The organism is Falsiroseomonas sp. (assembly GCF_051859025.1).
In the GTDB taxonomy this organism is placed as follows: domain Bacteria; phylum Pseudomonadota; class Alphaproteobacteria; order Acetobacterales; family Acetobacteraceae; genus Falsiroseomonas.
In genome coordinates this window covers 997,938-1,052,200 of sequence record NZ_JBHYGL010000001.1, presented here as the reverse complement: position 1 = coordinate 1,052,200, position 54,263 = coordinate 997,938, and the positions used below count along the sequence as shown (strand labels likewise).

Here is a 54,263-nt window from a genome sequence, read left to right as displayed (position 1 = left end):
GAGACGGCGCGCAGCTACCTGGAGGGCTGGGATTCCACCTTCGCCGGGCTGTTCGACGCGGTGAAGCCCTTCGCGGGGACCATCGCCTCCAACGCGCTGTCCCTGCTGCTGGCGGTGCTGTCGGGGCTGGCGGAGCTGCTGCTGGCGATCTTCCTGGCCTTCTTCTTCTACCGGGACGGGCCCGCCATCGCGGCCCAGGCGGAACGGGTGATGGAAAAGCTGGCCGGCCCGCGGACGCGGCGGCTGATCCAGCTGACGGGGGATGTGACGCGGGGCGTGGTCTATGGGCTGCTGGGCACCGCCATCGTCCAGGGGGCCATGACGACCTTCGGCCTGTGGATCGCGGGCGTGCCGCAGCCGGTGCTGCTGGGGGTGGTGGCGGGGGTGATCTCCATCCTGCCGATCGGGGCGCCGGTCATCTGGATCCCCGCCACCATCTGGCTGTTCACCCAGGGGCAGACGGGGTGGGGGTTCTTCATGCTGGTCTACGGGGCGGGGGGCATTTCCTCCGTGGATAACTTCATCCGGCCCTGGATGATCAGCCGGGGCGCGGACCTGCCGCTGCTGCTGACGCTGCTGGGGGCGATCGGGGGAGTCCTGGCCTTCGGGATCCTCGGGCTGTTCCTGGGGCCTGTCCTGCTGGCAGTGGGCTATACGCTGCTGAAGGATTGGGCAAAGGATGGGGCGCCGGCCACCCAGCCCGGCCGGCAGATCTGAACATCGGGCTTCCCCCTGCCATCGCGGCGGGATAATGACCGGGGCTTCACAGACGCGGACAGACGATCCGCGATGCGAACGGGGAGTTCCGGGTGATGCGAAGGATGTTGTTGGCCGCCGCCGCCGTGCTGGGCGCCGGCCTGGGCCTCGGTGTGATGGCCGGGGATGCGCAGGCGCAGAACCGCACCGTGCGATGGTCGGCGGCGGGGGATGCGAACACGCTCGACCCGCACAGCCAGAACATCGGCACGGTCGCGATGATCCTGCAGCAGATGTACGATACGCTGATCACGCGCAACGCGGATTTGACGCTGCGCCCCGGCCTGGCCACGGCCTGGACGGCGGTGGAGCCGACACGCTGGCGCCTGACGCTGCGCCAGGGCGTGCGCTTCCATGAAGGCGAGGCCTTCACGGCCGACGACGTGGTGTTCAGCATCCAGCGGGCGCTGATGCCGACCTCCAATTTCGGCATCTTCGTCGATACGGTGGAGCGCGCGGAGAAGGTGGACGACTTCACCGTCGACATCGTCCTGAAGCTCCCGGACCCGATCCTGCCGAACAAGCTGGCTTCCGTATACATCGCGTCCCGGTCGTGGCTGGAAAAGCACAACGCCACCCGCCCGCAGAACACGCGGGCGCGGGAGGAGATGCACACCGTCCGCAACGCCAACGGCACCGGCGCCTTCCGCCTGGTGTCGCGCGAAGGCGATGTGCGCACCGTGATGCGCCGGAACGACGACTGGTTCGGCTGGCGGGAGCCGGACAACACCAACGCCAACATCCAGGAACTGGTGTTCCGCCCCATTGCCTCGGACGCCACGCGCATCGCGGGGCTGCTGTCCGGTGAGGTCGATTTCGTGCTCGACCCGCCGCTGCAGGACCTGGCGCGGCTGCGCAACGCGCCGAACATCCGCGTGGTGGAGGGGCCGGAGATCCGGACCATCTTCCTGGCGATGGACACCTATCGGGATGAACTGCTGTACAGCGATGTGCGCGGCCGCAACCCGATGAAGGACCTCCGGGTGCGCCAGGCGCTGTATCACGCCATCGACATCCAGGCGATCCATCGCACCACGATGCGCGGCTTCAGCGTGCCGACCGGCACCTTCTTCCCGCCGCAGGTCAATGGCTACACGGCGGCCGAGGATGTCCGCCTGCCCTTTGACGCCGCCCGCGCCCGCGCGCTGCTGGCGGAGGCCGGCTACCCCAACGGCTTCGGCATCACGCTGGACTGCCCGAACAACCGCTACATCAATGACGAGCAGATCTGCCAGGCCATCGCGGCGATGTGGGCGCGGATCGGCGTGCGGACCAGCGTCCGCGCCCAGCCGCTTGCGCCCTTCTTCGCGCAGATCCAGCGCGACGATGTCAGCGTGTATCTGCTCGGCTGGGGCGTGCCGGCGCTGGATGCGCTGTATTCCTTCCAGTCCCTGGTCGCGACGCGGAATGGCGCGCAGGGCGATGGCATCTGGAACTACGGGCGCTATTCCAACCCGCGCATGGATGCCCTCATCCAGCGCATGAAGACCGAGACCGGGGAAAGCCGCACCGCCGCGATCCATGAGGCGCTGCGCATCTACCGGGAGGACGTGCCCCATATCCCGCTGCATCACCAGATGATCCCCTGGGCGATGCGCGGCAACGTCCATGTGCCGCACGCCGCGAACAACCAGCCCTTCTTCCGCTTCGCGCGCGTCGATTGACCAAGCCCGGGGCGTGCGCTTTGACGCGCGCGCCCCGTGACCCCTGAAGGAATACACCGCCCTTGTTCGCCTTCATCGTCAGCCGCGTGCTGCAGGCGCTACCCGTCATGCTGACGGTGGCGCTGCTGTCCTTCGCGATGTTCGCCTATGTCGGCGACCCCGTCGCCATCATGCTCGGCCAGGACTACACGGAAGCGCAGCGCACGCAGCTGATCTCCGACCTGGGGCTGGACCAGCCCTTCTTCGTGCAGTTCTTCAAATTCGTCGTGAATGCGGCGCAGGGCGAATTCGGCCTGTCCTACCGGCTGTCACGGCCGGTCGCGGATCTGATCGCGGAACGCGCGCCGGCGACGCTGGAACTGGCGCTCTGCGCCGCCGCGCTGGCACTCGCCATCGGCGTGCCGATGGGGGTCTATACGGGCCTCTATCGCAATTCCTGGCTGTCCCGCTTCTTCCTGACGTTCAGCCTGATCGGCGTTTCCCTGCCGACCTTCCTGATCGGCATCCTGCTGATCCTGACCTTCAGCGTCTGGCTGGGATGGCTGCCGAGCTTCGGCCGCGGCGACACGATCCGCTGGGGCTGGTGGAGCACGGGTCTTGGCACCTGGTCGGGGCTTAAGGCACTGATCCTGCCTTCCATCACGCTCGGCCTGTTCCAGCTGACGCTGATCATGCGCCTGGTGCGGGCGGAGATGCTGGAAGTGCTGCGGACCGACTACATCAAATTCGCCCGCGCGCGGGGGCTGTCCAACCGCGCAGTGCATTTCGGGCACGCCTTGAAGAACACGCTGGTGCCGGTCATCACCATCACGGGCCTCCAGCTCGGCGCCATCATCGCCTTCGCCATCGTGACGGAGACGGTGTTCCAGTGGCCCGGCATGGGGCTGCTGTTCATCCAATCCGTGGGTGCGGCCGACATCCCCGTGATGTCCGCCTACCTGCTGCTGATCGCGCTGATGTTCGTCAGCATCAACCTGATCGTGGACCTGCTGTACTACGCCGTGGACCCCCGTCTGCGCATCGGCGGCGGCAAGGGGGGGCACTGAACCATGGCCCAGTCCGGAACGACGCCAGGCGCCCTCGCGCGCTTCTTCGACAGCGACATCTGGTATTCCTTCACCCGGTCGCCGATCACGGTGGCTTCCGCCATCGTGGCCTTCATCTGCATCGGCGGCGCGGTGCTGGCGCCCTGGATCGCGCCGCACAACCCCTTCGACCTGGCGTCCCTGCAGCTGATGGACGCCTTCAAGCCGCCAGCCTGGACGGATGAGGGCGACCCCACCTACCTGCTGGGCACGGACGACCAGGGGCGGGACGTGCTCTCCGCCATCATGTATGGCGCGCGGGTGTCGCTGCTGGTCGGCTTCTGCGCGGTGCTGCTCTCCGTCTCCCTTGGCATCACGGTCGGCCTCGCGGCCGGCTATATGGGCGGTACGGTGGATGCGGTGCTGATGCGCATCGCCGACATCAAGCTGACCTTCCCGACCATCCTGGTCGCGCTGCTGATCGATGGCGTGGTGCGCGCGGCATTGCCGCGTGAGGTGCATGACCAGATCGCGCTCTATGTCGTGATCTTCGCCATCGGCATCTCCAACTGGCCGTCCTTCGCCCGCACCGTGCGCGGATCGACGCTGGTGGAGCGCAACAAGGAATACGTGCAGGCCGCGCGCGTCATCGGGCTTTCCAAGTCCCGCATCATGATCACGCATGTACTGCCGAACGTGCTCGGCCCCGTGCTGGTCATCGCGACGCTCAACCTCGGCTTCGCGGTGCTGGCGGAGGCGACGCTGTCCTTCCTCGGCGTCGGCGTGCCGCCGACCCAACCCTCCCTCGGCACGCTCATCAGGATCGGCAACGACTTCCTGTTCAGCGGCGAGTGGTGGATCACCATCTTTCCCGGGATCGCGCTGATCGTGCTCGTGCTGTCCGTCAACCTGCTGGGCGACTGGTTGCGCGACGCCCTGAACCCGAAGCTCCGGTGATGTCAGACGTGAAGCCCATTCTCGAAGTCCGCAACCTGCGGGTCGAGTTCCCCACCCGTCGCGGCACGCTGGTCGCGCTGAACGACGTGTCCTTCTCCATCGCGCCTGGCGAAGTGCTGGGCGTGGTCGGTGAATCCGGCGCCGGCAAATCCATGACGGGCGCGGCGATCATCGGCCTGCTGGAACCGCCCGGCCGCATCGCCGGCGGGCAGATCCTGCTGGAGGGTCGTCGCATCGACAACCTTGCCTACCAGGAACTGCGGCAGATCAGGGGGCGGCAGATCGGTGCGATCTTCCAGGACCCGCTGACCACGCTCAACCCGCTCTACACCGTCGGCGCGCAGCTGATCGAGACGATGGTCACGCATCTGCCGCTGAACCCGGCGCAGGCGCGGGCCAAGGCGATCGAGTGGCTGGAACTCGTCGGCATTCCCGCCGCGGCGCAGCGCATCGACAGCTACCCGCATGAATTCTCCGGCGGCATGCGGCAGCGCGTGGTGATCGCACTCGCCTTGTGCGCGGAGCCGAAGCTGATCGTGGCGGATGAACCGACCACGGCGCTCGACGTCTCCATCCAGGCGCAGGTGATCGCCCTGCTGAAGCGCCTGGCGCGGGAGAAGGGGACGGCGATGATGCTGGTCACGCACGACATGGGCGTGATCGCGGAAACGGCGGACCGGGTGGCGGTGATGTATGCCGGGCGCATCGTGGAAATCGGCGCGGTGCGCAATGTGGTGAAGCACGCGGCGCATCCCTATTCCGCCGGCCTCATGGGATCGATCCCGCCGGTCAGCCGCAGGCTCGACCGGATGCAGCAGATCGATGGCGCCATGCCGCGGCTGTCCTCCATCCCGAAGGGCTGCCCCTACAACCCGCGCTGCCCGAAGGTGTTCGATCGCTGCATGGTGGAACGGCCCGAATTGATGCCGGCCGAGGATAATCTGGCTGCGTGCTGGCTATACGCTGATCACGCGCGCCCTGGGCGAGAAACGGATGGCGCGCGCGGAGCGCGCGACGCGGAGGGCGCCGCCCATGGCTGACGCGACCCCGATGCTTGAGGTGATCGACGTCGCCCGCTTCTTCGACGTCTCCCGCCCACCCCTCCAGCGCCTGCTGGCCGGGGAGGGCAAGCGGATGCTGCGCGCGGTGGATGGTGTCTCCTTCGCCATCCAGAAGGGCACGACGCTCTCGCTGGTCGGCGAAAGCGGCTGCGGCAAGTCCACCATGGCCCGCCTGGTCGTCGGCCTCTACAACCCGACGCGCGGCAGCGTGATCTTCGACGGCAAGGATTTGGCGGAGGCGCGCGCGGATAGCGACCAGCGCCGCCGCATGCAGATGATCTTCCAGGACCCCTATGCGAGCCTGAACCCTCGCTGGCGGGTGAAGGACATCATCGCGGAGCCGATCCGCGCCTTCGGGCTTTCGAAGGACAAGGCGGAGATCGAGGCGCGGGTCGGGCAATTGCTGACGCAGGTCGGCCTTTCCCCTCTCGATGGCGCGAAGTTCCCGCATGAATTCTCGGGCGGCCAGCGGCAGCGCATCTCCATCGCCCGCGCGCTGTCGTCCAACCCGGAATTCCTGGTCTGCGACGAACCGACCTCGGCGCTCGATGTCTCGGTCCAGGCGCAGATCCTGAACCTGATGAAGGACCTCCAGCAGCGGCTGGGGCTCACCTACCTCTTCATCAGCCACAACCTCGCCGTTGTGCGGCAGGTCAGCGACCGCGTCGGCGTCATGTATCTCGGCCGACTGGTGGAACTGGCGCCGGCGGAGACGCTGTTCGAGACGCCGCGCCACCCCTACACGCGCGCGCTGATGGAGGCGATTCCGGACCTGGAGATGACAGGCCGGCAGCGCATCCCGGTCGGCGGCGAGGTGCCGAGCCCGATCAACCCACCCTCCGGCTGCCCCTTCCACCCGCGCTGCCCGCTGGCGAATGACCGCTGCAAGGCGGAAATCCCGGCGATGATCCCGGCGCGCGGCACGGAACAGACGATGGTCGCCTGCCATGCCGTGGAGGAAGGGCGCGACCGCATGGGCGCGCCGCTGGTGGAGGCGGTGGGGTAGGGCGAAACCCCTACCGCGCCGGCACCACCGCCACCGCGTTGTAGGGACTGCCGTCGATCAGCCTGGTGCTCCAGGCCAGGTAGACCACCGTGTTCCGCTCCTCATCGATGAAGCGGTGCACGCGGGTTTCCTTGAAAAACAGGCTGGTGTTGCTTTCGAACACCACCTCGCCGCGGTCGCCGCGGCGGGCGCCGGGCTGGATCTCTACCGCGCCGGTCGCGGCGCAGTTCAGCGCGAAGCGGGCGGGGTCCTCCGCCACGCCGAGCATCCCGGACAGGCCCCCGGTGCGGGCCTGGCTGATCCAGCAGGAGACGTTGCGCACCTCCGGATCATCGAAGCGTTCCACCACCACGCGGTGGCTGCGCGTCAGGCCGAGATTGGTGATGGCCGTGTTCACATGGCCGATCTCCCGCGTCTCCTGCGCCAGCACGGGCAGTGGCAGCATCAGAAGCGTGGCCAGGATGGCAGCGCGCATGGTGGTTCTCTCCTTCATTCGCCGAGCGCGACGCCTTCCCGCCTGGGATCGGCGGCGCCGAGCAGGCCGTTGGGCGTGATGCGGATGGCGGTCAGCCCGGATTCGATGACGCGCACATCGGGGCGGTGGCCGCGGGCTTCCAGGGCCGGCGCCAGCGCCGCCGCAGGGGTGCCGGCCTCCAGCTCCGTCAGCGCCGTGCCGACCACGCCGATGCGCGGAAGCGCCAGCGCCTCCGCCGGCGGAAGGTTCCACTCCAGCATGGCGATGAGGGACTGCGCGACATGGCCGATGATGCGCGCGCCGCCCGCCGACCCCACGGCCAATACGGCACGGCCACCTGAATCCAGCACGATGGTGGGGGACATGGAGGATCGGGGGCGCTTGCCGGGCTCCACCCGGTTCGCCACGGGGCGGCCATCCGCTTCGGGGATGAAGCTGAAATCGGTGAGTTCGTTGTTGAGCAGGAAGCCGCGGAGGAAGATGCGGGCGCCCATCACGGCCTCGATCGTCGTGGTCATCGAAACCGCATCGCCCCAGCCATCGACGACGGTGATGTGGCTTGTGCCTGCCTCATAATCCTGGTCCTGGGGCGCGAGCATCGCGTCGCGCCAGGGCGGGTTGCCGGCGCGCGGCGGGGCCATGGCGCGGTCACGGTCGATCATCTGGGCGCGGCCCGTGATGTAGGCAGGGTCCAGCAACCCGCGGACCGGCACGCGCACGAAATCCTCATCGGCGAGGTAGAGGTTGCGGTCGGCGAAAGCGAGGCGCGACGCCTCCCCGATCAGATGCGCGGCATCGAGGCTGCCGGGCGCCAGGGCGCGCAGGTCGAAATGTTCCAGCAGGCCGAGGATCTGGCCCACGGCAACGGCACCGGAACTCGGCGGGCCCATGCCGCAGAGGCGGAACACGCGATAGGGCGCGCAGACGGGGTCGCGGCGGCGGGCCTGGTAGGTGGCCAGATCCGCTTCCGTCATGCCGCCGGGGTTGGCGTGGCCCTGGACGGCCACGGCGATGTCCTGCGCGATGGGGCCGCGATGCAGCGCATCCGCGCCCTCCGCCGCCACGGCACGGAGCGTCGCGGCCAAGGCGGGGTTGCGGAGGATGGTGCCGGGGGCGTGGGCGTTGCCCTCGGCATCGAAGAAATAGGCGCGCGCGCCGGGGTCCCTACGCAGGCTCTCCGCATTGGCGGCGGCGGCGGCGGCCATGCGGCGCGGCACCGCGAAGCCCTGTTCGGCCAGGCGGATCGTGGGGGCCATCAGCTGCGCCCAGGGAAGCTTACCGTGTTCGCGATGGGCGGCTTCCAGCATCCGCAGCAGGCCGGGCACGCCCACGCTGCGGCCGCCCTCCATGGCCTGGGCGAAGGGCATCGGCGTGCCGTCGGGGCGCAGGAAGAGCCCGGGCGTGGCGGCGGCGGGCGCGGTCTCTCGCCCATCCCAGGCGGAGACGGCCTGGCTTTCGCTGTCGTAGTGCAGCATCAGCCCGCCGCCCCCGATGCCCGCGGCCTGGGGTTCCGTCAGCGTCAGCATGACAGCGGCGGCGATGGCGGCATCGGTCGCGCTGCCGCCGGCGCGGAGGATCTCCAGCGCGGCTTCCGTCGCCGGCGGGCTGGCGGTGGCGGCCATGTGGCGGCGGGCCGGTGTCTGCGCCTCGGCGGGCATCGCCAGGGCCAGGACAAAGAGCATGACGAATCGCATGTGGTTCACCGCGTGTGGTGGCGATAGCCTAGGCCATGCCGCGCGATCCCGTCATGCGTCCCCCTATCCTACGCCGCGCCTCCGAGGCGCGGGGCCGCCACGCCGAAAGCCAGGCCAGCGGCGCTCTGGCCGCGGATGGCTTCGTGGAGATCGCCCGCCGCGTGCGGACCGCGGCAGGGGAGATCGACCTGATCGTGGAACGCGATGGGCTGCTGATCTTCGTGGAGGTGAAGGCACGCGCGACGCTCGGTGATGCCGCGCTGGCGCTCGGCCCGCGGCAACAGGCGCGGCTGCTGGCGGCGGGCGGGGCCTGGATGGCGGCCAACCCCGGCCATGGCACGGCCGGCGTGCGCTTCGACCTGCTGCTGGTGGATGCCGCGGGGCGGGTGCGGCGCATCGCCGACGTCATCCGCCAGTGGTGAGGTGACAGGAAGCTGCGCGTTGTGGGAACGATTCGCCTGCGATATACGCAGAAATCATGTGCCGCTTCCTCGCCTATATGGGCGAACCCATTTTCCTGGCCGACCTCGTCTGCGCCCCGGCGCATTCGCTGGTCGAACAGGCCAGGCATGCCGATGAGGGCAAGACGCCCACGAATGGCGATGGCTTCGGCCTCGGCTGGTATGGGGAAAGGCCGGAACCGGGCCTCTACCGGGAAATCCGGCCCGCCTGGTCGGATGAGAATCTGCGCTCGCTCTGCGAGCAGGTGCGATCCGGCCTCTTCTTCGCGCATGTGCGCGCTTCCACCGGCACGGCGACGACGCGCGCCAATTGCCATCCCTTCGGGCATGGCCAGCACATGTTCATGCATAACGGCCAGGTCGGCGACTATCACCGGATCAAGCGGCGGATCGAGGAACTGATCCCCGACGAGCTGTATGGCAGCCGCCTCGGCACCGGGGATACGGAGGCGATCTTCCTGGCTGCCCTCGCCGATGGGCTGGAAAGCGATCCCGTGGGTGCCATCGGGCGGACGCTGGCGCGGGTGCTGGGGCTGATGGCCCGGGCGGGCACCAGGCAGCCGCTGCGCTTCGCCGCCGCCTACAGCGATGGGGAGCAGCTGATCTGCTTCCGCTGGTCCTCCGACGCCAAGCCGCCTTCGCTGTACTGGCGGCAGCAGCAGGGGAACGTCATCGTCGTGTCGGAACCCGTGGATGCGCGGCCGGAGGAATGGCGGCCGATCGCGCCGAACCACGTGCTCATCGCCTCCCGCCACGCGGCGGCGGAGATGCGCGCCTTCGTGGTGCAGGAACCCGGGCTGCAGCCGGCCTGATCGGGCGGCGCCCTCAGCCGGGCCCGGCCAGTGCCATGTTGTCCAGCAGCCGCACATCGCCGAGCCGCGCCGCCGCCAGCAGCCGGCCGGGGCCGGATTGCCAGGGGCGCAGCGTCTCCGGCTCCACCAGCGCCAGATAGTCCGGCGCGAAGCCGGCGGCGCGCAGCTGGTCCTGCGCGTCGGTCAGCACGGGGGCGTGTGGCGCGCCATTGGCGATGCGGTCCAGCGCATCGCGCATCAACTGAGGCAGCAGCGCCGCCAGCGCGCGCTCCGACGGGCTGAGGCGGATGTTGCGCGACGACATGGCCAGGCCATCGCCTTCCCGCACTGTCGCGTGCGGGATGATGCGGATGGGCAGGTCGAGGTCCGCGACGACGCGCTTCACCACCTGCAATTGCTGCCAATCCTTCTCCCCGAACACCGCGCAATCCGCGCCGGTCTGGGTGAAGAGCTTGGTGCAGACGGTGGCGACGCCGCGGAAATGGCCGGGGCGGGCGGTGCCCTCGAACCCCTCGGCGGGGCCCGACACCTCGATCACCGTGGCGGCGCCGGGCGGGTACATGGTGGGGACATCGGGCATCCAGACCAGATCCGTGCCGATGGCTTCCAGCTTGCGCAGGTCGCCGGCCTCGTCGCGGGGGTAGCGCGCCAGGTCCTCGGTGGGCAGGAATTGCAGCGGGTTGACGAAGATGGAGACGACCACCGCTTCGGCGTGCCGCCGCGCCTCCGTCACCAGCGCCAGGTGGCCGTCATGCAGCGCGCCCATGGTGGGGACCAAGGCGAGGCGCTGGCCCGCCATGCGGCAGGCGGCGGTGGCGGCGCGCAGCGCGGCGAGGTTGCGGATGACCCGCATGGCGATGTTTCTCCCGGGCTTGTTGCGGGAGAGGTGGCGGAACGGGGGGGTGGCGGCAAGGGTGGCGGGCGCGTGTCACCCATTCCGCCCGGGCATCCGGTGCCGGAAGGCCAGGGCCTCCGCCACATGCGCCCGCGCGGTTCGCGCCAGGCCGGCGAGGTCCGCGATGGTGCGCGCGACGCGGAGTGCGCGGACGGTGCCGCGGGTAGAAAGCCGCAGCCTTGTGCTGGCGGTTTCCAGCAGCGCGAGGGCTTCCGAATCGGCCGTGGATTGCAGCGCGTCCCATTCGGCCTCCGCGTTGCAGCGGGCACCACCGCGGGCACGCTGCCGGTCCCGCGCGGCGGCGACGCGGGCGGCGACGATGTCCGATGTCTCGCCGATGGGCGCGCGGGCGAGTTCGGCGGGGGGCAAGGGCTGGATCTCGATCGTCAAATCCATGCGGTCCAGCAGCGGGCCGGACAGCCGCATCTGGTAGTCCTGCCCGCAGCCCGGGACCTTCGCGCATTCGCGGGCCGGATCGCCGAGGTAGCCGCAGCGGCAGGGGTTCATCGCCGCGATGCATTGGAAGCGCGCGGGGTAGGTGACATGGGCGTTGGCGCGACTGATCGTCGTGCGGCCGGTCTCCATGGGCTGCCGCAGCGCCTCCAGCGCGGGCCTCGGGAATTCAGGCCATTCATCCAGGAACAGCACGCCGAGATGCGCCAGGCTGATCTCCCCGGGCCGCGCGCGATGCCCGCCGCCGACGAGGGCCGCGACGGAGGCGCTGTGATGCGGTTCCCGGAAGGGCGGGCGGCGCAGCAGCAACCCATCCTCCAGCATCCCCGCCACGGAATGCACGAGGGAGACGTCCAGCGCCTCCGCCGGCGTCAAATCCGGCAGCAGGCCGGGCAGCCGCGCGGCGAGCATGGATTTGCCCGCGCCAGGCGGGCCGACCATCAGCAGGTTGTGGCCTCCGGCGGCCGCGACTTCCAAGGCGCGCTTGGCGCTTTCCTGGCCCCGCACCGCCGACAGGCAGGCGGTGTGGTGGATGCGGTCATCGAGCCGGGGCGGGGAGGGGGCGGAGAGGGTCTGCGTGCCGCGGAAATGGTTGATCAGCGCGGGCAGGTCGGGCGGCGCCAGCACCTGGATGCGCCCGGCCCAGGCGGCTTCAGGCCCCTGGCGTTCGGGACAGACCAGGCCGAGTTCGCGGGCACTCGCCGCCATCGCCGCGGGCAGCACGCCGGCCACCGGTGCAATGGTGCCGTCCAGCGCCAATTCGCCGAGTGCCGCGAAATCGGCCAGTTCGTCGCGCGGCAATATGTCCATCGCCGCCAGCACGCCGAGTGCGATGGGCAGGTCGAAATGGCTGCCCTCCTTCGCCAGATCGGCGGGGGCCATGTTCACCAGCACGCGCTTCGGCGGCAGGGACAGGCCGATGGCAGTCAGGGCGGCGCGGACCCTTTCGCGGGATTCGCCCACGGCCTTGTCGGGAAGGCCCACCACCAGGAAGGCGGGCAGGCCCGGCGCGATCTGGACCTGGACCTCCACGGGCAGGGCTTCGACGCCGCTGAAGGCGAAGGTCTGGATCCGGGCGATGGTGCTCATTCGCCCAAGGGTTGATTAATTTCGCGCAGGGATCAACCGTTCCATCCGTTGATGAAACGGACCAGCAGCGTGCCGAGCAGATCGACGTTGTAGCCGCCCTCCTGGATGATCGCCGTCGGCAGGCCGGCCTTCGCGATCATCGCGCCGGCGCGGGCGAAGCCATCCTCCGTCACGCTCAGCGCGTTCAGCGGTTCATGCTCGCTGGCGTCGAAGCCGAGCGAGACAACCAGCGCCTCCGCCCCGAATTGCCGGATGGCGGCCAGGCCGTGTTCGATGGCGGGCAGCCAGGCGGTGTCGCCGGAGCCGATGGCGAGTGGCAGGTTGAGGTTGCAGCCGAGGCCCGCCCCGCCGCCACGTTCCCCGCCATAGCCGACATACCAGGGGTAGTAGCCCGTCGGGTCGCCATGGACCGAGACGGTCAGCACATCCGGCCTCTCCCAGAAGATGCCCTGCGTGCCGTTGCCGTGGTGGCTGTCGATGTCGAGCACGGCGACGCGGTCGGCACCGGCGCGACGCAGTGCCTCCACCGCGATGGCGGCGTTGTTGAGGTAGCAATGCCCGCCGGCGCGGGCGGCATAGGTGTGGTGCCCGGGCGGGCGGCACAGCGCATAGGCGGTGCGGCCGGCGGCGGCTTCCTCTGCCGCGGCCAGCGCGCAGGCGGCGGCGCCGAGGCTCGCTGCCCAGGTGCCGGGGCCGATCGGGCAGGCGGTGTCGGCGGTGTACCACCCGATGCGGCCGATCAACCCCGTGGGGCAGGGCGCGCCCTGGGCCAGCATCTCCGGGCTGGGATGCACATTCGCCACGATCTCCGGCCCCGCGCCCGGCAGCGCGGCCCATTCGGCGGGGGCGTCGCGCAGGAAATCGAGGAAGGCGGCGGGGTGCACGGCCTCCAGCGCCGCCCGCCCCGCATCGGGGGGCGTGACGGGCGGCAGGCCGAGGCGGTGGAGGCCGTCGAGGAGGGAGGCGGCGCGGGCCGGGACCTCGAAGTTCTGGCGCACCTGGCCGCGCATCAGGAAGAAGCGCGGGCTGTGCAATTCCTGGGCAGGATGGGCGAAGGTTTTCATGACGGTGACGGTAAGGGCGCCTGCGCGGCCTTGTCCATGCGATGCCGGGCGGCGTAGCGTTCATGGATCGGGTTGGGAGACTTCACCAGATGAGCATTTCGCGCCGCGGCCTCATCGCCGCATCCGCCGCCGCTGCGGGCATGGGTCCGACGCTCATGCGGGTGGAGGATGCGCTGGCCCAGGGCATCACGCCGCGCCGTGGCGGGACGCTGACCACCATCCTGCAGCCGGAACCGCCGGTGCTGCAGATCGGCGTGAACAACCAGGGGCCGACGCTGATCGCGGCGGGGAAGATCTTCCAGGGGCTGGTGAAGTTCAGCCCGACGCTGGAGCCGCTGCCCGAACTGGCGGAAAGCTGGACCATCAGCCCCGACGCGCTGACCTACACCTTCAAGCTGCGCCAGAACGTCAAGTTCCATGACGGCAGGCCGATGACGGCGGATGACGTCATCTTCTCCATCATGAAGTTCCACATGGAGGTGGCGCCCCGCGCCCGCGCCATCTTCCAGCGCATCGACAAGGCGGAAGCGCCGGATGCGCATACGGTGGTGCTGACCTTGAAGGCGCCCTTCGAGCCCTTCCTGCTGATGTTCGACGTGACGGCCTGCGCCATCGTGCCGAAGCATCTGTTCGACGGGCAGGATTACCGCACGGCGCCGGCGGTGCAGCGGCCGGTGGGCACAGGGCCGTTCCGCTTCGCGGAGTGGCAGCGCGGCAACTTCATCCGGCTGGAGCGCTTCGCGGATTACTGGAAGCCCGGGCAGCCCTACCTGGACGCGATCATCTACCGCATCGTGCCGGACAGCCAGTCCCGCCGCCTGGCGCTGGAAACCGGCCAGGTGCTGATGACGGCCGCCGGCGACATCGAGCCTTTCGACACCCCCGCGCTGCGGGCGCGGCCCAACCTCGAAGTTCTCACCACGGGGTGGGAGTATTTCTCCCCGCTCAGCTGGATCGAGACCAACCACCGCGTCCCGGCGCTGGGCGACATGCGCGTGCGCCAGGCGATCAGCCGGGCCATCGACCGCAACTTCATCGCGCAGCGCCTGTGGTTCAACATCGGCAAGCCCGCCACGAATCCCGTGGCCAGCACGACGAAGTTCCACGACCCCAGCGCGCGCATCGCGGGCTATGACCCCCGCGCCGCGATGCAGCTTCTGGATGCGGCCGGGCTGCGGCCCAACGCGCAGGGCGTGCGCGCTACGATCAAGCATCTCGTGCTGCCCTATGGCGAGGTCTGGACGCGGCTCGCGGAATATCTCCGCCAGTCGCTCCGCCAGGTCGGCATCCAGCTGGAGCTGGAAAGCACCGATGCCGGCAGCTGGGCGCGGCGGATCGGAGCCTGGGAATACGAGACCTCGATCAACTTCGTCTATCAGTTCGGCGACCCGACGCTGGGGGTGGAGCGGACCTACGTCTCCTCCAACATCCAGCGCGTCACCTTCACCAATACCGGTGGCTATTCCAACCCGCGGGTGGACCAGCTTTTCGCCGCCGCGCGGGATGGGCAGACGGCGGAACAGCGCCGGAGCGCCTTCAGCGAGGTGCAGAAGATCCTGGTGGAGGAAGTGCCGCAGATCTGGCTGATGGAAATGGCCTTCCCCACCATCCATGACAAGCGCGTGCAGAACGCCGTGCGCCTCGGCACCGGCGTGCATGCGAGCTATGACGACGTGTTCCTGACCTCGTAAGAGGAATGGACCCGTCGAAGCTGCCGGGGTTTCTCGCGAAACGGCTGGTGAAGGCGGCGATCGTCGTTTTGGCGATCGTCGTCTGCAACTTCTTCCTGATCCATGCGGCGCCAGGCGATCCGGCCTCCGTCATCGCGGGGCAATCCGGCGCGGCGGATGAGCGATTCCTGCAGCAGCTGCGCACGCAGTTCGGGCTGGACCAGCCGCTTTATGTCCAGCTCTGGATCTATGTGAAGGGCGTGCTGACGCTGGACCTCGGCTTCTCCCACCGCCAGCAGATGCCGGTGGCGACGCTGATCCTGGACCGGCTGCCGGCGACCTTGCTGCTGACGGGGGCTGCCTTCGCTTTCGCCATCACGCTGGGCATCACGCTCGGCACGCTGGCGGCGCAGCGCGTGGGGTCCTGGGCGGATAGCGTCATCACCGTGCTGGCGCTGACCTTCTACGCCACGCCGCTGTTCTGGGTCGGCCTCATGCTGGTGCTGTTCTTCAGCGTCTGGCTGGAATGGCTGCCGAGCTTCGGGATGATGAGCGTCGGCGCGAACCTGACCGGCATCGCGGCCGTGCTGGATGTGGGCAAGCATCTGCTGCTGCCGGCACTCACCCTCGGCCTGTTCTACATGGCGGTCTATGCGCGACTGACCCGCGCCACGATGCTGGAAGTGGCGGACCAGGATTTCGTGAAGACGGCGCGCGCCAAGGGCGTGCCGGAAGGGCAGGTGGTGCGGCGGCATGTGCTGCGGAACGCGCTGCTGCCGGTTATCACCTTCGCGGGCATCCAGGCGGGGCAGCTCGTCGGCGGATCGATCCTGGTGGAGACGGTCTTCGCCTGGCCGGGCATCGGGCGCCTGGCGTTCGAGGCGCTGCTGGCCCGCGACTATCCCGTGCTGATGGGCGTCTTCTTCGCGACCTCCGTCATGGTCGTGCTGTTCAACCTGCTGACGGATTTGCTCTACGCCGTGGTCGATCCCCGCGTGGAGGTGGCGTGATGAGCTTCTTCCGCAGCTTCGCGCGCAACAAGGGCGCGGTGGTCGGGCTGGTGGTGCTGGCGCTGGTCTTCGCGGTGGCGGGGCTGGCCGATGTGATCTTTCCGGGCACGCCCTGGGACATGGTGGCCGCGCCCTTCATGCCGCCGGGCGAAATGGACATGCTGCTTGGTTCCGACAGCCTCGGCCGTGACGTGGCGGCGGGCATTGCGCATGGGGCGCGCATCTCTCTGCTGGTGGGCGCTGTCAGTACGGTGGTGGCGCTGGCGCTCGGCGTCTCGCTTGGCGCGGTCGCGGGCTATCTCGGCGGCTTCGTCGATGACCTGGTGATGCGCTTCACGGAGTTCTTCCAGACCATCCCGAGCTTCGTCCTCGCCATCCTGCTCGTCGCGATCTTCACACCCACCATCTCCTCCGTCGTCTTCGCCATCGCCGTGGTGTCCTGGCCGCCCGTCGCGCGCGTGGTGCGGGCGGAGTTCCTGTCGCTGCGATCGCGCGAATTCGTGCAGGCGGCGGAGGTACTGGGTAAATCGCGGCTGTCGATCGTGGTCGGCGACATCCTGCCGAATGCGCTGTCGCCCATCATCGTGCTGTCGTCGCTGATGGTGGCGAATGCGATCCTGCTGGAAAGCGCGCTGTCCTTCCTGGGCCTGGGCGATCCGAACCTGATGACCTGGGGCTTCCTCATCGGCTCCGGCCGCAGCGTCATCCGCCTGGCCTGGTGGATGAGCGTCTTCCCCGGCATCGCCATATTCCTGACGGTGCTGGCGCTGAACCTGGTGGGGGAGGGGCTGTCGGACGCGCTCAACCCACGCCTGGCGGGGCGCCGGACATGAGCCTGCTGCGGGTCGAGGGGCTGACCGTCGCGCTGCCCCCGGGCGGCGACCGTCCCCATGCCGTGGAACAGATCGACCTGACGGTGGATCGGGGTGAGATCGTCTGCGTCGTCGGTGAATCAGGCTCGGGCAAATCGATTACCGCCAATGCCGTGATGGGCCTGCTGCCCAAGGCCCTGCCGCGCAAGGCCGGGCGCATCTGGCTGGGCGATACGGAGCTGACGGCGCAATCGCCGGACCAGTTGCGCGCCCTGCGTGGCAGCCGCATGGCGATGATCTTCCAGGAACCGATGACGGCGCTCAACCCGCTGATGCGCGTCGGTGACCAGATCGCGGAAGCCCTGGCCGTGCATGGGGAGAAGCGGCGCGCCCGGGACCGCGTGCCGGAATTGCTGGCGGCGGTGAACCTGCCGGACCCCGCCGCCATCGCCCGCGCGCATCCCTTCCGCCTGTCCGGCGGCCAGCGGCAGCGCGTGATGATCGCGATGGCGCTGGCGCTGGAACCGGCGCTGCTGATCGCGGATGAACCGACGACGGCACTCGACGTCACCACGCAGATGCAGATCCTGCGCCTGGTGCGAGAGATCCAGTCGCGCAAGGGCATGGGCGTGATGTTCATCACCCATGATTTCGGCGTGGTGGCGGAAATCGCGGATCGCGTCGCCGTCATGCAGCGCGGCCGCATCGTCGAACAGGGCGCCGCGAGCGAAGTGCTGAACAATCCGCAGCACGACTACACCAAGGCCCTGATTGCCGCCGTGCCGCATGGCGCGCCTTCGGAGACCCGGGCCCCCATCACCACGGAGACGGTGCTGGAGGCGAAGGGCCTCGCGAAAACCTACAGCCGCGGCGGCTGGTTCGGCGCGCGCGCCGTGGTGAAGGCCGTTCACGATGCGGACTTCACGCTCCGCAAGGGGGAGACGCTGGGCCTGGTCGGTGAGTCAGGTTCCGGCAAATCCACCCTCGCGCGCTGCGTGGTGGATTTGGTGCGACCGGAAGCCGGGCACATGCTGTTTCATGGCCAGGATCTGCGCCCCCTGTCGCGCGCGGCCCGAAAACCCTTCCGCAAGCGCATCCAGATGGTCTTCCAGGACCCCTATGCATCGCTCAACCCGCGCCGTCGGGTTGGCGACATCATCGCGGAAGGCCCCATCACCCATGGGGAGCCCCGCGCCCAGGCGCTGGACCGCGCGCGGGCCCTGTTGCGCCTGGTGCAGCTTGATGCCGGGGCGATGGACCGCTTCCCGCATGAATTCAGCGGCGGCCAGCGCCAGCGCATCGGCATCGCCCGGGCGCTGGCCATGGAGCCGGAACTGCTGATCGCGGATGAACCCGTCTCGGCGCTCGATGTCTCGGTCCAGGCGCAGGTGCTGGCGCTGCTGGCGGAAATCCGCGCGCGGCTTGGCCTGACCATGCTGTTCATCACCCATGACCTGCGCGTGGCGGCGCAGGTCTGCGACCGCATCGCGGTGATGCAGCGCGGTGCGATCGTGGAGATCGGGCCGACGGCGGAGGTCTTCGGCAATCCGCAGCACAGCTATACGCGCGCGCTGCTGGACAGCATCCCCGGACGGGGCTGGACTCCCCCTACCTTCTGACACGGGACTGCCCATGACCGACCTTGCGCTCGACCCCGGTGCCCGCCGGGCCATCCTGGAGGCCTGCGATTCCCTCCGCGCGGAGGCCGAGCAGGTGCTGATGCGCCTCGTGCGCTGCCCCTCCACCCTGGGCAATGAGCAATCGGCGCTGGCGGAGATGGGGCGGCAGTATGAAAGCCTCGGCCTGGCGCCCTTCGCCGTGCCGACGGACCCGGCGGCGCTGGCGGACCATCCCGGGCTGTCGCCGCCGCTGATTTCCTATGCCGGGCGCGACAACATCGTGGCGGTGCATCGCCCCCGCCAGGCCACGGGCCGCAGCCTGGTGCTGCAGGGCCATGTGGATGTGGTGCCGGAAGGGGCGGAGGATGAATGGACCACGCCGCCCTATGAGCCCGTGATCCGCGGCGGCCGCATGTATGGCCGAGGCGCGGGGGACATGAAGGCCGGCATCGTCAGCTACCTGACGGCCTTCCGCGCCATGAAGCTCGCCGGCCTGCAACCCGCCGCCGATGTCCAGATGCAGTCCGTGATCGAGGAGGAATGCACCGGCAATGGCGCCCTGGCCTGCATGGTCGCGATGCCCAAGGCCGATGCGGTCATCATCCCCGAACCCGGCCCGGGCCTGCCCGCGCTCTACTCCGCGGAAGTCGGCGTGGTCTGGGCCTGGGTGACCGTCACGGGTCGCCCGGCGCATGTGCGCGACAAGCAGGCAGGGGTTAACGCGGTCGAGGCCGCGATGGCCGTGTGGCGCCGCTTCGAGGAATACGAGCGGGAGATGAATGACGGGTCGCTCATCCATCCCAGCTTCCGCGGCGTGAACCATCCCGTGAACGTCAACCTCGGCACCTTCGAGGGCGGCGAATGGAATTCCTCCGTGCCGACGCGCGCGAAGCTCGGGCTGCGGGTCGGCGTGATGATGGGCAACACGGCCGCCAAGGTCCGCGCCGACATCGAGCGCATCGTGGATCAGGCGCGCGGCGATGGCGCGATGAAGGGCGCCAAGGTGAAGCTGGAATTCAAGGGCTTCATGGCGGATCCCTGCGTCTTCGACATGCAGGCGCCGATCGTTCGCATGGCCGCAACAAGTTACGCCGATCTGACGGGGCATGAGCTTCGGCACTACCCCGCCACGGGCCTCACGGATGGACGATTCTTCCAGCTCTACCAGGGCACGCCCGTCGCGTGCTTCGGGCCGGATGCGCAGGACATCCACGGCATCGATGAAAGCGTCGGCATGGACAGCATGCACGACATCACGCGAACCATCGCGGTGACCATGGCGGGCTGGTGCGGAGTGGAGAAGCTGTGAGCAATTTTCGTCCGTCCGGAGCGCGGCTCTGGGACAGCCTCATGGAATTCGCCGCCATCGGCGGCACGGCCAAGGGCGGCTGCAACCGGCAGACGCTGACGGACCTCGATGCCGAAGGCCGCGCGCTGTTGCAGCGCCAGGCGGAAGCGGCGGGTGCGACGCTGACGGTCGATCGCGTCGGCAACATGGTGCTGACCCGCCCCGGGCGTGATCCTGCCCGCAAGGCGGTCGCCATCGGCAGCCACCTCGATACCCAGCCCACGGGCGGCAAATTCGATGGCGTGCTGGGCGTGCTCGCCGGCCTCGAAGTGCTGCGCGCGCTGCATGAGGCGGGGATCGAGACCGAGGCCCCCATCACCCTCGTCAACTGGACCAATGAGGAAGGTGCCCGCTTCTCCCCCCCCATGATGGGCAGCGGCGCGGCCATGGGCATTTTCCCCGAGGCCGAGGTGCTGGCGAAGCAGGACAGCACCGGCGCGGTCTTCGGTGCCGAACTCGCCCGCATCGGCTGGGCCGGCAGCGCCGATCCCGCGGCGCTCCAGGGCCTCGGCGCCTATTTCGAACTGCATATCGAACAGGGGCCGGTGCTGGAGAAGCTCGGCCTCGACCTCGGCATCGTCACCCACGCCCTGGCGCAGCATTGGTTCGAGGTGACGGTCACGGGCGAGGAAGCCCATGGCGGCAGCACCATGACGGGGCGGCGCGACGCCATGATGGCGGCAGCCGAGATGATGGTGGCGATCGAACGCCTGGCGTTGGCCTGCGGGGCCCGCGCCACGGTGGGCCGGGTGACGGTGCATCCGGACAGCCGCAACGTCGTCCCGGGCCGCGTCTGGTTCAGCCTGGACACCCGCCATGACCACGAAGACGATCTGGCGAAACTCGCCGCCGGGTTGCGCGCGGAAGCCGCCGCCATCGGCGCCCGGCGCCCGGGCATCGCGATCGAGGTCGCGGATTTCTGGATCTCGCCCGCCACGCCCTTCGATGCGGGCCTGGTGGGCAAGCTGCGCGATTCCGCGGTTGCCCGGGGGATTCCGCACCAGGAGATGCCGACCGCCATCGGCCATGACGCAGTCTATTGCGCGCGCCGCGTGCCGAGTGTGATGATCTTCGTGCCCTGCCACGGTGGCGTCAGCCACAACGAGGCGGAGAGCATCACCCCAGAATGGGCCGAAGCCGGGCTGCTTGTCCTCGCCGATGCGGTGCTCGCCACCGCCGGTGTCGCGAAGGAATAGGGGCATGACGCGCATCGCCATCGGCGGCTTCCTCCACGAAAGCCATTCCTTCGCGCCCGTGCCCACGACCTGGGCGGATTTCCTCTCGCCCGGCGGCTGGCCCGCCGTGCAGCGGCCCGCGACGCTGCTCGACACGCTCCGCCCATCCGCCGTGCCCGCCGCCGGCGCCATCAAGGCGGCGGAGGCCGCCGGTGTGACGCTCGCGCCACTGTCCTGGGGTTTTGCGAATCCCGCGGGGCCTGTCACGGCGGAGGCCTTCGAACGCCTGGCCGCGCTGATCTTCCACGATCTCCAGGCGGCGCTGGATGAAGGCCCGCTCGATGGCCTCTACCTCGACCTGCACGGCGCCATGGTGGCGGAGCATTTCCCGGATGCGGAGGGCGAGTTGCTGCGCCGGGCGCGGGCGATCCTCGGCCCGGATGTGCCGATCACCGCCAGCCTTGACCCCCATTGCAACCTGACGGCGGCGATGGTGCAGCATGCCGACGCGCTGGCGCCCTTCCGCACCTATCCGCATGTGGACATGAAGGAAGCCGGCGCGCGCGCCATGGCGCTGCTGCTGGACCGCATCAAGCTGGGGCGGCCCTTCGCCAAGGCGTTTCGCCAGCTGGACTACCTGATCCCGATCACCGGGCAATGCACGCTGGTGCCGCCCATGGCGGATGCCATGGCGGCCCGCGCGGCGCTGGCGTCCCGCATGGGCGTCGCGGAACTCGGCCTCTGCTTCGGCTTCCCCTATGCGGATTTCCCGGATTGCGGCGTCGGCATCGCCGCCTTCGCGGTGGATCAGGCGCGCGCCGATGCGGCGGCCGATGGGCTACTGGCAGACCTCAAGGCGCGGGAGCCCGCCTTCGCGCCGGATATCCACGCCGCGAAGGAAGGCGTCGCCAGGGCCATCCGCCTGTCGGACAAGGCGCGCCGCCCGGTCGTGCTGGCCGACACCCAGGACAATCCCGGCGGCGGCGGGCATGGGGATACCACGGGGCTGCTCGCCGAACTCATCGCCCAGCGGGCGGAAGGCGCGGTGCTGGCCCTTATCAACGATGCCGAAAGCGCGGCGGCCTGCCATGCGGCGGGGGAGGGTGCGTCGCTGCCGCTCAGCCTTGGCGGCAAATCCGATGGCGCGCCGCTGGCGGTGCAGGCGCGGGTGCTGCGGCTGACCGATGGCGGCTTCATGTGCACGGGGCCGATGGCTGGCGGCAATTGGGCGGATCTCGGCCCCACCGCGCTCATCAGCCCCGCGCCAGGCATTCGCGTGATCGTGACCAGCCGGAAGATGCAGGCCTATGACCAGGCGCTGTTCCGTCATGTAGGGATCGAACCCTCGGCCCAGCGCATCCTCGCCCTGAAGTCGAGCGTGCATTTCCGCGCGGATTTCCAGCCGATTGCGGAAGCCGTGCTGGTGGTCGCGGCGCCCGGCCCCGTGGTGGCGGACCCCGCGACCCTGCCCTTCACCAACCTCCGGCCCGGGCTGCGACTGCGCCCCGGCGACAACCGACGGACCGCATGATCGCTTCCCACCCTGGCACCGCCGCTTTACCGCCACCAACTGCGCGCTTGATCCTCCTGGCCTCTCACAGCCCGCAAAGGACCCCGCCCGTGTTCCGCCCCGCCCGCCCGGCCACCACGCAGGTTGCCCCCCCTGGCACGCCGACGCTGCGCATCGAACGCATCGTCCAGCTGCCGGAGGGTTTCGCCGACCTGGCCGCGGATGCCCATGGCAGCGGGGAGCGGATGCTGGAGGTGCTGCGGGAGGATTGGGAAGCCGGCACCATCCGCTTCGACGGGTGGGGAGAGGCGCTGTTCGCCGCCCATGGCCCGAACGGCCTGGTCGGCATCGGCGGGCTGACGCGCGATCCCTTCGCGGGGGAGGACGTGGTCGGGCGCGTGCGGCGCATCTACATCCGCCGCTCCGCCCGCCGCGCCGGCGCTGGGCGCGCGCTGCTGGGCGCCATCGTCGGCCAGGCCTCGGCCGTGGGCTATCCGCGGCTTCGCGTGCGGTCCCCCGCTTCCGCCTTCGCCTTCTACGAGGCCTGCGGCTTCCTCCGCGCGGTGCGGGAGAAGGGGGCGACCCACATCATGCCGCTGGCAGCCTGACCAGCTTTAGGGTCAGGCGCCCCGCGCGGCGAGGAAGGCATTGACCTCCGCCGCGCTCGGGATCGGCGCCACGGCGCCGTAGCCGGTGGTGGACAGGGCCGCGGCCGCATTGGCGTAGCGCGCGGCCTGCCAGACATCGTCGCCCACCACCGCGCGGGCCAGGAAGGCGCCCGCGAAGGTATCGCCGGCGCCGGTCGCATCCACGGTATCCACCGCGAAGCCGGCCACCGTCGCGCGGGCTTCCCGCGTCGCGACCATCACGCCCTCCGGCCCCAGCTTCAGCAGCACCAGGGGGCAGAGCGCCAGGTAGAAATCGGCGATGGCCTCGGGTTCCTGCAACCCCGTCAGCAGCCGCGCATCGTCCAGGCTGGGGAAGCAGATATCCGCCAGGCCCACCGCGGTGTGGATGCAGGCGGAGGCACGCCGCAGCGGCCACAGGCGCTGGCGCAGATTGGTATCGAAGCTGACCGTCACGCCCACGCTGCGCGCGACCTCGATCGCGCGGAAGGCGGCATCGCAGGCGGTGTCGGAAATGCCCAGGCTGATGCCCGACAGATGCAGCACCCGCGCCGCGCGGATCGCATCATCCGGCACGTCGCTGGCCTTCATCCGGCTGGCGGCGCTGCCCTTGCGGTAGAAGGTGAAGTGGTGGCCGGCATCGTCATGCGTGACGAAATACACGGCGGTCGGCGCATCCGGGTCCGTCCTGACCGTGGCGGCATCCACGCCCTCCATCGCCCAGAGAGCGCGGAAGCTGTCGCCGGCCGCGTCCTCCCCCAGATGGGTGATCATGCCGACATCGGCGCCGCTGCGCGCGGCGGCGACGGCGGCGTTGGAAATGTCCCCGCCATGACCCTCGAGGTAGAGGCGCCTTCCATCGGACCCCGGGGGAAGCTGGTTGAATTCCAGCATGGGTTCACCCAGGCACAGGATGTCCGGCATCGCGGCTTCGTCCCCCGATCAGGCCTTACGCACGGTGTCCGCTTTGGGCGACTTCGCCCGCGGGATCAAGCGGGTGTGACCGCATTCAGACCTGAATGAGGCCCAGCACGTCGCGCGCCGCGGCTTCGATCCCCGCGCGGTCGCCGCGGGCGAGCAGCCCTTCATCCACCAGGCGCCCACCGATGCCCACGAAGGCGGCGCCGGCGGCCAGGTAGTCCGGCGCGTTGCGCGAATCGACGCCGCCGGTCGGACAGAAGACCGTGTCGGGGAACACCGCGCGCAGCGCCTTCACATGGGCGGGGCCGCCGGCCGAGCTGGCGGGGAAGATCTTCACCACATCCGCGCCGCCCGCGATGGCCGCGCGCACCTCGGTCGGCGTCATCGCACCCAGCATGGCGATCGCGCCGGCGCCATGCGCGGCTTCCGCCACCACATGATTATGCGCGGCTTGCGCCACGACGGGATCGACCCAGGGGCAGACCAGGAAGCGCGCCCCGGCGGCGAGGCAGGCTTCCGCCGCGGCGCGGTCCGGCACCGTGCCGGCACCCACCAGCAGCGCGGGATCGCTGGCGAGGTCGCGGATCAGCGCCGGCGCATCCGGCACCGTCATCGTGATCTCGAACACCGTCAGCCCCGAAGCGCGCAGCCATTCGACCGCGCGGGCGGCAAGGGCGGCACTGCTGGTGCGCACCACGGGGATGACTCGGGCCTGGCGGAGGCGGGGGATCAGGGATTGGCTCATGGGGCGATCCTGCGCGATTCGAGGGCTTCCGTCATCCGGGCCTGCCGCGCCTCCGCCGCCGGGGGCGCCAGCAGCGCCACCGCGACGCAGATTGCGTCGCCGAACGCGAATTGCACCAGGCGGTCCGTCCCGGGCGCCCGCAGCGCCACCCGATCCTCCGCCACGCAGGGCACGAGATGCGTGGCGGCGGCGGCGAGGGGGGAGGCGGGGCGCGTCAGGGCGATGATGGTGGCGCCGGATTGCGCCGCCTGGCGCGCCGCCTCCAACACCGCCCGCGACCGGCCCGTGAGGGAGAGGCAGAGCACGACGGATTCGCCATCCAGCGTCGCGGCCGCGAGTGCCTGCGCATCCGCATCATGCCGCGCGACCACGCCGCGGCAGGTCGCCATCAGGCGGTGGGCGAGGTCCATGGCCAGGCCGGCCGAACCGCCCAGGCCCCAGACCTCCACCCGCCCGGCTCGCACCAGGGCGAGCGCCGCCCTTTCGATGGCCGCGCCGTCCATGTGCTGGCGCGCCGCCACCAGGGCCGCGATGGCGCTGTCGAACACCGCGAAGGCGGCCTCCGGGATGGGCATCCCGGGCTCGATCATCCGGGGCGGCCGGGGCGGCGCCGCGCCTTCCGCCACCGCGTCGGCGCGGTTCAGCGCCAGGCGGAGATCGGCGAAACCCTCATACCCCAGGCTGCGGCAGAAGCGGACGACGGTGGGTTCGGAGACGCCGGCGGCACGCGCCAGGCTGGCGACGGTCGCCGCCATGGTGCCGGCGGGGTCTGCCGCGACCATCTCCGCCACCTTGCGCTCGGCCGGGCTCAGCCGGTCGAGCACCAGGGCAATGCGTTCGCGCACCAGGCACCCCTCCGCCGTCGCGGCGTCACTACACCGCGGCGGGACCTCAGGCGAGGCGGGACATCGCCTCCGCCGTGGCCTGGAGGCGGAGCGCCTCCGCCTGGGCGCGGGCGGTGTCCTCGGCGGCGGTGGCGAGGTTGGCCTGCAAGGTCTGCGCGCTTTCCCCCAGGCCGTTCACGGCGGTGTTGAGGCTGGCCATCTGGGCACGGAATTCCGCGACGGCGACGCGCTGTTCCTCCAGCGCCTCGTCCAGCCGCCGGAGCGCGAGGCGGAGGCGGCGTTCCCCGGCATCGGGGAAGGCCAGGATCCGGGCATCCTGCGCCGGGGTGGATTCGGCCTGGGTGGACTGGATCAGGCTGGCCGTCTCGTCGCGCATCGGATGCCTCCGGGCTGGAAGTGTTGCCGGAACCTTAACCCGTCTTGGAAAAGAGACAAGCCAATTTTAAAGGAACATTTCACCTTTTCCCTTTACCCACCAACGATTGCACCCACCCACCGGTGGGCGGCGGGTCAGGCCACCAGCGCCCCCAGGCCCAGGCTGGCCGCCGCGCCGGCGGAAAGCGCCCACCGCAGGCGCATGTAGGAAGGCGGCACCAGGCCGCGTGCGGCGGCGCGGGCTTCCGCCGCCGCCGTCGCCAGGATGGCGACCGCCAGCAAGGCGAGCCCCGGCCGCAGCGGCAGCAGCAGCGCGACCCAGGCGATGAGGGAGGGCAGCACGCCCAGCGCCAGGCGCGGCAGTTCCGCGCCCGATTCCGATTCCGGGGCCCGCAGCGCCAGGCCCCAATGCACGGCGCCCAGGAAGGCCAGGATGGCCGCGCCATAGGCGGCCAGGGCCGGTGGCGCCCAGCCGAATTGCAGGATGCTGGCCGAGGCAAGGCCGAGGAAGGGGATCAGCCCGGCGGCGCCGAGCAGGAGGGCGGAGGAGGGCAAGGGGCGGTTCATGGCCGCAATGTGCGCCGATCCCGCCCGCCGGGAAGACCCGGGGTGGACCGAACGTGCACCGAATGCCGTTTCAACGGGGGGGCTGCGCCGCTACATGGTGGGCTTATCACAATCAGGGATGACCACCGCGATGGCCTCGGGCCTCGAATTGCTGCTGATCCTCGTCCTCGTCCTGCTGAACGGCGCCTTCGCGATGAGCGAGCTGGCCATCGTCTCCGCCCGCCGCACCAGGCTGGCCGCGATGCAGCGCAAGGGCAGCGCGGGGGCCGCCGCGGCCATCGCGCTGGCGGAGGACCCGCAGCGATTCCTGCCCACCGTGCAGGTGGGCATCACCCTGGTCGGCATCCTGGCCGGCGCCTTCGGTGGTGCCCGGCTATCCGCGACCATCGCCGCCTGGCTGGAGCCGATGCCCATCATCGGCCCCTTCGGCGCGGAGATCGGCTTCACCCTCGTCGTGATGCTCATCACCTATCTGAGCCTCATCATGGGCGAGCTGGTGCCGAAGCAGCTGGCGCTGCGCAACCCGGAGGCGATCGCCATCGTCGTCTCCCGCCCCCTGGCGACGCTGGCGCGCTTCACGGCGCCGGTGATCTGGCTGCTCTCCAGTTCCTCCGCGCTCGTCCTTCGCCTGTTCGGCCGGCACGACCCCTCCGACAATTCGGTGACGGAGGAGGAGGTGAAGGCCGTGGTGGCGGAGGGCGCGACCTCCGGCGCCATCGAGACGGAGGAGCGGCACATGATCGAGCGTGTGCTGCGCCTGGCGGACAAGCCGATCCGCGCGCTGATGACGCCGCGGACGGAGATCGAGTGGATCGACCGCACCGCTTCGGCGGAGGATGTCGCCATGCGGCTGCGGGCTTCGGGCGTCACGCGCTTCGTCGTCGCCGACCGGCGGGTTGACAATGTGGTGGGCGTGGTCGCGGCCAAGGACCTGCTGGACCAGCTGCTGGAAGGATCGCCGCTATCCGTCGCGCGGGCGCTCCGCCAGGCGCGGGTGCTGCCGGATACGCTGTCGGCCCTCGATGCGTTGGAAAGGCTGCGGGACGATCCGATCGGCATGGCGCTGGTGATGGATGAATATGGCAGCTTCGAGGGGGTGGTCACGGCCTCCGACCTGCTGGAGGCGATCGTGGGCGAACTGGGCCCCGTGGCGTCCGACGAATCCGTGCCGGTGGTGCGCCATGACGGCAGCCTGCTGCTGGAAGGCATGATGCCGTCGGATGAGTTGAAGGCGCGGCTCGACCTGCCGGACCTGCCGAAGGAGGGCACCTACCACACGGTCGCCGGCCTGATGCTGGCGCTGCTGCAGCGCGTGCCGAAGGAAGGCGACCGGATCGCCTGGGCGGGCTGGCGGTTCGAGATCATCGATATGGACGGCCGCCGCGTGGACAAGGTCCTGGCCGTCAAGGACGAGACGCTGGTCAGCCAGAGGCCCTGAGGGCAATAACCCTGAGGGCCCCTGGCCGGGGGCTGGCGGCTACTGGCCGCCGCCGTTGGCCCGCGCCTTGGCGATGGGCGCGATGAACTGGGGCTCCGTGTCCCAGGGGAACAGGATCCAGGTGTCCTGGCTGACCTCGGTGATGAAGGTATCGACCGTGGGCTTGCCGGCCGGCTTCGCATAGACGGTCGCGAAATGGGCCTTGGGCAGCATGGCGCGCACGACCTTCGCGGTGGTGCCGGTATCGACCAGGTCGTCGATCAGCAGCCAGCCCTCGCCCTGGCTTTCGAGCGCCGCCTGCGGCGGCTTCACCACTTGGGGATGCCCGCGCTGTTCCTCGTCATAGGTCACGACGCTGACCGTCTCGATCAGCCGGCAATCCAGTTCCCGCGCCACGATCGCGGCCGGGATCAGCCCGCCGCGGGTGATGGCGACCATGCCGGTCCAGGGGCCGCGTTCCACCAGCCGCCAGGCCAGCGCCTTGCCGTCCCTGTGCAGCTGGTCCCAGGTCACGGTGTAGTAGCGGGGCACCATCGAATTTTCCTCTGCGTCAGGCACGGTCAGAACATCTTTCCGCCATCGGGCACCTTCAGGTCAGGCTTCAGCAGCACCACGGCGCCATTCTCATCCGGCACGCCGAGCACCAGGACCTCGCTTTCGAAGTCGCCGATGCGGCGGGGCGGGAAGTTCACCACCGCCATCACCTGGCGGCCGATCAGGCGATCCGCGGAGTAGTGGACGGTGATCTGGGCCGCGGATCGCTTAGTGCCGATCTGCGGCCCGAAATCGATCCAGAGCTGGATGGAAGGCTTGCGCGCGGTCGGGTGGGGCTGCGCATCGACGATCGTGCCGGCCCGGATCTCGACCTTTTCGAAATCGGCAAAGGTGATCGGTTCCATGTCGCGTCCTACCGCGGGGCGGACAACAGGGGAAGGGGTCCTCTTGCGCCATCCGCCCGCCCGGCGCATTGACCGGAAAGCCCGACCGGGCGCCTGCGACACATGACGCGAGCCGCACCCGCATGCTTCCCACCACGCCGTCCTTTCGCCTCGACGGGCTTCGCGCCCTGGTAACGGGTGCCAGCAAGGGGATCGGGCGCGCGGGCGCCGTCGCGCTGGCCGCCGCGGGGGCGGAGGTGGTGGCCGCAGCCCGCAGCCTGGATGAGCTGGAGGCACTGACCACCGAACTCGGCGAGGCCGGCCTGGCAGCGCGCGCCGCGCAGTTGGATGTGACGGACCGCGCCGCGGTGCGCGCGCTGGTGGAGGCATCGGGCCCCTTCGACATCCTGCTGAACAACGCCGGCACCAATATCCGCCAGCCTTTCCTCAGCGTGGAGGATGGCGCGCTCGATGCGCTGCTGGACCTCAACCTGCGCGCGATGTTCACCGTGGCGCAGGCGGTGGCGCAGGGGATGGCGGAGGCCGGGCGGGGCGGCGCCATCATCAACCTGAGCAGCGTCAACGGCCATGTCGCGGGGCTCAACCGCAGCGTCTACACCGCGACCAAGCACGGGATCGAGGGGCTGACCAAGGCCATGGCCGTGGAACTCGGCCCGAAGGGGATCCGGGTGAACACCATCGCCCCGGGCTTCGTCGATACGCCGCTGACATCTGCCTTCCTGGCGGATGAGAAGGTGCGCCAGGCGCAGATCCGCCGCACGCCGCTGGGGCGCATCATGACGGTCGAGGACATCATGGGCGCCATCGTCTTCCTGGCCTCCCCGGCCAGCGCCATGCTCTCCGGCACCTGCCTGCTGATCGATGGCGGCTTCTGCGCCCAGTAGCTTCTGGGCGCAGTGAGCGGCGCCGCCTGTTCCTTTCTTCCATGACGTCCAAGGGTTCTGCATCATGAAGCGCGATTTCCACGCCCCCGGCCGCAGCGCCGTCTATGCCGCCAACGGCATGGCCGCCACCTCCATGCCGCAGGCGACGCTCGCGGCGCTGGATATCCTGCGCGCCGGCGGCAATGCCATGGACGCCGCCATCGCGGCCTGCGCCGTGCTCGGCGTCGTGGAGCCGCAATCCACCGGCATCGGCGGCGACTGCTTCTGCCTCTACGCCCCGGCCGGCACCGGCCAGGTCATCGCCATGAACGGCTCCGGCCGCGCGCCGCGGGGCGCGACGCCGGAGGCACTGCGCGCCTCGGGCCTCACGGCCATGATGCCGACCTCCGCCCATTCCGTGACGGTGCCGGGCGCCATCTCCGCCTGGGCGGCGCTGAACGAGGCGCATGGCAAGCTGTCCATGGACCAGATCCTGGCCCCCGCCATCGGCTATGCCGAGAACGGCTTCTTCCTGTCCGGCCGCGTGGCGAGCGACTGGGAAGGCTCCGTCGGCAAGCTGTCCAAGCAGGCGGCCGCCGCGAAGCATTTCCTGAAGGACGGCGCCGCCTATGCGCTGGGCGACAAGTTCCTGAACCCGAAGCTGGGCGCCACCATGCGCGCCATCGGCAAGCACGGGGCCAAGGCCTTCTATGAGGGCGCGATCGCCGCCGACATGGTGAAGACGCTGCGCGAGGCCGGCGGCACGCATACCGAGGAGGATTTCGCCCGCGGCGCGTCGGTGGCCGGCTTCGTGGACCCGATCAAGCGCCCCTACCGGGACATGGAAGTCTTCCAGTGCCCGCCCAATGGCTCGGGCATGATCACGCTGATGATCCTCGGCATGATCGAGAAGCTGGGCTTCCCGGCGGAAGGCTTCCTCAGCGTGGAGCGCCTGCACCGGCACATCGAGGCCGCGCGCCTGGCCTATCGCGACCGCGACGCCTTCCTGGCCGACCCGTCCCTGGTGGACGTGCCGGTGGAGAAGCTGATCGGCGACGAGTACCTGAACCGCCTGGCCGCGCTCATCCGCGATGACCGCGCCATGCCGGAACTGCCGATGGCTGGCGAATCCGACCTCGCGAAGCACAAGGACACGGTCTACCTCTCCGTCGTCGATCGCGACGGCAATGCGGTATCCTTCATCAACTCGCTGTTCGAGGGATTCGGCAGCGGCATCTTCGCGCCCGAGGCCGGCGTCATGCTGCAGAACCGCGGCTACGGTTTCCGGCTGGAGGAAGGCCACCCGAACTGCATCGCGCCCGACAAGCGCCCGATGCACACCATCATCCCCGGCATGGTCATGAAGGACGGCCAGGCGGTGATGCCCTACGGCGTCATGGGCGGGCACTACCAGCCGATGGGCCAGACCAGCTTCCTCGCCAACCACTTCGAATACGGCCTCGACGTGCAGGAGGCGCTGGACGCGCCGCGCCTGTTCCCGCGCCTCGGCAAGGTGCAGGTGGAGCAGGGCATTCCGGCCGCCGTCATCGATCGCCTGAACCGCCTCGGCCATGAATGCGAGCTGATCGACAAGCCGCATGGCGGCGGCCAGGCGATCCTCATCGACCGCGCGAAGGGCTGCCTTGTCGGGGGTTCCGACCCCCGCAAGGATGGCTGCGCGATGGGCTACTGAGCAGCGGCGCGCGAAGGACCACGACCATGACCGAACCCTGCGACCTCTCCGCCGTGGAGGCACGGCGCCTCATCGGCAGCCGCAAGCTCTCCCCGGTGGAATTGCTGGAAAGCTGCCTGGCGCGCATCGACAGCGTGAACCATGCGGTGAACGCCGTGGTGGCGATGGATACCGAGAATGCCCGCGAAAGCGCCAAGGCCGCCGAAGCGGCGGTGATGGCGGGCGGAAAACTCGGCCCGCTGCACGGCCTGCCCATCGGCATCAAGGACCTGGAGGAGACGAAGGGCCTCCGCACCACCTGGGGCAGCCCGATCTTCGCCGACCATATCCCGACGCGGGACGAGGCGATGGTGACGAACCTCCGCGCCGCCGGCGCCATCGTCATCGGCAAGACCAACACGCCGGAATTCGGCGCCGGCGCGAACACCCGCAACCTGGTCTATGGCGCGACGGGCAATCCCTTCGATCCCACGCGCTCCGCCGCCGGCTCCTCCGGCGGTTCGGCCGTGGCGCTGGCCTGCGGCATGGCGCCGATCTGCTCCGGCAGCGACACCGGCGGTTCGCTCCGCAACCCCGCCGCCTTCAACGGCATCGTGGGCTTCCGGCCCTCGCCCGGCCTGGTGCCGGCGGAACGGCGCGGGCATGGCTGGTCGCCGCTGCCGGTGCTGGGCCCGATGGCGCGGAATGCGCGGGATGCGGCGCTGCTGCTCTCCGCCATGGCGGATGATGATGGGCTGGACCCCCTGGCCTATACGCTGCCGGATCGCCGGGTTAGGGGCGGGGACCGCAACCTGTTCCCGCCCATGCAGGTGGACCTCGGCACCCTGCGCGTCGCCGCCACGCCCGATTTCGGCTTCGCACCCACCGAGCGCCATATTCGGGAAATCTTCGCCAGCCGCGTCGCCGCGCTGGCGCCGCTGTTCGGCCGGGTGGAGCACGCGACGCCCGATTGCGCCGGCACCGATGAGAGCTTCGAGATCCTGCGCGCCACCAGCTTCGTCGCCAGCCATGCGGAGAAGTGCCGCACGCGGCCGCAGGATGTCGGCCCCAATGTGCGCGCGAATGTCGAGGAAGGGCTGCGCTACAGCCTGGCGGACTACGCCCGCGCCGCCACGGAGCAGACCCGCATCTACCGGATCTGGCAGGGCTTCTTCGCCGACCACGACATCATCATCACCCCCGCCATCACCATCAGCCCGCGCCCCTGGTCGGAACTGTACCCCGCCGAGATCGACGGCCAGGCGACGCGGACCTACTTCCACTGGCTGGCCATGGCCTATGCGGTGACGCTGGTGGGCCATCCCGCCATCAGCCTGCCGCTGGGCGTGGACAAGGCCGGCATGCCCTTCGGCCTGCAGATCGTCGGGCCGCGCGGCGGGGATGCGCTGGTGCTGGCCGTGGCGGCGGCGATCGAGGAAGCGGTGGCGGGCGATGCCAGCCTGGCGCGACCGGTGCCGGATATCGCGAAGCTGAAGGCGGCGGCACCCATTTCCGCCATGCCCAACTTCAAATCCTGGGCCTGAGGCGGGTCCTGGGCCTGACCGGGCGCGGCGGCCAGCGCCGCGCCCAGGCTTCGCTACCAGCGGCGATAGCCCCGGTCGTATCCGCGGTCGTACCCCCGGTCATATCCCCGTTCGTAGCCGCGGGACGACCGGCGGTCGTGGTGCCGGTGCCGCGGCTGGTCATTGGCGGAGGCGATGGCGATGCCCGCCAGCGCCACGCCGGCACCCAGCGCCAGGCTGGCCGGCACATTCACCGTGCCGTCCGGGTTCTGGCAGGCGCCGAGCAGCACCGTGGCGGAAAGGGCGAGGACGGGAAGGATGCGCATGGGGGGAACCTCCTGTGCAGGAAGAATCCCCCCTCGGCAGGGCGGGCGCAGGGCCTGATCAAGGCGGCCCCGGGCGGATGATGGCGGCGGTGGGGCGGCTAGGCTTTTCCGCCGGAGAAGGCGTTGAAGGTCTGCAGCGTGTAGGTGTCCTTCACCCCCGCCACGCTCTGCACCCGTTCCACCACGAACAGGCCGATATCCTGATCGGCCTCCAGGTAGAACTTGCCCAGCAGGTCGTACTGGCCGCTGATCGAATGCATCTCGGACAATTCGGGGATGCTGTCCGCCATCTCCCGCGCCACGCGGTAGGCCTGGCCCATCTCGCACTTGATCATGACGAAGATGGCTCGCATCGCGGGGGGCTCCATTAACCGGTGATGCCGCCAGATTGGCGCGGCGGGGCCTGGCAGGGAAGGGCGGCCTGACGGGGCGGGGTTCCCGGCACGGTCATTGCATGGCTAAATTTGGGCGTCACGTCTTGCAAACCATCGCAAAGCGGGTCAACTGCCAGGGGATTGAAGGTTCCGCCCAATGGGTGGGACTTTTTATCCGGACTGGCGAATAGCAGGGTCGTCATTCTCGCCCGTCCCCTGTCGGGGCGGGCCGGAACAATGCTGTCAGGACTGGGGTCGCATGCGCACAACCTCCCAGCTAGCCGTTCTGGCCCTCATCGGGGGGCTTGGCGCGGCTTGGCATATGTATGGTGAGCAGTACGGCCTGCCGCGCCCCCTGGCCCTTGTCGGGCTTGAGGCTGCGCCCGCGCCGGCCGCGCGCGGTGGTGGCGCTGGCGGCCCGATCGGCGTCGCCGTCTCCCCCGTCCGTGTCGGGACCGTGATCGACCGGGCGGAGGCCGTGGGCACCGTCCGCGCCCGCGACTCGGTTTCCATCACCGCCAAGGTCACCGGCATGGTGACCGCCATCCGCTTCCAGGAAGGCCAGCGTGTGCGGGAAGGCGACCAACTGGTCGATCTCGATGCCGGCGCCGTGCGGGCGGAGCTGGACCAGGCCCGGGCGCTGTCCGATGACGCCCGCAGCCAGGTGGTCCGCGCCCGCCAGTTGCAGCCCGGCCAGTCCATCGCCGCCCAGCGGCTGGAAACCCTCGAAGCCGTGGCCCGCCAGGCCGAGGGCCGCGTCCGCCAGGCGCAGGCCCGGCTGGAGGAACTGCGCGTCGCCGCCCCCTTCTCCGGTCGTGTCGGCCTTCGCCAGGTCAGCGTCGGCGCGCTGGTGCAGCCCGGAACGCTGGTGACAACGCTGGACGACATCTCCCGCGTCCGGGTCGAATTCTCAGTGCCGGAAGTGTTCCTGGCGCGCGTCCAGGCGGGCGCCACCGTCGTGGCCCGCAGCAGCGCCTTCGGCGACCGTCGCTTCACCGGCACCGTCGCCGTGGTGGATACCCGCATCGACACCAGCACCCGCACCATCCGCGTCATCAGCGAATTCGACAATGCGGATGAAGCCCTGAAGCCCGGCCTGTTCATGACCGTCGAAGTCGTCCTCAGCCGCCGCGACGACGCGCTGCTGGTGGCGGAGGAAGCGCTGGACCCGCTGGGCGACCGCAACTTCGTCTATGTGATCCGCGACAACCGCGCCCGCCGCGTCGAAATCCGCGTCGGCCAGCGCCTGCAGGGCGAGGTCGAGGTCCTGTCGGGCGTGCAGCATGGCGACAACGTCGTGGTCCGCGGCATCCAGCGCCTGCGCAACGACGCGCCCGTGCGCGTGACCGAGACCCTGACCCGCCCGACCTCCTGACCGGCTGCAAGACGGGATAACCGGCCATGGTGCTTTCCGACGTTTCCATCAAGCGACCCGTCTTCGCGATGGTGATCAGCCTGATGCTGATGGTGCTGGGCCTGGCGGCGCTGATGCGCCTGCCGGTGCGGGAATATCCCGCCATCGATCCGCCCGTCGTCTCCGTCACCACCACCTATCGCGGCGCCTCCGCCGCGGTGGTGGACACGCAGATCACGGAAATCCTCGAAGCCGCGGTGGCGGGGATCGAGGGCATCAAGTTCATCACCAGCCAGTCGCGCGACGAACGCAGCCAGATCACCATCGAGTTCCGCCTGTCCCGCAATGTCGATGCCGCGTCGAACGACGTGCGCGACCGCGTGGCGCGCTCGCTCGCCCGCCTGCCGGAACAGGCCGACACGCCCGTGGTGCAGAAGGTGGATGGCGATGCGAGGCCGATCCTCTGGGTCGCGCTGGTGTCGGATGCGCTTTCGCCGATGGAATTGACGGAGGTGGCGCGCCGCCGCTTCGTCGATCGCCTGGCCATCGTGGAAGGCGTGGCGCAGGTGTTGGTGCTGGGTGAGCGCAAGCCCGCCATGCGGCTCTGGCTCGACCGCCAGGCCCTCGCTGCCCGCGGCCTGACCGTGCAGGACGTGGAGGATTCCATCCGCCGCGAGAATATCGAGCTGCCGGGCGGGCGGATCGAGAGCACGGCGCGGGAGCTGACGGTCCGCACCGACACGCGCATGAGCCGGCCGGAGCAGTTCCGCCAGGTGGTCCTGTCCCGCAACGCGAACGGCCAGGTGACGCTGGGCGATGTCGCGCAGGTGGAGGTGGCGCCGGAGGACACCCGCGGCGAATACCGCATCAACGGCAAGCCGGGCGTCGGCCTCGGCATCCTGCGGCAATCCACCGCCAACACCCTTTCCGTCGCGCAGGGCGTGAAGGATGAGGTGGAGCGCATCCGCGCCTCCATGCCCGATGGCGTGGAGGTCGTGATCGGCTATGACGAGAGCACCTTCATCAGCCGGTCGATCTATGAGGTCGAGCACGCGCTGGTCGTGGCACTGGCACTCGTCGTCATCGTCATCTTCTTCTTCCTGCGGTCCTGGCGCGCCACCATCATCCCGGCCGTCGCCATCCCGGTTTCGCTCATCGCCTCCTTCACCGCGCTCGCGGCCCTCGGCTTCTCGCTCAACGTGCTGACGCTGCTCGGCCTCGTGCTCGCCATCGGCCTGGTCGTCGATGACGCCATCGTGGTGCTGGAGAATGTCCACCGCCGGATCGAGGAGGGGGAGGACCCGCTGCTCGCCTCCCTCCGCGGGTCGCGGGAGATCGCCTTCGCGGTCATCGCGACGACGCTGGTGCTGGTGGCGGTCTTCGTGCCGCTGTCCTTCATGGGCGGCAATACGGGCCGGCTGTTCACCGAATTCGGCTTCGCGCTCGCGGCCTCCGTCGTCTTCTCCGGCCTCATCGCGCTGACGCTGACGCCGATGATGTGCTCCAAGCTGCTGAAGGCGCATGAGGGTGACAGCCGCCTGATCCGGTGGACGGAACCCTTCTTCCTCGGCATGAACTGGGTGCTGCGTGTCACGCTCAAGCGGGCGCTGGCCGCGCCGCTCATCACGCTGGCGGGCGTCGCGGTGCTGTCGGGGCTCGCAGGCGTGCTGTTCAACATCCTCCCCAAGGAATTCGCGCCCGTCGAGGATCGCGGCACCATCATCATCCCGACCACGGGCCCGGAAGGCGCATCCTTCGCCTATACGCGGGAACAGGTGATGCGGGTCGAACGCATCCTCCAGCCCTTCGTGGAACGCGGCGAGGTGGACAGCCAGTTCGCGACCGTCGGCGGCTTCCAGCGCCCCGCCCAGTCCAACGTCGCCAACATCTTCATGCGCCTGGCGCCGTGGGAACAGCGGGACCGCAAGCAGCAGCAGATCGCGGCGGAGATGATGCCGCAGCTGCTCGCCATCCCCGGCGTGCGCGCCTTCGCGCTCAACCCGCCCTCCCTCGGCCAGCGCGGCTTCCAGCCGCCGGTGCAGTTCGTGATCGGCGGGTCTGACTACGCCACGCTCGTGCAATGGCGCGACCGCTTCCTGGAACGCGCCCGGCAGAACCCGCGGCTGCTGAACCTGGACAGCAACTACCGCGAGACCAAGCCCGAGATCCGCGTCGAGATCGACCGCCGCAAGGCCGCCGAGATGGGTCTTTCCATCCAGGCCGTCGGCCGGACGATCGAGACGATGCTGGGGTCGCGGGAGGTCGGGACCTATGTCCAGGGCGGCGACGAGTACAAGATCCTCATCCAGGCGCGGGAGAGCGACCGCGCCACGCCCTACGACCTGCAGAACATCTTCGTCCGCACCAGCTCCGGCGGGCAGCTGGGGCTGATCGCGGGCAGCGGTTCCTCCCAGGGTGCGCTCGTGCCCCTGTCCAACCTGGTGACGCTGAGCGAGCGCGCCCGGCCGCAGAGCCTGGCGCGTGAGGACCGGGTGCGCGCCATCACCATCAGCGCCTCCCTCGCCCCCGGCTACACGCTGGGCGAGGCCCTGGCCTTCATGGAGCAGACGGCGCGGGACGTGCTGCCGCCGGAAACGCGCATCAGCTATCGCGGCCAGAGCCTGGAGTTCAAGGAAAGCTCCGGCGCGCTCTACGTGACCTTCGCCCTGGCGCTGCTGGTGGTGTTCCTGGTGCTGGCGGCGCAGTTCGAAAGCTTCATCCACCCGCTGATCATCCTGCTCTCCACGCCACTTGCGCTCACGGGCGGGTTGCTGGCGCTGCATTTCACCGGCGGCACGCTGAACATCTTCAGCCAGATCGGCATGATCCTGCTGATCGGGCTGATGGCGAAGAACGGCATCCTGGTGGTGGAATTCGCCAACCAGCTGCGGGACCGCGGGCTTTCTGTGCATGACGCGGTGCTGGAAGCCTCCGTCGTGCGGCTGCGGCCCATCCTGATGACCTCCATCGCGACCGTCTTCGGCGCGGTGCCGCTGGCCATGGCGACGGGGGCGGGGGCGGAAAGCCGCCAGGCGCTCGGCGTCGTGATCGTGGGTGGTGTCACCTTCTCCACCTTCATCACGCTCTATGCCGTGCCGGCGCTGTACCTGCTGCTGGCGCCCTTCACCAAGCCGATCGGCGCGGTGGCGGCCAGGCTGGCGGAGCTGGAGCGCACGCCCGCCAAGCCGCATGGCGGCCACCCCGCGCCGGCGGAATAGCCACCCAAGCGTCGTATAGCTGCGAGGCGGCCGCCGGATAGCCCGGCGGCCGCTTCTGTTTTAAACCCCTTGGGTCAGATCAAGGGGAGGCCAGCAGTGGCAGGGATCGAGGCTCGGACCGGCGGGCAGTTGCTCGCGGATGCGCTGGTCGCCAATGGCGCGACTCATGTCTTCGCGGTGCCGGGCGAAAGCTATCTCGACCTGCTCGATGGCCTCTATGCCCAGCGGAATCGCGTCGAACTTGTCACCTGCCGGTTCGAGGCGGGTGCCGTCCACATGGCGGAAGCCCATGGCAAGCTGACCGGCCGCCCCGGCGTCGCCGTCGTCACCCGCGGCCCCGGCGCCTGCCACGCCGCCATCGGCGTGCATGTCGCCTTCCAGGACAGCACGCCGCTGGTCCTGCTGGTCGGCCAGATTCCGATGAACGAGACGGATCGCGAGACCTTCCAGGAAGTGGATTACCGCCGCTTCTTCGGCCCCATCGCGAAGTGGGTCACGCAGATCGACGAAGCCGCGCGCATCCCGGAGCTGATGGCCCATGCCTTCGATGTCGCCACCAGCGGCCGCCCGGGCCCGGTGGTGGTGGCGCTGAGCGAGGAGATGCAGAAGCACCTGGTGGAGGCCGTGGATATCGGCCCCGCCCCGGTGCTGCCGCCCCACCCCGCGCCCGATGCGCTGCCCCGCCTGATGGCGATGCTGGCCAAGGCCGAAAAGCCACTGGCGATCCTCGGTGGCAGCCGCTGGACCGACCAGGGCCGCGCGGACATCGCGAGGTTCCTGACCGCCAACGACATCCCCGTGGCCGTCGGCTTCCGCCGCCAGGGCCTGTTCGATGGCACCTCCGCCCATTTCGCGGGCGATCTCGGCGTCGGCGCAGATGCCGGGCTGGTGGCCAAGGCGAAGGAATCCGACCTGATCCTCGCCATCGGGACCAGGATCGGGGAGCCTGTGAGCCAGGGCTACACGATCTTCGACATGGCGGGGTCCAAGCCCATCATCCATGTCTATCCCGACCAGGCGGAGATCGGCCGCGTCTATCGCCCGGCGCTCGGCATCGTGTCGGATCTCAACGCCTTCGCCGCCGCGGCCGCCGCGCTGCCGCCCGTGGCCTCCCCGCGCTGGGCCGGCTGGCGCGCCAGCGTCCGCGCGGCGCGGGAGGCGCAGGCCAAGGCGCCGTCCTACGAGGGCCCGCTGAACCTTGCCGTCGCGCTGCAGGCGCTGGAGAAGGTGCTGCCCGCCGACACCATCTTCACCAGCGATGCCGGCAACTTCGCCACTTGGCCGACGCGCTTCATGCATGTGTCGGAGAAGCAGGATTTCCTTGGCCCGACCAATGGCGCCATGGGCTACGGCATCCCCGCCGCCATCGGCGCGGCGATCACGCATCCCGATCGCACCGTGCTGTGCTTCGTCGGCGATGGCGGCGCGCTGATGACGGGGCAGGAGATCGCGACCGCCTTCCACCACGGCGCCACGCCCATCGTGATGGTCTTCAACAACGGCATGTACGGCACCATCCGCATGTACCAGGAGAGGACCTATCCCGGCCGCGTTTCCGGCACCGCGCTGACCAACCCGGATTTCCGCCTGTTCATTGAAAGCTTCGGTGGCCACGGCGAAGTGGTCGAAACCACGGAGGAGATGGTGCCTGCCTTCCAGCGCGCGAAGGCCAGCGGCAAGCCCGCCATCATCGAGGTCCGGATGAACCCGGACCAGGTGACGAACCGCGCCACCATCGCGCAGCTTCGGGCGCAGGCGACCAAGTAGGGCAAATGCGGGGAGCGCCGTGGCGCTCCCCGTCCGGTTTCACTCCGGCTGCAGGCCCGTGGCGCGCACCAGGGTCTGCCAGGTGGTGCGCTGCGCGCGCATCAGCGCGCCGAACTCGGCCGGCGTCGTGGGGTAGGGCGCGTTGCCGAGGGCGGTCAGGCGCTCCACCAGTTGCGGGTTCTTCAGCCCCTCATTGATCACGCTGTTCATGCGCGCCACGATCGGCTCCGGGATGCCGCGCGGGCCCATGACGGCGGAGAAGCTCGGCAGGTCGTAATCCGGCACGCCCTGTTCCTGCACGGTCGGGAATTCCGGCGCCAGCGGCCAGCGCGTGGGGTTGGTGACGGCCAGCGCCCGGACCTGGCCCGCCCGCACGGTAGGGATGATGCCGGAGAAGCTGTCGAACACCACCTGGATGTTGCCGGCGATCAAATCGGCCAGCGCGGGCGCCGCGCCGCGATAGGGGACGTGCGTCAACTCGACGCCCGTGCGCTGCATGAACAGCACGCCCAGCATGTGGTTGGCGCCACCCGCGCCGGCGCTGCCGTAGTTCAGCTTGCCCGGATTGGCGCGGGCATGGGCGATCAGTTCCTGGATGTTGCGCACCGGCAGGCTGTTGGTGACGCAGACCATGGCCGTGCCGGTGGCGAAGGTGGCGATGGCGGTGAAGTCGTCCACGCCCTCATAGCCCGGGGTCTTGAACAGCAGCGGCGCGCCGAGGTGGCTGGACGGGCTCGCCATCATGACCGTGTAGCCATCGGGGGCGGATTGCGCGACATGCGCCGTGCCGATGGTGCCGCCGGCGCCCGCCCGGTTGTCCACCACCACGGGCACGCCCAGTCCCTCCTGCAGCACCTGCGCCTGGAGCCGGCCCGCGATGTCGCTGGCGCCGCCAGGGGGATAGGGCACCACCAGGCGGATCTGGCGCGCGGGCCAGGGCGCCTGGGCGAAGGCGGGCGCGGCCAGAAGCGAGGCACCGAGGGCAGGCAAGGCGCGGCGGCGGATCATGGGCGGGGTTCCCGGATTCGTTGTGAACCCCGCGATTAAGCCCTGGACAGGTCCTGCCGCAAAGCGCCTTGAGGGACGGAAGGCGCGGCGGGCGGCGGCGCGACCAGCCCCGGGCGCGGCGCGGCCGGCGGTGGCCTCGGCAGTCGTTCCGCGCGCGGCGGTGTGCCCCCCGCCTCCCGCGTCGCGCGGCGCGGGCCGAGCATGAGTTCGCGGCGCTGGCCGGGCGTCATCGCATCCCAGCGCGCCTGCATCTCCGGCCGGTCCGGGCGGGCATCGCGTTCCTGGTCGCGGCCGAAGCGGCGCACGGCGCGGCCGCGCTGCTGGGTATCCAGCGCGGACCAGTCCCGCTCCACCCAGGACAGGTCCGGCATCGAAGCCTGGGCGGCGGCAGGGGGCGGCATCAGCAGCAGCGGCAGCAGGATGACGAATTTCAGCATGGCGGGGTTCCTCCCTGCGAGAATGGCAGGGGTGGTGGCCCGGATGCCAGTCTTTCAATCCGTGGTGGTGGCGGCGCGCGGCAGGCCCGGCCCGAAGACCAGCGCGTTGCGTTCCGGCAGGCCAAGCCCGTCCCAGATGGGCGCGGCCTCGGCCTCCGTCCGCGCCAGCGGTGCCTCGCCCCGTCGCATCCGGGACAGCACGCGGCTGCGCTGGGAGGGCGTCAGCTGTTCCCAGAAGCGCGTCAGCCAGGCTTCTCGCCGCACGCGCGTCGCCAGGCTCGGCGGTGGCGCGGGGGCGGTGGCGACCGGGGCGGGTGGCGCCGGCCGGGGGGCGGGGAGGGGTGCGCAGCCGGCCATGGCCAGCAGCAACCCCAAGGCGATTCCCCCCAAGGCGATTCCGTTGTGTCCCGGCATGGCGGCACCGTTGCAACCGTGGTGCCGCCCGGTCAATTCAACGGCGCGTCACGCCCGCGTCACCGGCCGACGGCGTAGCCCTGCATGCCGCGGGGGTTGGCGCCGGCGAACAACTGGCCGTCATCCTCCTGCCGCGCACCGGTCAGGCGCCCTTCGGACCATTCACCGCCGGTCTCCACCAGGTGGCCGCGGGCGGCCAGCGCGGGGGCGACATCCGGCGCGTAGCGGCCCTCGACCACGACCTTCCCGGGCTTCGCCACGCGCGGCCAGAAGCTGCTGGGCCAGTGTTCGGTGTGGAAGGCCGGCGCGTCGATCGCCTGCTGGATGGTCATCGCATGGTCCACCATGCGGCTGAACATGATGGGCTGCCACTGGTCCTGCTGCTCCCCGCCCGGGGTGCCGAAGCTGAGCCAGGGCTTGCCATCCTTCAGCGCCATGGCGGGGGACAGCGTGGTGCGCGGCCGCTTGCCGGGCTTGAGGCCATTCGGCAGGTTCTCATCCAGCCAGAACATCTGCCCGCGCGTGCCGAGGCAGAAGCCCAGCCCCGGCACCGCCGGCGACGACTGGAACCAGCCGCCGGATGGCGTGGCGGAGATCATGTTGCCCTGCGCGTCGATGACATCGATGTGGCAGGTGTCCCCGCCGGAGGCACCGAGGCGCGATACCGTCGGCTCCCCGGCGCCAGGCGCGCGGGTCAGCATCTCGGCCCGCGCGGCGGCGTTGTGGTCCACCCAGGGGGTCGCCATGCCGGGCAGCGTCCCGGGGCGGAGGTCGAGCGACGCGCTCTCCCCGATCAGCTTGCGGCGTTCCTCATTGTAGGCGTCGGACAGCAGGTGATGGATGGGGACATCGACGAAGTTGGGGTCGCCATAGAAGGCCTCGCGATCCGCGAAGGCGAGTTTCATGGCTTCGACGACGGTGTGCGCGAAGCGTTCGCCCAGCGGGTCCATCGCCGCCATGTCGAAGCCTTCCAGCAGCGCCATGGTCTGCAGCATCGCCGGGCCCTGGGACCAGACGCCGCATTTCAGCAGCGTGGTGCCGCGGTAGTCGCGCTTCAGCGGCGCCTCGATGCCGGCGCGCCAATGCGCCATGTCATCGGCCGTCAGCACGCCGCGGTGGCGCTGGCCGGAGGTGTCGAGCATCTCGTTCTTGGCGAAGAAATCGCCGATGGCCTCCGCGATGAAGCCGCCATACCAGGCGTTGCGCGCGGCCTCGATCTGGGCGACGCGGTCATGGCCGGCGCTCTCGGCCTCCCGCAGCAGGCGTTCCCAGGTATCGGCGAGCGTCGGGTTGGCATAGAGGCCGCCCGCGACGGGGCCGCCATTGCGCAGCCAGATCTCCGCCGAGGTGGGCCATTCCGATTCGAACAGCGGCTTCACCGTGTTCATCGTGGCCACCACGCGCGGCACGTAGTGCACGCCGCGGCGCGCATAGCCGATGGCGTAGGACATCACGTCGCGCAGCGACCAGGTGCCCCAGTCCCGCAGCATCAGCGCCCAGGCATCGAAGGCGCCGGGCACCATGGCGGGCAGGAAGCCCGTGCCCGGCACCAGATCCAGGCCGAGATCGTCCTTGATGTGGGAAACCGTCAGCTTCGCCGGCGCCACGCCCTGACCGCACACCACGCGCTGAGCGCCCGCCTTGGCGTCGTGCAGGATGATGGGGCAGTCGCCGCCCGGGCCGTTCAGGTGGGGCTCCACCACATTCAGCGTGAAGCCCGCGGCCGCCGCGGCATCGAAGGCATTGCCGCCGCGTTCCAGCACCGACATGCCGACCTGCGAGGCGATCCAGTGGGTGGAGGCGACGACACCGAAGGTGCCGGCGATCTCGGGGCGCGTCGTGAACATTCGGTGTCAGACCCATGCAACTGTCTTGAGTGGTGCGATAGGCGCAGGCAGAAGCTATGCGGTCAATATTGCGGTGCATGATCGGGCGATGCTGGTTGCTGTCGTAGGGCCTTCCGGCGCGGGCAAGGATACGCTGATGGCAGCGGCGCGACTGCGCCTCGGCCCCGATCCCCGCTTCGTCTTCGCCCGCCGCGCGATCACCCGGCCCGCCGAGGCGGGCGGGGAGGATCATGAGGCGCTGACGGAGGCCCAGTTCGCCACCCGCCGCGATGCCGGCGGCTTCGCCCTGTGGTGGGAGGCGCATGGCCTGGCCTACGCCATCCCGCGCGCCATCGAGGATGAGATGGCGGCCGGCCGCGTCGTGGTGGCGAACCTCTCCCGCGCCGTACTGCCCGATGCCGACCGGCGCTACCGCCTGCGCGTGCTGCGCATCACCGCGCCGCTGCCCGTGCTGACCGCGCGGCTGCTCGCGCGGGGGCGAGAGGATGCCGCTGACATCCAGGCCCGCCTGGCGCGGGAGGTGAAGCTGCCCCCCGGCCTCGACATCGTGACGGTGATGAATGACGGCCCCATCGAGGCCGGCGTCGATGACGTGATCGCCGCCCTCAGCCGAGCAGCGGCAGACGCTCGGCCAGCAGGAAGGGCGCGCCCGGCCCCGCCTGGGTGAACAGGCACAACTCCGTCACCCGCCGCGGCTGGGACGGCACGGTGCCGAGATGCGCTTCCAGCGCCGGCCAGACCACGGCGCGTTCCTCGGCGGTCAGGCGGCGCGTCAGCGTGACGTGGAACCACCACTGGTCCAGCACATAGTGGTAGCCGTACTGGTGCAGCAATTCGCGCTGCCGTTCCGTCATCCGCGCGGGGTTGCGGCGGGCGATCTCGGCTTCCGTCGGCGGCGCGCGATGAGCATCCAGCGCCGTGACGCAGGCATCGCAGAGATCCTGCAATGGCTGGCACTTTTCGGATTCCAGCAGCGCCAGGAAGCCGTGATGATCCGCGAGCTTCAGCGGCGGCAGGGCGAAGGGGCGCGTCCGCGCCGCCAGCGCCATCGCATCCGCCCGCATCGCGGCCCAGGAGGTCGCGAGCCGGAAGGGCGGCTTCAGCGTGGCGTGCAGCCCGTAGCCCCGCGCATCGGCGGTGATCTCCGCGATGTCGAGGCCGGGCAAAGCGGGCTGCGCGACCGTCGCGCCCGTCTCCGTATCCCGGCCGAGCCATTGCGACCCCAGCGCATGCAGCGGGTCTTCCAGCCGCGGCGCCCAATAGAGCGCGGCGCGCATCACGCCACGCGCTCCCCCGCCCGCCAGACCTTGCGGACGATGGCGTGGCCCTCATGCGGGCGCACCTGCACGAGGTCCGCGCGCAGCCCGGCTTCGATGCGTCCGCGATCGGTGAAGCCGGCCATGCGCGCGGCGCGGTCGGTGATCATCGCGACGGCATCGGGCAGGGTGGTGTCGCCATGCCCCACCGCGAGCCAGGCGGCCTCGATCATCGCGGGGGGGACATAGTCGCTGGCCAGCACATCGACGGCGCCGGCGCGCACCAGGTCGGCGGCGGCGACATTGCCGGAATGGCTGCCGCCGCGGACGATGTTGGGGGCACCGGCGATGACCTGCACGCCCATGCGCTTCGCGGCCTCAGCGGCCTCCATCGCCACGGGGAATTCGCTGATCATGATGCCGTCGGCGGCATTGGCCGCGATCTCCTCCGGCGTCGCATCGTCATGGCTCGCCAGCGGCAGGGCACGGTGACGGACGCGGTCGATCAGCCAGCGCCGCTGGGGTTCGCGCAGCCGCCCGCGCTGTTCCAACAATTCGGCGATGCGCCTGTCCACCTGGTCGGGGGAGAGGCTGTGCTGGCGCACGCGCATCTTCTTGTAGCGATCCACGTCCCGGTACTGCCCGACGCCGGGGGAGTGGTCCATCAGGCTGATCATGCGCACCAGCGGATGATCCGCCACGGGATCGACCAGCTCCACCATGTCGGCCGCCGGCAATTCGCAGCGGAGATGTAGGAAATGGTCGCTGCGCAGCAGGCCGGTGCCCGACAGCGCATCCAGGTCCTGCACACCCTCCTTGAAGGTCTGCGTCCGCCCCGCATCGAAGCCGAGGTCGCCGAGGCAGAGCGCATCCAGCACGGTCGTGACACCCGCCGCCGCCGTCTGGCTGTCATGCGCGATCATGGCGGAGCGCGACGGCCAGCGCGCGGTGGCGCGGGGCTGCACCTGGCGTTCCAGGTTGTCCGTGTGCACATCGACGATGCCGGGGATCACATGGTCCCCGCCCAAATCCTGCGCTGATGCGGCATGGCTTCGGCCCGGTTGCACATCGGCTATCCGGTCGCCTCGAATGACGATGGTGCCAGCCAGCACCTCCGTCGGCAGGACGAGAAGGGCGTTGGTCAGGATGGTCTCGGGAATCATGCGGCGTCCTGGATCGGGGCAACGTCGAAGAGGCGGTCGGCGATGCGGTCACGCACCTCCGTATCATGGAAGATGCCGATGAGGGCGGCGCCCCGGGCCTTGGCTTCCCCGATCAGGCCGATCACGACCTGGCGGTTGGCGGCATCGAGGCTGGCGGTCGGCTCATCCAGCAGCAGCACGGGGTAGTCGGCGGCAAAGCCCCGGGCAAGGTTGATGCGCTGCTGTTCGCCGCCGGAGAAGGTGGCCGGCGGCAACCCGTGCAGCCGTTCCGGCAGGTTCAGCCGCAGCAGCAATTCCCGTGCCCGCGCCGTCGCGGCATCCCGCGCCACGCCGCGCGCCATCAGCGGTTCCGCCACGATATCGACGGCGCCGATGCGCGGGATGACGCGCAGGAACTGGGAGACATAGCCGAGCGTGTCCCGCCTTATGGCCCGCACCAGGCGCGGATCGGCGGTGGCCAGGTCCACCGTCTCGCCATCATGCCGGATCAGGATGCGCCCGCTGCCCGCGCCATAATTGCCGTAGAGGCAGCGCATCAGCGTGGACTTGCCCGCGCCCGATGGCCCGGACAGCGCCACGCATTCGCCGGGCGCGACCGTCAGCGACACGTCATGCAGCACCGGGATGCGCACGCCGCCCTGGAGGTGCAGCTGGAAGTGTTTCGACAGGCTTTCCGCCTTGAGCGCCCAACTGCCCATCCGATTCAGACCTCCGGTACTCGCCTGCTCCGCAGGCTGCGCCCTGCGGTCATCGGAAGGGGTCATGCCGCCAGCACCGAGGAGACGAGGAGTTGCGTATAGGCGTGCTGCGGATCGTCCAGCACCCGGTCCGTCAGCCCTTCCTCCACCACCTGGCCCTGGCGCATCACCAGGACCCGATGCGCGAGCAGCCGCGCGGCGGCGATGTCATGCGTCACGATCAGCACCGCGAGGCCAAGGTCCGCGACCAGCGCGCGGATCAGGTCCAGCAGCCGGGCCTGGACGGAGACATCGAGCCCGCCGGTCGGTTCATCCATGAAGACCAGCCGGGGCTTCGTCACCAGCACGCGCGCGATCTGGAGGCGCTGCTGCATGCCGCCGGAGAATTTGCCGGGGATGTCGTCCATCCGCGCGGGATCGATCTCGACCCGCTTCAGCCATTCGGTCGCTTCCGCGCGGATGTTGCCGTAGTGCCGCGCGCCCACGGCCATCAGGCGTTCGCCGATATTGCCGCCAGCGGTCACGCCGAGCCGCAGCCCGTCGCGCGGATTCTGATGAACAAAACCCCATTCCGTGCGCATCAGCCGCCGCCGCGCCGCTTCCGGCATGGCCAGCACATCCTGCCCGCGATAGCTCACCGCACCGTCATCGGGGCGCATCAGGCCCGACAGCACGCGCAGCAGCGTCGTCTTGCCGCTGCCGGATTCGCCGACGATGGCGACGACCTCGCCGGGATGGATGTCGATCGCGACATCATCCAGCGCGGCGACGCGGCCGAAGCGCAGGTTCAGGCCGCTGGCCTGCATCAGGGGCGCGCTCATTCCGCGGCCTCCTTCATCGCCTGGCGTTCCTGGCAATGGTCGGTGTCGGAACAGACGAAGATGCGCCCGCCCTTGTCATCCACCAGCACCTCATCGAGGTAGGTGTCGCCGGACCCGCAGAGCTCGCAGCGATGCGGCGCGCGGATCGGGCGGAAGGGGTGGTCGTCGAAATCCAGGCTGCGCACGGGCGTGTAGGGCGGCACGGCGTAGATCCGCTTCTCCCGCCCCGCGCCGAACAATTGCAGCGCCGGCATCATGTCCATCTTCGGGTTGTCGAAGGCCGGGATGGGGCTCGGCGACATCAGGTAGCGGGCATTCACCATCACGGGGTAGCTGTAGCTGGTCGCGATATGGCCGTGCTTCGCGATGTCCTCATACAGCTTCACATGCATCAGCCCGTAATCCGCCATGGCGTGCAGGCGGCGCGTCTCCGCGATGCGGGGTTCCAGCCTGGCGAGCGGCTCCGGGATCGGCACCTGGTAGACCAGGATCTGGCCCTCGGTCAGCTTGCGTTCGGGGATGCGGTGGCGGGTCTGGATGATCGTCGCCTCCGCCGTGCGTTCCGTCGTCGCGATCCCCGCCGTGCGGCGGAAGAAGGCGCGGATGGAGACGGCGTTGGTAGTGTCGTCGCTGCCCTGGTCGATCACCTTCAGCACGTCCCGCGGGCCGAGCACCGCGGCCGTCACCTGGATGCCGCCCGTGCCCCAGCCATAGGGCAGCGGCATCTCCCGCGACCCGAAGGGCACCTGGTGGCCGGGGATGGCGACCGCCTTCAGGATGGCGCGGCGGATCATCCGCTTCGTGCTCTCATCCAGATAGGCGAAGTTGTAGCCGGGGTCGTGGCTCATTCGCCCCGCTCCTTCATCACCGCCGCGCGCATCGTGCGCACGTTTTCCAATTCCGACTGGAAATCGACGTAGTGCGGCAGCTTCAGGTGCTCCACGAAGCCGGTCGCCTCCACATTGTCGCAGTGGGACAGCACGAATTCCTGCTGCTGCGCCGGCGCGTCGCCGCCTTCGCCCAGTTCGGGTGAGCGCAGCGCGCGATCGACCAGCGCCATGGACATCGCCTTGCGTTCGCCATGGCCGAAGACCAGGCCGTAGCCGCGGGTGAATTGCGGCGGCTCCGTCCGGCTGCCTTTGAACTGGTTCACCATCTGGCATTCGGTGACGGTGATGTCGCCAAGGTCGATGGCGAAGCCCAGCTCCTCCGGCACGAATTCCACCGCGATCTCGCCCATGCGGATCTCGCCCACGAAGGGGTGGTTGCCGCCATAGCCGCGCTGGGTGGAGTAGCCCAGCGACAGGAGAAATCCCTCATCGCCCCGCGCCAGTGCCTGCAACCGCAAGGGCCGGTCGGCGGGGAAGGACAGGGGCTGGCGCGTCAGATCCCCGGGCTCGGCATCCTCCGCCGCTTCCCGCTGCATCAGCCCATCCTGCGCGAGCAGTTCGGTGACGCGCGGCGTCGGGTCCGGATCAGCCTGGCCCTGCGGGACGGGCGAAGGCGTCACGCCTTCCGCGGCCAGACGAAAATCAAGCAGCCGGTGCGTGTAGTCGAAGGTCGGCCCCAGCACCTGGCCGCCCGGCAGATCCTTGTAGGTGGCGCTGATGCGGCGGCTCAGCGCCATCGCGTTGGTGTCCAGCGGCAGGCTGGCGCCGAAGCGGGGCAGGGTGGTGCGATAGGCACGCAGCAGGAAGGCGGCCTCGATGAGATCGCCGCGGGACTGCTTCACCGCCAGCGCGGCCAGGCCGCGGTCGTGGCAGGAGCCTTCCGCCATCACCCGGTCCACCGCCAGGCCCAACTGCTGGTCCACCTGGGCCGTGGTGATCTCGGGCTGCGCGGGGTCGCCGCGGCGCACTTCCGCCAGCCAGGCATGGGCGGCACCGATGGCGCGTTCGCCACCCTTCGTCGCGACATACATCGCTCAGCCCCCCTCGATCATCACGCCACGCGGCAGCGCCGCCACCCGGTCCCCGGCGCAGAGGATGACATCCACGCCGCGCGGGAAGCGGGCGCGGTTCGCCGCCCATTCCGCCAGGAAGCCGTCGGGCGCGCCGGCCACGGCAAGCCGGTGCGTCGTCTGGATGCCGGGGCCGGAAAGCCGCCAGCCCGATCCCTCCGCCAGGCTCTCGACTTCCAGGATCAGGGTCGCGCCGCGCTCCGGCTCCTCCTCCGTGCCCGGGTCCAGGTCCAGCAGCCCGGCAACGGGGTCCAGCACGAAGGCGGCGTCCGGGGCCGCGGCGGCGCGGGCGCCGGTGTGGAAGCGGATCCAGGCCTGCGCATCCGCCCCCGCCGCCAGGCGGATCGGCGTATCGGCATCGGCCAGTGCCAGCAGCACGGCCGCCGCTGCGGGGCCGATGCCCGGCGGCAGTTCGGGCGGCACCGGCAGGCGCTGGATACGGCCGGGGCGGCTCATCGCTTCCAGCACCGCGCGGAAGGCGGCCTGTGAATCGAGGACGGGGTCGGCGAAGCCCGCCAGGGCGGTACCGCCGCTCATCGCATCTGGGTCATGGTGAAGAACTCCACCTTGGTGGCGGCGGCGCGGCGCGCCGTTTCCGCGCGGCGTCCGGCCTGGGCGGCTTCCAGCGGCGCGATCACCAGCGCCTCCAGCCGCGCGTGCCAGGCCTCGGTCTGCATCAGCGCATCCAGCACGGCGGCGATCTCCGCCTGCGCCTGGTCGCGCCCCGCCGCATGGGCGTGGCCGATCGTGCCATCCTCCAGCCGCACGCTGCAGCGCGTGACCGTCATCTCGCCGAGGTTGAAGGGCGCGCCATCGCCACCGGCGCGGCCGCGCACCATCACCAGGCCCGTCTCCGGCCCCCGCAGGCGGCGATGCGCGGGCAGTGGGGGTGCATCGGCGAGGTGGCGAACGATATCCTCCGCCCCGGCGCGGGCCAGGACGGACATCCAGCGCCGGCGGGCGCCGGCAGCGGTATCGGTATGTGCAAATTCGCTCATGTTTCTTGCCAAAGTCATCTAGACGACTAGTTATCCGGGTCGTTAGGGTCAAGTGAAACTGGCATGACCAGGCCACCGGGAGGTTGAACGTTCAATGACAGATGCTGGCGATCGCGGGATTCCGCCCATGTCCCTGCTGGCGCGCGGAGAGGGCGTCGCCCTCTGGCGCCAGATCACCCAGCAGATGGAGCGCGAGATCAGCGGCGGGCAATACGGCCCGGGTGCCAGGCTGCCCACGGAAGCGGATCTGGCGGAACGCTTCGCCGTGAACCGCCACACCGTGCGCCGCGCGATGGAGGAACTGGAAGGCCGTGGCCTGGTCCGCATCGAACAGGGCCGCGGCAGCTTCGTGGCGGAGGATGTGGTGGATTACCGCCTCGGCCCGCGCACCCGCTTTTCCGAGATCATCCGCCGCCAGAATCGCGAACCCGGCGGCCGCGTGCTGCGGATCGAGGAAGTGCCGGCGGAAGCGACGATCGCCGATCTGCTCGGCATCCGGCGCGGGCGGCCGGTGGTGGTGGTGGAACGGCTGTCGCTGGTCGATGGGCGGCCGCTCCTGATCGGTACGCACCATTTCCCCGCCGCCCGCTTCGGCCGCATCCCCGATCTGCTGAAGGAGGATCCCTCCATCACCGCGGCGCTGGTGGCCTGCGGCGTGCCGGATTACCGCCGCAAGGTCACGCGCATCACCGCCCGCCTGCCGACCGCCGAGGAATCCGACCTGCTCCAGCAATCCCGCAACCGCCCCGTGCTGGTGAGCGAGGCCATCAACGTCGATCCGGCGGGCGAGGTGGTGGATGTCACAATCGCCCGCTACGCCGCCGGGCGGATGCAGATGGTGGTGGAAAGCTGAATGGACTGGATGATCGTGGGCGGGACGGTCCTGCGCGACGGCGTGCTCGCCGCGGGCGAGGTGGCGCTGTCGGGGGGCTTCATCGCGGCCGAAGCGGCCGGCAGCGTGCGGCGCTTCGATGCCACGGGGCTGCTGGTGATGCCGGGGCTCGTGGACATCCATGGCGATGCGCATGAACGCCAGATGCAGCCGCGGCCGGGCATCGGCTTTCCAGCCGCGCTCGGCATGCGGGACAGCGCCGCGCAATTGCTGGCCGCCGGCATCACGACCGCCTGCCTCGGCGTCACCTTATCCTGGGAACCCGGCCTGCGCGGGATCGATGCCTGGCGCGCCACGCTGGCAGCGGTGGAGGCCGCGCGCGCCGGCGCGGGATGCGACCTGCGAATCCATTGCCGGTTCGAGGCCGACAACCTCGACGCGCTGGATGAATTGCTGGCGGACATGGCGGCGGGTCGCGTGCACCTGCTGGCCTTCAACGACCACACGCCCGGGATCGTGAGGCGCATCGCGGACCCCGCCAAGGCCGCCGCCTATGCCGCCCGCGCCGGCGTGAAGGCGGCGGATTTCATCGCCCTCGCCCAGCGCGCCGCCGCCATGCGGCCCGATGTGCCGGCGGCCCGCCAGCGCCTGGCCGATGCCGCGCGGGCCCATGCCATTCCCATGCTGAGCCATGACGACGCGACCCCCGCCATGCGCGCCGAATTCCGCGCCCTCGGCGCCGCCGTCTGCGAATTCCCGATGAGCGAGGCGGTGGCGGAGGCCGCGCGCGCGGAAGGGGAGGCGGTGGTGATGGGCGCGCCCAATGTCGTGCGCGGTGGCAGCCACATGGGCTGGGCTTCCGCCGCGCCGCTGGCGGAGCGCGGCCTCGTGACCGTTCTCGCCAGCGACTACTACTGGCCGGCGATGCTGGAGGCCGCCTTCGTGATGGAAGGGCGCGGCGTGCTGGATTTGGCGCGGGCCTGGGCGCTGGTTTCCGCCAACCCGGCCGCGGCGGCGGGGCTGGCTGATCGCGGCCGCATCGCGCCCGGCCTGCGGGGCGATGTCGTGGTGGTGGATGCCGCAAGCCGCGCGCCGGTGGCGACCTTCGCGGCGGGTCAGCTGGCCTGGCTGGCGCCGGGCGCGGTGGCGCGGATCGGCTGATCCAGCCCCAGCCATCGGGCGATCCCGCCCATCTCCGTGACCACCGCATCCGGCCGCGCCGCGGCGAGCGTGTCCGCCGTGCCGTAGCCCCAGGTGACGGCGGCCACGCGGATGCCGGCGCGGCGAGCGGCCTCGATATCGCGCAACTCGTCGCCGATGGCGGCTGCGTCCCTCGGCGCCACGCCGGCGCGGCGCAGCACGGCGCGGAACCGTGCCGCCTTGCCGAGCAGCGAGGCATCGCAGGCCCAATGGGTGATGGTCTCCGCCGCCGGCCCCAGCGCGCGCCGCGCATTCGCCTCGGCGTTGGAAGTGACGAGAGCCAGGGTGATCCCGCCCGCCGCCAGACGGTGCAGCATGGCGGCGGTGCCCGGGAACAGCGGCGGGGCCGGCGCGGCCGCGGCCAGGCGCCGCATGTGCAGCGCGATCATCGGCACCTGCCAGGGCGCGACCCGCAGCGCGCGGAGGATGGCCGGGACCGGCAGGCCGCGCAGGCCCTCCGCTTCCACCGCGGTGACGCGGTGAAAGCCGAATCGCCGTGCCGCGTCATCCAGCGCGCCCAGGAACCAGGGCCGGCTGTCGGCCAGGGTGCCGTCGAAATCCAGGATCAGCAGGCGCGGGGGCATGGCGGCAGGATCGGGCAATCAGCATCCGCCGCAAGGGCAGGGCGCCGGCCGCGGCGGATCGCGTCCGGCGCGTGTCATCTCTGTCATATTCAATCACCTTGGTTACAGCGCGGAGAGGCCGGTCCTAGGCTTTCGGGCGTGGCGCAATCACGCGCCCAGCCCCGCGTCCAGGAACGTCCCATGCTTCGTCGTGCACTTTTCGCGCTGCCGCTTCTGGCCGCGACCGCCCTGGCGCCTGCCCAGGCACAGAACTGCGACACGCGGTTCAACTTCCACAACCGCTCCAGCCGGACGGTGACGGAGATCTATTTCGACGCCTCCAGCAATCCCAACTGGACCCGCGACGAACTCGGCGCCGATGTGCTGCCCGCCGGCCGCAGCCGTGCCTTCCGCGCCGCCTATAGCGGCCTCTATGACTTCAAGGCGGTGCTGGATACGGGACGTAGCGTGGAGCTTCGCCGCGTGGACATCTGCCGGATCACTGATGTGACGCTGACGGATCGCGGGCTGTCCGCGCAATAGCGGGCGGGGCCGGGCGGTACCCACCGCCTGGTTCGATCAAGGGCTGGTCGAACAGCCACACGTCCCTGTCGCGGCGACCCAGGCCCCATCGAGGGCTATGGCCGGCCGCTCATGCGCCGCGCGGCACCGCGAAACAGAACGAAACAAAAAGCCGGCGGGATGGCGGTGCAGGGGGGGCAGGGCCTCTTCTGCTGCTGTGAGGCAGGCTATTAACTGTGGACTCACACGTTTGTGAGTCTGACCATGTCCGCTTCCTATGGCTCCACCGGTGATGACACCCTGCCCGGGACGCCCGGCGATGATGCCGTCTTTGGTGGACCGGAGGCCAACCCGGGAGCTGACATCGGCGCCGATTCGCTGAGTGGCGATGCGGGCGCGGATACGATCTACGGACTCGCAGGCGCGGACACGCTGCGGGGCGGCACCGGCAACGACGCGCTGGATGGCGGCGGCG

At 70.0% G+C, this 54,263-nt stretch carries 55 protein-coding genes (1 of these 55 only partly in view); 28 read left to right on the top strand and 27 right to left on the bottom strand.

Features of this window, described 5'->3' with window-relative positions; all coding sequences use genetic code 11:
• The 6 genes from ACTIE5_RS05155 to ACTIE5_RS05130 form a co-directional block, all read left to right on the top strand.
• Positions 1-717 carry the 3' portion of an AI-2E family transporter gene (locus ACTIE5_RS05155; RefSeq protein WP_439548613.1) on the top strand. The gene continues 357 nt to the left of window position 1, outside the view, so 717 of the gene's 1,074 nt are visible here — the last part of the coding sequence; the start codon falls outside the window, past its left edge; it ends in the stop codon at positions 715-717.
• 95 nt (positions 718-812) lie between these two features.
• Positions 813-2,420: an ABC transporter substrate-binding protein gene (locus ACTIE5_RS05150; RefSeq protein ID WP_439548612.1), complete on the top strand. Its 1,608-nt coding sequence runs from the start codon at positions 813-815 to the stop codon at positions 2,418-2,420.
• 62 nt (positions 2,421-2,482) lie between these two features.
• Positions 2,483-3,466 (top strand): ABC transporter permease, encoded by a 984-nt coding sequence (locus tag ACTIE5_RS05145; RefSeq protein ID WP_439548611.1) that lies wholly within the window; start codon positions 2,483-2,485, stop codon positions 3,464-3,466.
• Positions 3,467-3,469: 3 nt separating this feature from the next.
• Positions 3,470-4,402 carry an ABC transporter permease gene (locus ACTIE5_RS05140; RefSeq protein ID WP_439548610.1) on the top strand — a complete coding sequence of 311 codons (933 nt, stop codon included), beginning with the start codon at positions 3,470-3,472 and terminating at the stop codon, positions 4,400-4,402.
• Positions 4,402-5,442 (top strand): ABC transporter ATP-binding protein, encoded by a 1,041-nt coding sequence (locus ACTIE5_RS05135; protein ID WP_439548609.1) that lies wholly within the window; start codon positions 4,402-4,404, stop codon positions 5,440-5,442. Before ACTIE5_RS05140 ends, ACTIE5_RS05135 begins: the two co-directional genes overlap by 1 nt.
• Complete coding sequence (locus ACTIE5_RS05130) at positions 5,435-6,469, top strand: ABC transporter ATP-binding protein (protein ID WP_439548608.1); 1,035 nt, start codon at positions 5,435-5,437, stop codon at positions 6,467-6,469. The genes ACTIE5_RS05135 and ACTIE5_RS05130 overlap by 8 nt, the downstream gene beginning before the upstream one ends.
• Positions 6,470-6,479: 10 nt before the next feature.
• Here the strand turns inward: ACTIE5_RS05130 and ACTIE5_RS05125 are convergent, their stop codons facing one another.
• Both ACTIE5_RS05125 and ggt (ACTIE5_RS05120) read right to left on the bottom strand, forming a co-directional pair.
• Complete coding sequence (locus ACTIE5_RS05125; protein ID WP_439548607.1) at positions 6,480-6,944, bottom strand: CreA family protein; 465 nt, start codon at positions 6,942-6,944, stop codon at positions 6,480-6,482.
• A gap of 14 nt (positions 6,945-6,958) precedes the next feature.
• A complete protein-coding gene (gene ggt / locus ACTIE5_RS05120; protein WP_439548606.1) occupies positions 6,959-8,638 on the bottom strand; it encodes a gamma-glutamyltransferase in 1,680 nt (559 codons plus the stop codon).
• A 53-nt stretch (positions 8,639-8,691) separates the two neighbouring features.
• Here ggt (ACTIE5_RS05120) and ACTIE5_RS05115 point away from each other — a divergent pair, with 53 nt between their 5' ends.
• Entirely contained in the window at positions 8,692-9,060 is a 369-nt protein-coding gene (locus ACTIE5_RS05115; RefSeq protein ID WP_439548605.1) for a YraN family protein, read from the top strand.
• Positions 9,061-9,116: 56 nt separating this feature from the next.
• Complete coding sequence (locus tag ACTIE5_RS05110) at positions 9,117-9,911, top strand: class II glutamine amidotransferase (RefSeq protein ID WP_439548604.1); 795 nt, start codon at positions 9,117-9,119, stop codon at positions 9,909-9,911.
• 13 nt (positions 9,912-9,924) lie between these two features.
• Here ACTIE5_RS05110 and panC read toward each other — a convergent pair whose 3' ends face one another.
• From panC to ACTIE5_RS05095, 3 genes are all read right to left on the bottom strand, one after another.
• A complete protein-coding gene (gene panC, locus ACTIE5_RS05105; RefSeq protein WP_439548603.1) occupies positions 9,925-10,764 on the bottom strand; it encodes a pantoate--beta-alanine ligase in 840 nt (279 codons plus the stop codon).
• A gap of 75 nt (positions 10,765-10,839) precedes the next feature.
• On the bottom strand, positions 10,840-12,348 hold the full coding sequence (locus ACTIE5_RS05100; RefSeq protein WP_439548602.1) for a YifB family Mg chelatase-like AAA ATPase: 1,509 nt from the start codon (positions 12,346-12,348) through the stop codon (positions 10,840-10,842).
• Positions 12,349-12,380: 32 nt separating this feature from the next.
• On the bottom strand, positions 12,381-13,412 hold the full coding sequence (locus ACTIE5_RS05095; protein ID WP_439548601.1) for a histone deacetylase family protein: 1,032 nt from the start codon (positions 13,410-13,412) through the stop codon (positions 12,381-12,383).
• A gap of 89 nt (positions 13,413-13,501) precedes the next feature.
• On the opposite strand from ACTIE5_RS05095, the gene ACTIE5_RS05090 reads away from it, so the two are divergent.
• The 8 genes from ACTIE5_RS05090 (at position 13,502) to ACTIE5_RS05055 (ending at position 23,164) form a co-directional block, all read left to right on the top strand.
• Positions 13,502-15,103 carry an ABC transporter substrate-binding protein gene (locus tag ACTIE5_RS05090; RefSeq protein WP_439548600.1) on the top strand — a complete coding sequence of 534 codons (1,602 nt, stop codon included), beginning with the start codon at positions 13,502-13,504 and terminating at the stop codon, positions 15,101-15,103.
• 5 nt (positions 15,104-15,108) lie between these two features.
• The gene (locus ACTIE5_RS05085; RefSeq protein ID WP_439548599.1) at positions 15,109-16,092 is read left to right on the top strand and encodes an ABC transporter permease; all 984 of its coding nucleotides are present in this window, start codon (positions 15,109-15,111) and stop codon (positions 16,090-16,092) included.
• A complete protein-coding gene (locus ACTIE5_RS05080) occupies positions 16,092-16,925 on the top strand; it encodes an ABC transporter permease (protein ID WP_439548598.1) in 834 nt (277 codons plus the stop codon). Before ACTIE5_RS05085 ends, ACTIE5_RS05080 begins: the two co-directional genes overlap by 1 nt.
• Positions 16,922-18,523, top strand: coding sequence for an ABC transporter ATP-binding protein (locus tag ACTIE5_RS05075; RefSeq protein ID WP_439548597.1), 1,602 nt, complete (start codon positions 16,922-16,924; stop codon positions 18,521-18,523). Before ACTIE5_RS05080 ends, ACTIE5_RS05075 begins: the two co-directional genes overlap by 4 nt.
• Before the next feature lie 13 nt (positions 18,524-18,536).
• Complete coding sequence (locus tag ACTIE5_RS05070) at positions 18,537-19,832, top strand: ArgE/DapE family deacylase (protein WP_439548596.1); 1,296 nt, start codon at positions 18,537-18,539, stop codon at positions 19,830-19,832.
• Entirely contained in the window at positions 19,811-21,067 is a 1,257-nt protein-coding gene (locus ACTIE5_RS05065; RefSeq protein ID WP_439548595.1) for a Zn-dependent hydrolase, read from the top strand. Before ACTIE5_RS05070 ends, ACTIE5_RS05065 begins: the two co-directional genes overlap by 22 nt.
• Positions 21,068-21,071: 4 nt before the next feature.
• Positions 21,072-22,577 carry a M81 family metallopeptidase gene (locus ACTIE5_RS05060; RefSeq protein WP_439548594.1) on the top strand — a complete coding sequence of 502 codons (1,506 nt, stop codon included), beginning with the start codon at positions 21,072-21,074 and terminating at the stop codon, positions 22,575-22,577.
• Positions 22,578-22,666: 89 nt separating this feature from the next.
• Positions 22,667-23,164, top strand: a complete 498-nt coding sequence (locus tag ACTIE5_RS05055) for a GNAT family N-acetyltransferase (protein WP_439548593.1) — start codon at positions 22,667-22,669, stop codon at positions 23,162-23,164.
• Positions 23,165-23,176: 12 nt separating this feature from the next.
• Here the strand turns inward: ACTIE5_RS05055 and ACTIE5_RS05050 are convergent, their stop codons facing one another.
• The 5 genes from ACTIE5_RS05050 to ACTIE5_RS05030 all read right to left on the bottom strand — a co-directional run bounded on the left by ACTIE5_RS05050 (position 23,177) and on the right by ACTIE5_RS05030 (position 26,635).
• A complete protein-coding gene (locus ACTIE5_RS05050) occupies positions 23,177-24,106 on the bottom strand; it encodes a sugar kinase (protein WP_439548592.1) in 930 nt (309 codons plus the stop codon).
• Between the two features lie 85 nt (positions 24,107-24,191).
• Positions 24,192-24,848, bottom strand: a complete 657-nt coding sequence (locus ACTIE5_RS05045) for a bifunctional 4-hydroxy-2-oxoglutarate aldolase/2-dehydro-3-deoxy-phosphogluconate aldolase (RefSeq protein ID WP_439548591.1) — start codon at positions 24,846-24,848, stop codon at positions 24,192-24,194.
• Positions 24,845-25,693, bottom strand: a complete 849-nt coding sequence (locus ACTIE5_RS05040; protein WP_439548590.1) for a MurR/RpiR family transcriptional regulator — start codon at positions 25,691-25,693, stop codon at positions 24,845-24,847. The genes ACTIE5_RS05045 and ACTIE5_RS05040 overlap by 4 nt, the downstream gene beginning before the upstream one ends.
• A gap of 46 nt (positions 25,694-25,739) precedes the next feature.
• A complete protein-coding gene (locus ACTIE5_RS05035) occupies positions 25,740-26,069 on the bottom strand; it encodes a hypothetical protein (RefSeq protein WP_439548589.1) in 330 nt (109 codons plus the stop codon).
• Positions 26,070-26,203: 134 nt separating this feature from the next.
• A complete protein-coding gene (locus ACTIE5_RS05030) occupies positions 26,204-26,635 on the bottom strand; it encodes a DUF3429 domain-containing protein (protein ID WP_439548588.1) in 432 nt (143 codons plus the stop codon).
• 118 nt (positions 26,636-26,753) lie between these two features.
• Here ACTIE5_RS05030 and ACTIE5_RS05025 point away from each other — a divergent pair, with 118 nt between their 5' ends.
• Complete coding sequence (locus ACTIE5_RS05025) at positions 26,754-28,073, top strand: hemolysin family protein (protein WP_439548587.1); 1,320 nt, start codon at positions 26,754-26,756, stop codon at positions 28,071-28,073.
• A 39-nt stretch (positions 28,074-28,112) separates the two neighbouring features.
• Here ACTIE5_RS05025 and gpt read toward each other — a convergent pair whose 3' ends face one another.
• Entirely contained in the window at positions 28,113-28,607 is a 495-nt protein-coding gene (gene gpt / locus ACTIE5_RS05020) for a xanthine phosphoribosyltransferase (RefSeq protein WP_439548586.1), read from the bottom strand.
• A 26-nt stretch (positions 28,608-28,633) separates the two neighbouring features.
• Positions 28,634-28,972: a tRNA-binding protein gene (locus tag ACTIE5_RS05015; protein WP_439548585.1), complete on the bottom strand. Its 339-nt coding sequence runs from the start codon at positions 28,970-28,972 to the stop codon at positions 28,634-28,636.
• Between the two features lie 122 nt (positions 28,973-29,094).
• Between ACTIE5_RS05015 and ACTIE5_RS05010 the strand changes: the two genes are divergently transcribed.
• The 3 genes from ACTIE5_RS05010 to ACTIE5_RS05000 all read left to right on the top strand — a co-directional run bounded on the left by ACTIE5_RS05010 (position 29,095) and on the right by ACTIE5_RS05000 (position 33,051).
• A complete protein-coding gene (locus ACTIE5_RS05010; RefSeq protein WP_439548584.1) occupies positions 29,095-29,856 on the top strand; it encodes an SDR family NAD(P)-dependent oxidoreductase in 762 nt (253 codons plus the stop codon).
• A gap of 64 nt (positions 29,857-29,920) precedes the next feature.
• On the top strand, positions 29,921-31,528 hold the full coding sequence (ggt, locus tag ACTIE5_RS05005; protein WP_439548583.1) for a gamma-glutamyltransferase: 1,608 nt from the start codon (positions 29,921-29,923) through the stop codon (positions 31,526-31,528).
• A 26-nt stretch (positions 31,529-31,554) separates the two neighbouring features.
• On the top strand, positions 31,555-33,051 hold the full coding sequence (locus ACTIE5_RS05000) for an amidase (protein WP_439548582.1): 1,497 nt from the start codon (positions 31,555-31,557) through the stop codon (positions 33,049-33,051).
• A 53-nt stretch (positions 33,052-33,104) separates the two neighbouring features.
• On the opposite strand, the gene ACTIE5_RS04995 is transcribed toward ACTIE5_RS05000, so the two are convergent.
• Both ACTIE5_RS04995 and ACTIE5_RS04990 read right to left on the bottom strand, forming a co-directional pair.
• Positions 33,105-33,356 carry a hypothetical protein gene (locus ACTIE5_RS04995; RefSeq protein WP_439548581.1) on the bottom strand — a complete coding sequence of 84 codons (252 nt, stop codon included), beginning with the start codon at positions 33,354-33,356 and terminating at the stop codon, positions 33,105-33,107.
• Positions 33,357-33,454: 98 nt separating this feature from the next.
• Positions 33,455-33,709, bottom strand: coding sequence for an Lrp/AsnC ligand binding domain-containing protein (locus ACTIE5_RS04990; RefSeq protein ID WP_439548580.1), 255 nt, complete (start codon positions 33,707-33,709; stop codon positions 33,455-33,457).
• A gap of 280 nt (positions 33,710-33,989) precedes the next feature.
• On the opposite strand from ACTIE5_RS04990, the gene ACTIE5_RS04985 reads away from it, so the two are divergent.
• The 3 genes from ACTIE5_RS04985 to ACTIE5_RS04975 all read left to right on the top strand — a co-directional run bounded on the left by ACTIE5_RS04985 (position 33,990) and on the right by ACTIE5_RS04975 (position 40,069).
• Positions 33,990-35,105 carry an efflux RND transporter periplasmic adaptor subunit gene (locus tag ACTIE5_RS04985; RefSeq protein ID WP_439548579.1) on the top strand — a complete coding sequence of 372 codons (1,116 nt, stop codon included), beginning with the start codon at positions 33,990-33,992 and terminating at the stop codon, positions 35,103-35,105.
• A 26-nt stretch (positions 35,106-35,131) separates the two neighbouring features.
• A complete protein-coding gene (locus tag ACTIE5_RS04980; protein ID WP_439548578.1) occupies positions 35,132-38,302 on the top strand; it encodes an efflux RND transporter permease subunit in 3,171 nt (1,056 codons plus the stop codon).
• Between the two features lie 96 nt (positions 38,303-38,398).
• Positions 38,399-40,069, top strand: a complete 1,671-nt coding sequence (locus tag ACTIE5_RS04975; RefSeq protein WP_439548577.1) for a thiamine pyrophosphate-dependent enzyme — start codon at positions 38,399-38,401, stop codon at positions 40,067-40,069.
• 39 nt (positions 40,070-40,108) lie between these two features.
• On the opposite strand, the gene ACTIE5_RS04970 is transcribed toward ACTIE5_RS04975, so the two are convergent.
• The 4 genes from ACTIE5_RS04970 to ACTIE5_RS04955 all read right to left on the bottom strand — a co-directional run bounded on the left by ACTIE5_RS04970 (position 40,109) and on the right by ACTIE5_RS04955 (position 43,775).
• Positions 40,109-41,077 (bottom strand): Bug family tripartite tricarboxylate transporter substrate binding protein, encoded by a 969-nt coding sequence (locus ACTIE5_RS04970; RefSeq protein WP_439548576.1) that lies wholly within the window; start codon positions 41,075-41,077, stop codon positions 40,109-40,111.
• A gap of 35 nt (positions 41,078-41,112) precedes the next feature.
• The gene (locus tag ACTIE5_RS04965) at positions 41,113-41,514 is read right to left on the bottom strand and encodes a hypothetical protein (protein ID WP_439548575.1); all 402 of its coding nucleotides are present in this window, start codon (positions 41,512-41,514) and stop codon (positions 41,113-41,115) included.
• A gap of 54 nt (positions 41,515-41,568) precedes the next feature.
• The gene (locus ACTIE5_RS04960) at positions 41,569-41,889 is read right to left on the bottom strand and encodes a hypothetical protein (protein ID WP_439548574.1); all 321 of its coding nucleotides are present in this window, start codon (positions 41,887-41,889) and stop codon (positions 41,569-41,571) included.
• Positions 41,890-41,987: 98 nt separating this feature from the next.
• Positions 41,988-43,775 carry a gamma-glutamyltransferase family protein gene (locus ACTIE5_RS04955; RefSeq protein WP_439548573.1) on the bottom strand — a complete coding sequence of 596 codons (1,788 nt, stop codon included), beginning with the start codon at positions 43,773-43,775 and terminating at the stop codon, positions 41,988-41,990.
• An 88-nt stretch (positions 43,776-43,863) separates the two neighbouring features.
• Between ACTIE5_RS04955 and phnN the strand changes: the two genes are divergently transcribed.
• Positions 43,864-44,442 carry a phosphonate metabolism protein/1,5-bisphosphokinase (PRPP-forming) PhnN gene (gene phnN, locus ACTIE5_RS04950; RefSeq protein ID WP_439548572.1) on the top strand — a complete coding sequence of 193 codons (579 nt, stop codon included), beginning with the start codon at positions 43,864-43,866 and terminating at the stop codon, positions 44,440-44,442.
• Here phnN and ACTIE5_RS04945 read toward each other — a convergent pair.
• The 8 genes from ACTIE5_RS04945 to phnG all read right to left on the bottom strand — a co-directional run bounded on the left by ACTIE5_RS04945 (position 44,381) and on the right by phnG (position 50,671).
• Positions 44,381-45,052 (bottom strand): DUF1045 domain-containing protein, encoded by a 672-nt coding sequence (locus ACTIE5_RS04945; protein WP_439548656.1) that lies wholly within the window; start codon positions 45,050-45,052, stop codon positions 44,381-44,383. The two genes, phnN and ACTIE5_RS04945, sit on opposite strands and share 62 nt — an antisense overlap.
• Positions 45,052-46,194: an alpha-D-ribose 1-methylphosphonate 5-triphosphate diphosphatase gene (locus ACTIE5_RS04940; RefSeq protein WP_439548571.1), complete on the bottom strand. Its 1,143-nt coding sequence runs from the start codon at positions 46,192-46,194 to the stop codon at positions 45,052-45,054. Before ACTIE5_RS04940 ends, ACTIE5_RS04945 begins: the two co-directional genes overlap by 1 nt.
• Positions 46,191-46,892, bottom strand: coding sequence for a phosphonate C-P lyase system protein PhnL (phnL, locus tag ACTIE5_RS04935; RefSeq protein ID WP_439548570.1), 702 nt, complete (start codon positions 46,890-46,892; stop codon positions 46,191-46,193). The genes ACTIE5_RS04940 and phnL overlap by 4 nt, the downstream gene beginning before the upstream one ends.
• A gap of 62 nt (positions 46,893-46,954) precedes the next feature.
• Positions 46,955-47,713, bottom strand: a complete 759-nt coding sequence (phnK, locus tag ACTIE5_RS04930) for a phosphonate C-P lyase system protein PhnK (protein WP_439548569.1) — start codon at positions 47,711-47,713, stop codon at positions 46,955-46,957.
• Positions 47,710-48,561, bottom strand: a complete 852-nt coding sequence (locus ACTIE5_RS04925; protein ID WP_439548568.1) for an alpha-D-ribose 1-methylphosphonate 5-phosphate C-P-lyase PhnJ — start codon at positions 48,559-48,561, stop codon at positions 47,710-47,712. The genes phnK and ACTIE5_RS04925 overlap by 4 nt, the downstream gene beginning before the upstream one ends.
• Complete coding sequence (locus tag ACTIE5_RS04920) at positions 48,558-49,634, bottom strand: carbon-phosphorus lyase complex subunit PhnI (protein WP_439548567.1); 1,077 nt, start codon at positions 49,632-49,634, stop codon at positions 48,558-48,560. The genes ACTIE5_RS04925 and ACTIE5_RS04920 overlap by 4 nt, the downstream gene beginning before the upstream one ends.
• Before the next feature lie 3 nt (positions 49,635-49,637).
• On the bottom strand, positions 49,638-50,210 hold the full coding sequence (gene phnH / locus ACTIE5_RS04915) for a phosphonate C-P lyase system protein PhnH (RefSeq protein ID WP_439548566.1): 573 nt from the start codon (positions 50,208-50,210) through the stop codon (positions 49,638-49,640).
• Complete coding sequence (gene phnG / locus ACTIE5_RS04910; protein ID WP_439548565.1) at positions 50,207-50,671, bottom strand: phosphonate C-P lyase system protein PhnG; 465 nt, start codon at positions 50,669-50,671, stop codon at positions 50,207-50,209. The genes phnH and phnG overlap by 4 nt, the downstream gene beginning before the upstream one ends.
• A gap of 127 nt (positions 50,672-50,798) precedes the next feature.
• Between phnG and phnF the strand changes: the two genes are divergently transcribed.
• Both phnF and ACTIE5_RS04900 read left to right on the top strand, forming a co-directional pair.
• Complete coding sequence (gene phnF, locus ACTIE5_RS04905; protein WP_439548564.1) at positions 50,799-51,524, top strand: phosphonate metabolism transcriptional regulator PhnF; 726 nt, start codon at positions 50,799-50,801, stop codon at positions 51,522-51,524.
• On the top strand, positions 51,525-52,664 hold the full coding sequence (locus ACTIE5_RS04900) for an alpha-D-ribose 1-methylphosphonate 5-triphosphate diphosphatase (protein WP_439548563.1): 1,140 nt from the start codon (positions 51,525-51,527) through the stop codon (positions 52,662-52,664).
• On the opposite strand, the gene ACTIE5_RS04895 is transcribed toward ACTIE5_RS04900, so the two are convergent.
• Positions 52,619-53,305 carry an HAD hydrolase-like protein gene (locus ACTIE5_RS04895; RefSeq protein WP_439548562.1) on the bottom strand — a complete coding sequence of 229 codons (687 nt, stop codon included), beginning with the start codon at positions 53,303-53,305 and terminating at the stop codon, positions 52,619-52,621. The genes ACTIE5_RS04900 and ACTIE5_RS04895 overlap by 46 nt on opposite strands.
• A 162-nt stretch (positions 53,306-53,467) precedes the next feature.
• Here ACTIE5_RS04895 and ACTIE5_RS04890 point away from each other — a divergent pair, with 162 nt between their 5' ends.
• Positions 53,468-53,809 (top strand): hypothetical protein, encoded by a 342-nt coding sequence (locus tag ACTIE5_RS04890; protein WP_439548561.1) that lies wholly within the window; start codon positions 53,468-53,470, stop codon positions 53,807-53,809.
• A 243-nt stretch (positions 53,810-54,052) separates the two neighbouring features.
• Positions 54,053-54,263, top strand: a 211-nt coding sequence (locus ACTIE5_RS04885; RefSeq protein WP_439548560.1) for a calcium-binding protein, incomplete at its 3' end; no start/stop codon positions are given.

Excerpts from the sequence above, each read along its gene's own strand:
- ACTIE5_RS05150 (WP_439548612.1), top strand. The coding sequence starts at position 813 with ATGCGAAGGATGTTGTTGGCCGCCGCCGCCGTGCTGGGCGCCGGCCTG.
- ACTIE5_RS05140 (WP_439548610.1), top strand. The coding sequence starts at position 3,470 with ATGGCCCAGTCCGGAACGACGCCAGGCGCCCTCGCGCGCTTCTTCGAC.
- ACTIE5_RS05135 (WP_439548609.1), top strand. The coding sequence starts at position 4,402 with ATGTCAGACGTGAAGCCCATTCTCGAAGTCCGCAACCTGCGGGTCGAG.
- ACTIE5_RS05130 (WP_439548608.1), top strand. The coding sequence starts at position 5,435 with ATGGCTGACGCGACCCCGATGCTTGAGGTGATCGACGTCGCCCGCTTC.
- ACTIE5_RS05125 (WP_439548607.1), bottom strand. The coding sequence starts at position 6,944 with ATGCGCGCTGCCATCCTGGCCACGCTTCTGATGCTGCCACTGCCCGTG.
- ggt (WP_439548606.1), bottom strand. The coding sequence starts at position 8,638 with ATGCGATTCGTCATGCTCTTTGTCCTGGCCCTGGCGATGCCCGCCGAG.
- ACTIE5_RS05115 (WP_439548605.1), top strand. The coding sequence starts at position 8,692 with ATGCGTCCCCCTATCCTACGCCGCGCCTCCGAGGCGCGGGGCCGCCAC.
- ACTIE5_RS05110 (WP_439548604.1), top strand. The coding sequence starts at position 9,117 with ATGTGCCGCTTCCTCGCCTATATGGGCGAACCCATTTTCCTGGCCGAC.
- panC (WP_439548603.1), bottom strand. The coding sequence starts at position 10,764 with ATGCGGGTCATCCGCAACCTCGCCGCGCTGCGCGCCGCCACCGCCGCC.
- ACTIE5_RS05100 (WP_439548602.1), bottom strand. The coding sequence starts at position 12,348 with ATGAGCACCATCGCCCGGATCCAGACCTTCGCCTTCAGCGGCGTCGAA.
- ACTIE5_RS05095 (WP_439548601.1), bottom strand. The coding sequence starts at position 13,412 with ATGAAAACCTTCGCCCATCCTGCCCAGGAATTGCACAGCCCGCGCTTC.
- ACTIE5_RS05090 (WP_439548600.1), top strand. The coding sequence starts at position 13,502 with ATGAGCATTTCGCGCCGCGGCCTCATCGCCGCATCCGCCGCCGCTGCG.
- ACTIE5_RS05085 (WP_439548599.1), top strand. The coding sequence starts at position 15,109 with ATGGACCCGTCGAAGCTGCCGGGGTTTCTCGCGAAACGGCTGGTGAAG.
- ACTIE5_RS05080 (WP_439548598.1), top strand. The coding sequence starts at position 16,092 with ATGAGCTTCTTCCGCAGCTTCGCGCGCAACAAGGGCGCGGTGGTCGGG.
- ACTIE5_RS05075 (WP_439548597.1), top strand. The coding sequence starts at position 16,922 with ATGAGCCTGCTGCGGGTCGAGGGGCTGACCGTCGCGCTGCCCCCGGGC.
- ACTIE5_RS05070 (WP_439548596.1), top strand. The coding sequence starts at position 18,537 with ATGACCGACCTTGCGCTCGACCCCGGTGCCCGCCGGGCCATCCTGGAG.
- ACTIE5_RS05060 (WP_439548594.1), top strand. The coding sequence starts at position 21,072 with ATGACGCGCATCGCCATCGGCGGCTTCCTCCACGAAAGCCATTCCTTC.
- ACTIE5_RS05050 (WP_439548592.1), bottom strand. The coding sequence starts at position 24,106 with ATGCCGGACATCCTGTGCCTGGGTGAACCCATGCTGGAATTCAACCAG.
- ACTIE5_RS05045 (WP_439548591.1), bottom strand. The coding sequence starts at position 24,848 with ATGAGCCAATCCCTGATCCCCCGCCTCCGCCAGGCCCGAGTCATCCCC.
- ACTIE5_RS05035 (WP_439548589.1), bottom strand. The coding sequence starts at position 26,069 with ATGCGCGACGAGACGGCCAGCCTGATCCAGTCCACCCAGGCCGAATCC.
- ACTIE5_RS05030 (WP_439548588.1), bottom strand. The coding sequence starts at position 26,635 with ATGAACCGCCCCTTGCCCTCCTCCGCCCTCCTGCTCGGCGCCGCCGGG.
- ACTIE5_RS05025 (WP_439548587.1), top strand. The coding sequence starts at position 26,754 with ATGACCACCGCGATGGCCTCGGGCCTCGAATTGCTGCTGATCCTCGTC.
- gpt (WP_439548586.1), bottom strand. The coding sequence starts at position 28,607 with ATGGTGCCCCGCTACTACACCGTGACCTGGGACCAGCTGCACAGGGAC.
- ACTIE5_RS05015 (WP_439548585.1), bottom strand. The coding sequence starts at position 28,972 with ATGGAACCGATCACCTTTGCCGATTTCGAAAAGGTCGAGATCCGGGCC.
- ACTIE5_RS05010 (WP_439548584.1), top strand. The coding sequence starts at position 29,095 with ATGCTTCCCACCACGCCGTCCTTTCGCCTCGACGGGCTTCGCGCCCTG.
- ggt (WP_439548583.1), top strand. The coding sequence starts at position 29,921 with ATGAAGCGCGATTTCCACGCCCCCGGCCGCAGCGCCGTCTATGCCGCC.
- ACTIE5_RS05000 (WP_439548582.1), top strand. The coding sequence starts at position 31,555 with ATGACCGAACCCTGCGACCTCTCCGCCGTGGAGGCACGGCGCCTCATC.
- ACTIE5_RS04995 (WP_439548581.1), bottom strand. The coding sequence starts at position 33,356 with ATGCGCATCCTTCCCGTCCTCGCCCTTTCCGCCACGGTGCTGCTCGGC.
- ACTIE5_RS04990 (WP_439548580.1), bottom strand. The coding sequence starts at position 33,709 with ATGCGAGCCATCTTCGTCATGATCAAGTGCGAGATGGGCCAGGCCTAC.
- ACTIE5_RS04985 (WP_439548579.1), top strand. The coding sequence starts at position 33,990 with ATGCGCACAACCTCCCAGCTAGCCGTTCTGGCCCTCATCGGGGGGCTT.
- ACTIE5_RS04980 (WP_439548578.1), top strand. The coding sequence starts at position 35,132 with ATGGTGCTTTCCGACGTTTCCATCAAGCGACCCGTCTTCGCGATGGTG.
- ACTIE5_RS04970 (WP_439548576.1), bottom strand. The coding sequence starts at position 41,077 with ATGATCCGCCGCCGCGCCTTGCCTGCCCTCGGTGCCTCGCTTCTGGCC.
- ACTIE5_RS04965 (WP_439548575.1), bottom strand. The coding sequence starts at position 41,514 with ATGCTGAAATTCGTCATCCTGCTGCCGCTGCTGCTGATGCCGCCCCCT.
- ACTIE5_RS04955 (WP_439548573.1), bottom strand. The coding sequence starts at position 43,775 with ATGTTCACGACGCGCCCCGAGATCGCCGGCACCTTCGGTGTCGTCGCC.
- phnN (WP_439548572.1), top strand. The coding sequence starts at position 43,864 with ATGCTGGTTGCTGTCGTAGGGCCTTCCGGCGCGGGCAAGGATACGCTG.
- ACTIE5_RS04945 (WP_439548656.1), bottom strand. The coding sequence starts at position 45,052 with ATGCGCGCCGCGCTCTATTGGGCGCCGCGGCTGGAAGACCCGCTGCAT.
- ACTIE5_RS04940 (WP_439548571.1), bottom strand. The coding sequence starts at position 46,194 with ATGATTCCCGAGACCATCCTGACCAACGCCCTTCTCGTCCTGCCGACG.
- phnL (WP_439548570.1), bottom strand. The coding sequence starts at position 46,892 with ATGGGCAGTTGGGCGCTCAAGGCGGAAAGCCTGTCGAAACACTTCCAG.
- phnK (WP_439548569.1), bottom strand. The coding sequence starts at position 47,713 with ATGAGCGCGCCCCTGATGCAGGCCAGCGGCCTGAACCTGCGCTTCGGC.
- ACTIE5_RS04925 (WP_439548568.1), bottom strand. The coding sequence starts at position 48,561 with ATGAGCCACGACCCCGGCTACAACTTCGCCTATCTGGATGAGAGCACG.
- ACTIE5_RS04920 (WP_439548567.1), bottom strand. The coding sequence starts at position 49,634 with ATGTATGTCGCGACGAAGGGTGGCGAACGCGCCATCGGTGCCGCCCAT.
- phnH (WP_439548566.1), bottom strand. The coding sequence starts at position 50,210 with ATGAGCGGCGGTACCGCCCTGGCGGGCTTCGCCGACCCCGTCCTCGAT.
- phnG (WP_439548565.1), bottom strand. The coding sequence starts at position 50,671 with ATGAGCGAATTTGCACATACCGATACCGCTGCCGGCGCCCGCCGGCGC.
- phnF (WP_439548564.1), top strand. The coding sequence starts at position 50,799 with ATGTCCCTGCTGGCGCGCGGAGAGGGCGTCGCCCTCTGGCGCCAGATC.
- ACTIE5_RS04900 (WP_439548563.1), top strand. The coding sequence starts at position 51,525 with ATGGACTGGATGATCGTGGGCGGGACGGTCCTGCGCGACGGCGTGCTC.
- ACTIE5_RS04890 (WP_439548561.1), top strand. The coding sequence starts at position 53,468 with ATGCTTCGTCGTGCACTTTTCGCGCTGCCGCTTCTGGCCGCGACCGCC.